Origin of the sequence: Pseudomonas sp. FSL R10-0056 (assembly GCF_009600105.1) — a bacterium.
Lineage (GTDB): Bacteria > Pseudomonadota > Gammaproteobacteria > Pseudomonadales > Pseudomonadaceae > Aquipseudomonas > Aquipseudomonas bubulae.
Map to the genome: position 1 here is coordinate 1 of NZ_WIWL01000175.1, position 57,671 is coordinate 57,671.

The 57,671-nt window shown below is 58.6% G+C and carries 51 protein-coding genes; 24 read left to right on the forward strand and 27 right to left on the reverse strand.

The genetic code is table 11. From position 1 onward, the window contains the following. The 3 genes from GHO42_RS11655 to GHO42_RS11665 form a co-directional block, all read right to left on the reverse strand. Window positions 1–341, reverse strand: a 341-nt coding sequence (locus GHO42_RS11655; protein WP_153327829.1) for a CinA family protein, incomplete at its 3' end; no start/stop codon positions are given. 22 nt (window positions 342–363) lie between these two features. Beyond that, entirely contained in the window at window positions 364–708 is a 345-nt protein-coding gene (locus GHO42_RS11660; RefSeq protein ID WP_095003016.1) for a phage holin family protein, read from the reverse strand. Between the two features lie 280 nt (window positions 709–988). Next, complete coding sequence (locus GHO42_RS11665; protein WP_095019810.1) at window positions 989–1,714, reverse strand: XRE family transcriptional regulator; 726 nt, start codon at window positions 1,712–1,714, stop codon at window positions 989–991. Between the two features lie 188 nt (window positions 1,715–1,902). On the opposite strand from GHO42_RS11665, the gene mutS reads away from it, so the two are divergent. Both mutS and fdxA read left to right on the forward strand, forming a co-directional pair. Beyond that, window positions 1,903–4,482: a DNA mismatch repair protein MutS gene (gene mutS, locus GHO42_RS11670; protein ID WP_095003014.1), complete on the forward strand. Its 2,580-nt coding sequence runs from the start codon at window positions 1,903–1,905 to the stop codon at window positions 4,480–4,482. A 129-nt stretch (window positions 4,483–4,611) separates the two neighbouring features. After that, complete coding sequence (gene fdxA, locus GHO42_RS11675) at window positions 4,612–4,935, forward strand: ferredoxin FdxA (protein WP_016779762.1); 324 nt, start codon at window positions 4,612–4,614, stop codon at window positions 4,933–4,935. Window positions 4,936–5,070: 135 nt separating this feature from the next. Here the strand turns inward: fdxA and GHO42_RS11680 are convergent, their stop codons facing one another. From GHO42_RS11680 to GHO42_RS11690, 3 genes are all read right to left on the reverse strand, one after another. After that, window positions 5,071–5,700, reverse strand: coding sequence for a CoA transferase subunit B (locus tag GHO42_RS11680; RefSeq protein ID WP_153327832.1), 630 nt, complete (start codon window positions 5,698–5,700; stop codon window positions 5,071–5,073). Window positions 5,701–5,702: 2 nt separating this feature from the next. After that, window positions 5,703–6,401 (reverse strand): CoA transferase subunit A, encoded by a 699-nt coding sequence (locus GHO42_RS11685; RefSeq protein ID WP_095020417.1) that lies wholly within the window; start codon window positions 6,399–6,401, stop codon window positions 5,703–5,705. A gap of 393 nt (window positions 6,402–6,794) precedes the next feature. Further along, window positions 6,795–7,451, reverse strand: coding sequence for a TetR family transcriptional regulator (locus tag GHO42_RS11690; protein WP_095003031.1), 657 nt, complete (start codon window positions 7,449–7,451; stop codon window positions 6,795–6,797). Between the two features lie 265 nt (window positions 7,452–7,716). Here GHO42_RS11690 and GHO42_RS11695 point away from each other — a divergent pair, with 265 nt between their 5' ends. From GHO42_RS11695 to GHO42_RS11705, 3 genes are read left to right on the forward strand one after another with little or no spacing between them, the layout of a single operon-like run. Continuing rightward, on the forward strand, window positions 7,717–8,868 hold the full coding sequence (locus GHO42_RS11695; RefSeq protein WP_095003011.1) for an efflux RND transporter periplasmic adaptor subunit: 1,152 nt from the start codon (window positions 7,717–7,719) through the stop codon (window positions 8,866–8,868). Between the two features lie 3 nt (window positions 8,869–8,871). After that, on the forward strand, window positions 8,872–12,033 hold the full coding sequence (locus GHO42_RS11700) for an efflux RND transporter permease subunit (protein WP_095003010.1): 3,162 nt from the start codon (window positions 8,872–8,874) through the stop codon (window positions 12,031–12,033). Then, window positions 12,030–13,481 (forward strand): AdeC/AdeK/OprM family multidrug efflux complex outer membrane factor, encoded by a 1,452-nt coding sequence (locus GHO42_RS11705; protein WP_016779756.1) that lies wholly within the window; start codon window positions 12,030–12,032, stop codon window positions 13,479–13,481. Before GHO42_RS11700 ends, GHO42_RS11705 begins: the two co-directional genes overlap by 4 nt. An 82-nt stretch (window positions 13,482–13,563) precedes the next feature. On the opposite strand, the gene pcaC is transcribed toward GHO42_RS11705, so the two are convergent. The 9 genes from pcaC to pcaR all read right to left on the reverse strand — a co-directional run bounded on the left by pcaC (window position 13,564) and on the right by pcaR (window position 23,045). Next, window positions 13,564–13,956, reverse strand: coding sequence for a 4-carboxymuconolactone decarboxylase (pcaC, locus tag GHO42_RS11710; RefSeq protein WP_095003009.1), 393 nt, complete (start codon window positions 13,954–13,956; stop codon window positions 13,564–13,566). Between the two features lie 10 nt (window positions 13,957–13,966). Then, a complete protein-coding gene (gene pcaD, locus GHO42_RS11715) occupies window positions 13,967–14,758 on the reverse strand; it encodes a 3-oxoadipate enol-lactonase (protein ID WP_095003008.1) in 792 nt (263 codons plus the stop codon). 11 nt (window positions 14,759–14,769) lie between these two features. Beyond that, complete coding sequence (locus GHO42_RS11720; RefSeq protein ID WP_095003007.1) at window positions 14,770–16,122, reverse strand: 3-carboxy-cis,cis-muconate cycloisomerase; 1,353 nt, start codon at window positions 16,120–16,122, stop codon at window positions 14,770–14,772. A gap of 46 nt (window positions 16,123–16,168) precedes the next feature. Next, window positions 16,169–17,461: an MFS family transporter gene (locus GHO42_RS11725; RefSeq protein ID WP_016779752.1), complete on the reverse strand. Its 1,293-nt coding sequence runs from the start codon at window positions 17,459–17,461 to the stop codon at window positions 16,169–16,171. Window positions 17,462–17,595: 134 nt separating this feature from the next. After that, window positions 17,596–18,801 carry a 3-oxoadipyl-CoA thiolase gene (gene pcaF, locus GHO42_RS11730; protein WP_169916871.1) on the reverse strand — a complete coding sequence of 402 codons (1,206 nt, stop codon included), beginning with the start codon at window positions 18,799–18,801 and terminating at the stop codon, window positions 17,596–17,598. Further along, window positions 18,798–19,580 carry a CoA-transferase subunit beta gene (locus GHO42_RS11735; RefSeq protein WP_169916892.1) on the reverse strand — a complete coding sequence of 261 codons (783 nt, stop codon included), beginning with the start codon at window positions 19,578–19,580 and terminating at the stop codon, window positions 18,798–18,800. Before GHO42_RS11735 ends, pcaF begins: the two co-directional genes overlap by 4 nt. Then, entirely contained in the window at window positions 19,577–20,434 is an 858-nt protein-coding gene (locus GHO42_RS11740; RefSeq protein WP_153327836.1) for a CoA transferase subunit A, read from the reverse strand. The genes GHO42_RS11735 and GHO42_RS11740 overlap by 4 nt, the downstream gene beginning before the upstream one ends. Window positions 20,435–20,590: 156 nt before the next feature. Further along, entirely contained in the window at window positions 20,591–21,937 is a 1,347-nt protein-coding gene (locus GHO42_RS11745; RefSeq protein WP_095019443.1) for an MFS transporter, read from the reverse strand. A gap of 265 nt (window positions 21,938–22,202) precedes the next feature. Continuing rightward, window positions 22,203–23,045, reverse strand: coding sequence for a pca regulon transcriptional regulator PcaR (gene pcaR / locus GHO42_RS11750; protein ID WP_095003003.1), 843 nt, complete (start codon window positions 23,043–23,045; stop codon window positions 22,203–22,205). 701 nt (window positions 23,046–23,746) lie between these two features. Here pcaR and GHO42_RS11755 point away from each other — a divergent pair. Together GHO42_RS11755 and GHO42_RS11760 are read left to right on the forward strand one after the other, a co-directional pair. Beyond that, on the forward strand, window positions 23,747–23,947 hold the full coding sequence (locus GHO42_RS11755; RefSeq protein WP_095003002.1) for a hypothetical protein: 201 nt from the start codon (window positions 23,747–23,749) through the stop codon (window positions 23,945–23,947). A 352-nt stretch (window positions 23,948–24,299) separates the two neighbouring features. Then, complete coding sequence (locus GHO42_RS11760) at window positions 24,300–25,772, forward strand: inorganic phosphate transporter (RefSeq protein WP_095003001.1); 1,473 nt, start codon at window positions 24,300–24,302, stop codon at window positions 25,770–25,772. 255 nt (window positions 25,773–26,027) lie between these two features. Here GHO42_RS11760 and ccoM read toward each other — a convergent pair whose 3' ends face one another. The 3 genes from ccoM to GHO42_RS11765 form a co-directional block, all read right to left on the reverse strand. Then, window positions 26,028–26,138 carry a cytochrome c oxidase subunit CcoM gene (gene ccoM, locus GHO42_RS26305; RefSeq protein ID WP_016779744.1) on the reverse strand — a complete coding sequence of 37 codons (111 nt, stop codon included), beginning with the start codon at window positions 26,136–26,138 and terminating at the stop codon, window positions 26,028–26,030. Window positions 26,139–26,285: 147 nt separating this feature from the next. Then, complete coding sequence (locus GHO42_RS25745; RefSeq protein ID WP_095003000.1) at window positions 26,286–26,447, reverse strand: hypothetical protein; 162 nt, start codon at window positions 26,445–26,447, stop codon at window positions 26,286–26,288. 79 nt (window positions 26,448–26,526) lie between these two features. Then, window positions 26,527–26,841, reverse strand: a complete 315-nt coding sequence (locus GHO42_RS11765; RefSeq protein WP_095002999.1) for an aspartate-semialdehyde dehydrogenase — start codon at window positions 26,839–26,841, stop codon at window positions 26,527–26,529. A gap of 172 nt (window positions 26,842–27,013) precedes the next feature. Here GHO42_RS11765 and rapA point away from each other — a divergent pair, with 172 nt between their 5' ends. Then, window positions 27,014–29,860 carry an RNA polymerase-associated protein RapA gene (rapA, locus tag GHO42_RS11770; protein ID WP_153327838.1) on the forward strand — a complete coding sequence of 949 codons (2,847 nt, stop codon included), beginning with the start codon at window positions 27,014–27,016 and terminating at the stop codon, window positions 29,858–29,860. 262 nt (window positions 29,861–30,122) lie between these two features. Further along, window positions 30,123–32,111, forward strand: coding sequence for a bifunctional diguanylate cyclase/phosphodiesterase (locus GHO42_RS11775; protein WP_095019445.1), 1,989 nt, complete (start codon window positions 30,123–30,125; stop codon window positions 32,109–32,111). Window positions 32,112–32,266: 155 nt separating this feature from the next. On the opposite strand, the gene GHO42_RS11780 is transcribed toward GHO42_RS11775, so the two are convergent. Then, window positions 32,267–32,572, reverse strand: coding sequence for a DUF2288 domain-containing protein (locus GHO42_RS11780; protein ID WP_095020413.1), 306 nt, complete (start codon window positions 32,570–32,572; stop codon window positions 32,267–32,269). Between the two features lie 360 nt (window positions 32,573–32,932). On the opposite strand from GHO42_RS11780, the gene GHO42_RS11785 reads away from it, so the two are divergent. The 9 genes from GHO42_RS11785 (at window position 32,933) to GHO42_RS11825 (ending at window position 40,721) form a co-directional block, all read left to right on the forward strand. Then, window positions 32,933–34,060, forward strand: coding sequence for a branched-chain amino acid ABC transporter substrate-binding protein (locus tag GHO42_RS11785; protein WP_095002995.1), 1,128 nt, complete (start codon window positions 32,933–32,935; stop codon window positions 34,058–34,060). 249 nt (window positions 34,061–34,309) lie between these two features. Next, window positions 34,310–35,233 carry a high-affinity branched-chain amino acid ABC transporter permease LivH gene (gene livH / locus GHO42_RS11790; protein WP_016779736.1) on the forward strand — a complete coding sequence of 308 codons (924 nt, stop codon included), beginning with the start codon at window positions 34,310–34,312 and terminating at the stop codon, window positions 35,231–35,233. Beyond that, a complete protein-coding gene (locus GHO42_RS11795; RefSeq protein WP_095002994.1) occupies window positions 35,230–36,486 on the forward strand; it encodes a high-affinity branched-chain amino acid ABC transporter permease LivM in 1,257 nt (418 codons plus the stop codon). The genes livH and GHO42_RS11795 overlap by 4 nt, the downstream gene beginning before the upstream one ends. After that, window positions 36,483–37,250 carry a high-affinity branched-chain amino acid ABC transporter ATP-binding protein LivG gene (gene livG / locus GHO42_RS11800; protein ID WP_153327843.1) on the forward strand — a complete coding sequence of 256 codons (768 nt, stop codon included), beginning with the start codon at window positions 36,483–36,485 and terminating at the stop codon, window positions 37,248–37,250. Before GHO42_RS11795 ends, livG begins: the two co-directional genes overlap by 4 nt. A 1-nt stretch (window position 37,251) precedes the next feature. After that, entirely contained in the window at window positions 37,252–37,953 is a 702-nt protein-coding gene (locus tag GHO42_RS11805; RefSeq protein ID WP_095002992.1) for an ABC transporter ATP-binding protein, read from the forward strand. 294 nt (window positions 37,954–38,247) lie between these two features. Beyond that, a complete protein-coding gene (locus GHO42_RS11810; protein WP_095002991.1) occupies window positions 38,248–38,550 on the forward strand; it encodes a DUF2282 domain-containing protein in 303 nt (100 codons plus the stop codon). 22 nt (window positions 38,551–38,572) lie between these two features. Beyond that, window positions 38,573–39,451, forward strand: coding sequence for a DUF692 domain-containing protein (locus GHO42_RS11815; RefSeq protein ID WP_095024424.1), 879 nt, complete (start codon window positions 38,573–38,575; stop codon window positions 39,449–39,451). Next, window positions 39,448–40,221: a DNA-binding domain-containing protein gene (locus GHO42_RS11820; protein WP_153327845.1), complete on the forward strand. Its 774-nt coding sequence runs from the start codon at window positions 39,448–39,450 to the stop codon at window positions 40,219–40,221. The genes GHO42_RS11815 and GHO42_RS11820 overlap by 4 nt, the downstream gene beginning before the upstream one ends. Next, window positions 40,218–40,721 (forward strand): DoxX family protein, encoded by a 504-nt coding sequence (locus GHO42_RS11825; protein ID WP_095002988.1) that lies wholly within the window; start codon window positions 40,218–40,220, stop codon window positions 40,719–40,721. The genes GHO42_RS11820 and GHO42_RS11825 overlap by 4 nt, the downstream gene beginning before the upstream one ends. Here the strand turns inward: GHO42_RS11825 and GHO42_RS11830 are convergent. Continuing rightward, window positions 40,718–41,626: a LysR family transcriptional regulator gene (locus GHO42_RS11830; RefSeq protein ID WP_095002987.1), complete on the reverse strand. Its 909-nt coding sequence runs from the start codon at window positions 41,624–41,626 to the stop codon at window positions 40,718–40,720. The two genes, GHO42_RS11825 and GHO42_RS11830, sit on opposite strands and share 4 nt — an antisense overlap. Window positions 41,627–41,730: 104 nt before the next feature. On the opposite strand from GHO42_RS11830, the gene GHO42_RS11835 reads away from it, so the two are divergent. From GHO42_RS11835 to GHO42_RS11855, 5 genes are all read left to right on the forward strand, one after another. Beyond that, window positions 41,731–42,330: a short chain dehydrogenase gene (locus GHO42_RS11835; protein WP_095002986.1), complete on the forward strand. Its 600-nt coding sequence runs from the start codon at window positions 41,731–41,733 to the stop codon at window positions 42,328–42,330. 60 nt (window positions 42,331–42,390) lie between these two features. After that, entirely contained in the window at window positions 42,391–43,062 is a 672-nt protein-coding gene (locus GHO42_RS11840) for a COG3650 family protein (RefSeq protein WP_169916891.1), read from the forward strand. Window positions 43,063–43,152: 90 nt separating this feature from the next. After that, window positions 43,153–44,763, forward strand: a complete 1,611-nt coding sequence (locus GHO42_RS11845) for an NAD(P)/FAD-dependent oxidoreductase (RefSeq protein WP_095002984.1) — start codon at window positions 43,153–43,155, stop codon at window positions 44,761–44,763. 358 nt (window positions 44,764–45,121) lie between these two features. Continuing rightward, entirely contained in the window at window positions 45,122–46,300 is a 1,179-nt protein-coding gene (nhaA, locus tag GHO42_RS11850; RefSeq protein WP_095002983.1) for a Na+/H+ antiporter NhaA, read from the forward strand. A gap of 74 nt (window positions 46,301–46,374) precedes the next feature. After that, window positions 46,375–46,974, forward strand: a complete 600-nt coding sequence (locus GHO42_RS11855; protein ID WP_178126980.1) for a hypothetical protein — start codon at window positions 46,375–46,377, stop codon at window positions 46,972–46,974. A 73-nt stretch (window positions 46,975–47,047) separates the two neighbouring features. Here the strand turns inward: GHO42_RS11855 and GHO42_RS11860 are convergent, their stop codons facing one another. The 7 genes from GHO42_RS11860 to dinG all read right to left on the reverse strand — a co-directional run bounded on the left by GHO42_RS11860 (window position 47,048) and on the right by dinG (window position 56,940). Beyond that, window positions 47,048–47,512 (reverse strand): glycine zipper 2TM domain-containing protein, encoded by a 465-nt coding sequence (locus tag GHO42_RS11860; RefSeq protein ID WP_095002981.1) that lies wholly within the window; start codon window positions 47,510–47,512, stop codon window positions 47,048–47,050. A 190-nt stretch (window positions 47,513–47,702) separates the two neighbouring features. Continuing rightward, the gene (pdxH, locus tag GHO42_RS11865) at window positions 47,703–48,350 is read right to left on the reverse strand and encodes a pyridoxamine 5'-phosphate oxidase (protein WP_095002980.1); all 648 of its coding nucleotides are present in this window, start codon (window positions 48,348–48,350) and stop codon (window positions 47,703–47,705) included. 23 nt (window positions 48,351–48,373) lie between these two features. Further along, window positions 48,374–49,492, reverse strand: a complete 1,119-nt coding sequence (locus GHO42_RS11870; RefSeq protein ID WP_095032386.1) for an OmpA family protein — start codon at window positions 49,490–49,492, stop codon at window positions 48,374–48,376. A gap of 110 nt (window positions 49,493–49,602) precedes the next feature. Continuing rightward, window positions 49,603–50,748 (reverse strand): serine hydrolase domain-containing protein, encoded by a 1,146-nt coding sequence (locus GHO42_RS11875; protein ID WP_095002978.1) that lies wholly within the window; start codon window positions 50,746–50,748, stop codon window positions 49,603–49,605. Between the two features lie 341 nt (window positions 50,749–51,089). Then, on the reverse strand, window positions 51,090–52,235 hold the full coding sequence (locus GHO42_RS11880; RefSeq protein ID WP_095002977.1) for a serine hydrolase domain-containing protein: 1,146 nt from the start codon (window positions 52,233–52,235) through the stop codon (window positions 51,090–51,092). 113 nt (window positions 52,236–52,348) lie between these two features. Then, window positions 52,349–54,700, reverse strand: coding sequence for a beta-galactosidase (locus tag GHO42_RS11885; protein WP_153327849.1), 2,352 nt, complete (start codon window positions 54,698–54,700; stop codon window positions 52,349–52,351). Between the two features lie 95 nt (window positions 54,701–54,795). Continuing rightward, complete coding sequence (dinG, locus tag GHO42_RS11890) at window positions 54,796–56,940, reverse strand: ATP-dependent DNA helicase DinG (protein WP_095002975.1); 2,145 nt, start codon at window positions 56,938–56,940, stop codon at window positions 54,796–54,798. A 98-nt stretch (window positions 56,941–57,038) separates the two neighbouring features. Between dinG and GHO42_RS11895 the strand changes: the two genes are divergently transcribed. After that, window positions 57,039–57,503 carry a CopD family protein gene (locus GHO42_RS11895; RefSeq protein ID WP_095027020.1) on the forward strand — a complete coding sequence of 155 codons (465 nt, stop codon included), beginning with the start codon at window positions 57,039–57,041 and terminating at the stop codon, window positions 57,501–57,503. Window positions 57,504–57,671: the final 168 nt, after the last annotated feature.

The window sequence follows — 57,671 nt, forward strand, 5'->3', positions numbered from 1 at the left end:
GCCACACCACTGACCGCCACGGCAAATCGCGCCCCGCTTTGGGCCTGCGCACCCTGCACCATCGCCTCGACCACCTCGCGGCTGACCGCCCCCACCCGGGTGAATAAAGGCTCGGGAACCTCCAGTTGCCGGGTCTTTTGCTGGTTGGAGTAGGTCACAAACCCTGCCTCAAACCACGCGGAGCTGCCGGCAATACGGGTGATGGCCTCGGCAATGCCGCCACCGGTGCAGGACTCGGCGGTTGTCACCTGGGCATTGAGAGCCTTTAACAGCAGCCCGAGTTCAGATGCAAGTTGAGATATTTGATCCACTGTCCTCTCCTGATGGCGGGTCTGCGCCATAACCTACACCAAAAAGCGCCTGTTACGGCTCGATCCGCGAGTCACCGGGCGCAGCATCTACCCCGAGCCGCTTCGCGGCCCAGCGCTGGTACAGGCTGATTGCCGCATCTGCACCGGCCAGTGCGGTCAGGCAACCCAGGGCTCCTGCGGCCAGAATCGACATCCCGGCCGAGTACAGCAGCATAAAGGTCGAGACACCGCACACCACGCACGCGCCCGAACGCAACGCCAGGCGCCGCATCAGTGGCCATCCGCTGGTGCCGTCCTTGTCTGCCCGCCACATCTCGCCAAAAACGCCGCCTACCAAGGCAAGGAGGATGACCAGTAAAACCGGCATTTCCAGTAAGACTTGCGGTTCATTCATCATGTGATCACTCCTGTGTCCTTATTGATAAGCGCCAATTTCCGGTCTGGCTGAAACGTCATACCCCTGCCTGAGATCCATCGTTGGCCGCAATGGAATAAAGACTATGCATGTATGGATATACAGTCAATGCACCAGTGCATATATTTATTCGGACCATTTCAACAAGTCGGCCAAGACCTGCAAATACGGTGAGAATTGTCTGTTGGTTGGGTGAAAATACTGCTCGCGAAAGCTGATTCGCGAGCAGGCTCGCTCCCACAGGGTGTTCCAAGACTTATGGTTAGCGGGCGTACATGCCCCACCAGAACACATGACCAAGAATGACCAGTTGTTCATCCTCGAGATCGTTGTAGGCGTAGTCCTCATCCGGGAACTCGTCGCGATTGAAACTGCGCAAACGAATACCGCCCGCCAGGCGATACACCTGTTTCACCCGCAACTGGCCATTGTGATTGACCGCATACAGGTCGCCATCAACCACTTCGTCAAGGGTACGTTTGCCCGCATTGACTCCCACCGTTGCGCCATCGCGCAGGACTGGCAGCATGCTGTCGCCGCGTACGGTCACGCACTTGGCCTGATCGAACTCCACGCCGTTATGGCGCAGGCTGCGCTTGCCGAAACGCAACCTGGCGCGTTCGCTCTCCTCAATGGCAAAGCGCCCTGAGCCGGCGGCCAGTTCAACCTGACGCAAAAATGGAATGGACACTTCATCGTCCGCCACCGGGGTGTCGTCATCCCACAGGCAAATATCACGCAACTCTGGGTGACGTAGCTCGATTTCAGGCACCCGCACATCCTCCCGGCCGCGCAAGCGATCGGTGCTGATGTGGAAATACTCGGCGATTTTGGAGATATGCCTGTCGGAAGGATCGGCAATTTTGCCGCTCAATATTCGCGACAACGTAGGTTGCGGTACTCCCGTACTGCGGTGAAGCGCCATCGCGCTGATACCGTGCCGGGCCAGCAGCTCTTTAAGGACGGTTGAAACAGTTCGTTTTGACATGGCGGCAATAGTGCTGGCCGTGTTTATTGATGGCAAATGCTATTTCTTCTATTTATAGCAGCCAGTCAGCGCGCCCGGTGCGCACCTGTAGATGCAAGGGGCTGACATGTTAACCTTGCGCCCATTGCGAAAACCTCAGGCCACGGCCTGCCTTTCCCCCACTTCTGAACGAATCCGCCTAAGTCCTGATGAGTAAAAATACTTCCGACCTGTCCAGCCATACCCCGATGATGCAGCAGTACTGGCGCCTGAAGAACCAGCACCCTGACCAGCTGATGTTTTATCGCATGGGCGATTTCTACGAAATCTTCTACGAAGACGCGAAGAAAGCCGCCAAACTGCTGGACATCACCCTCACGGCACGTGGCCAGTCTGCCGGGCAGGCGATTCCGATGTGCGGGATCCCTTACCATGCGGCCGAAGGTTACCTGGCCAAACTGGTCAAGCTGGGGGAGTCGGTAGTGATCTGCGAGCAGGTCGGCGACCCGGCCACCAGCAAAGGCCCGGTTGAGCGTCAGGTCGTACGCATCATCACCCCGGGCACCGTCAGTGACGAGGCGCTGATGGATGAGCGCCGCGACAACCTGATTGCCGCGGTGCTGGGCGATGAGCGTCTGTTTGGCCTCGCCGTGCTGGATATCACCAGTGGCAACTTCTCGGTGCTGGAGATCAAGGGCTGGGAAAACCTGCTGGCAGAGCTTGAGCGCATCAACCCGGTTGAGCTGATGATCCCGGATGACTGGCCACAAGGCCTGCCAGCGGAAAAACGTCGTGGCGTTCGTCGCCGTGCGCCGTGGGACTTTGAGCGTGACTCGGCCCTGAAAAGCCTGTGCCAGCAGTTCTCAACCCAGGATCTAAAAGGCTTTGGCTGCGAAAACCTGACCCTGGCCATCGGCGCTGCAGGCTGCCTGCTCAGCTATGCCAAGGAAACCCAGCGCACGGCCCTGCCCCACTTGCGCAGCCTGCGCCATGAGCGCCTGGACGACACCGTGGTGCTCGATGGCGCCAGCCGCCGCAACCTGGAGCTGGACACCAACCTGGCCGGCGGTCGCGACAATACCCTGCAATCAGTGGTCGACCGTTGCCAGACCTCGATGGGCAGCCGCTTGCTGACCCGCTGGTTGAACCGTCCGTTGCGCGATTTGAGCGTGCTGCTGGCGCGCCAGTCTTCAATTACCTGCCTGCTCGATGGCTATCGCTTTGAAAAGCTGCAGCCACAGCTCAAGGAAATCGGTGACCTGGAGCGGATCCTGGCCCGTATCGGCCTGCGCAACGCGCGCCCCCGCGACCTGGCCCGCCTGCGTGATGCCTTGAACGCGCTGCCGGAACTGCAAGACGCCATGCTCGGCCTCGAAGCGCCGCACTTGCAGCAACTGGCCACGATCACCAGCACCTACCCCGAACTGGGCGCACTGCTGGAAAAAGCCATCAATGACAACCCACCCGCGGTGATCCGCGATGGCGGCGTGCTTAAAACCGGCTATGACGCCGAGCTGGACGAGTTGCAGGCACTGAGCGAAAACGCCGGCCAGTTCCTGATTGACCTGGAAGCCCGAGAAAAAGCCCGCACCGGCCTGTCCAACCTCAAGGTCGGTTACAACCGGGTCCACGGCTACTTTATCGAGCTGCCAAGCAAACAGGCCGAACAGGCTCCGGCCGATTACATCCGCCGCCAGACGCTCAAAGGCGCCGAACGCTTTATCACCCCTGAGCTGAAAGCCTTCGAAGACAAGGCCCTGTCGGCCAAGAGCCGTGCCCTGGCTCGTGAGAAAATGCTCTATGAGGCATTGCTCGAAGAGATGATCGGCCACCTCGCACCGCTGCAGGACACCGCCGCCGCCCTGGCCGAGCTGGATGTGCTGAGCAACCTGGCCGAGCGTGCGCTGAACCTGGACCTGAACTGCCCGCGCTTTGTTGAAGAGCCGTGCATGCGCATCAGCCAGGGTCGCCACCCGGTGGTCGAGCAAGTGCTGACTACGCCGTTTGTGGCCAACGACCTGGGGCTGGATGACAACACCCGCATGCTGGTGATTACCGGTCCTAACATGGGCGGTAAATCGACTTATATGCGCCAGACTGCATTGATCGTATTGCTGGCCCATATCGGCAGTTTTGTGCCAGCAGCCAGTTGCGAGCTGTCGCTGGTTGACCGGATTTTTACCCGGATCGGTTCCAGTGATGACCTGGCAGGTGGCCGTTCGACCTTTATGGTCGAGATGAGCGAAACCGCCAATATTTTGCACAACGCCACCGAACGCAGCCTGGTGCTGATGGACGAAGTGGGTCGTGGCACCAGTACCTTTGACGGCCTGTCCCTGGCCTGGGCTGCAGCAGAACGTCTGGCCCAGTTGCGCGCCTACACCTTGTTTGCCACGCACTACTTCGAACTGACGGTACTGCCCGAAAGTGAACCGCTGGTCGCCAACGTGCATTTGAGCGCAACCGAGCACAATGAACGTATCGTGTTCCTGCACCATGTTCTGCCGGGCCCGGCCAGCCAGAGTTATGGCCTGGCCGTGGCGCAACTGGCGGGGGTACCGAGTGAAGTCATCAGCCGTGCCCGCGAGCATTTGAGCCGCCTGGAGACCACCAGCCTGCCCCATGAAGTGCCACTTGCGAAGCCTGGCAAAAAGCCTGCGCCACAACAAAGCGACCTGTTTGCCAGCCTGCCGCACCCGGTGCTGGATGACCTTTCCAGGGCCGATCTGGACAACATGACGCCACGTAAAGCGCTCGATTTGCTCTACACATTAAAGACACGCCTTTAAAAGCTGCTAGAATCGCGCGCGGTTCGGGATGCTACTGACCTTTTAGCCTGGTCTTTAGATATCACTCCCGAACCCGGCGAACCCGTTCTGGAAGGGCTTCGCTGCCGCCGCCTGAGGAGAGAATTAGAAATGACCTTCGTCGTCACCGACAACTGCATCAAGTGCAAGTACACCGACTGCGTAGAAGTCTGTCCGGTGGACTGCTTTTACGAAGGCCCGAACTTCCTGGTGATTCACCCGGATGAGTGCATTGACTGCGCGCTTTGTGAGCCTGAATGCCCTGCACAGGCGATCTTCTCTGAAGATGAAGTGCCTGCCGGCATGGAGAATTTCATTCAGTTGAACGTCGAGCTGGCTGAAATCTGGCCAAATATCACTGAACGCAAAGACCCTCTGCCGGACGCGGCCGAGTGGGATGGCAAACCAGGCAAGATCGTCGACCTGGAACGCTGATTCACGTTTAAGCAAAAAGCCCCTTTTGGGGCTTTTTGCGTATTTGACTCGGCGAAAACACCTTAAAACTAGAAGGCAGTCGTCTGCGTAGCAGCAGCCTCGTTTCTACGGCACTTGCTACCAGAGGCTTGGCTCCTAACCGTTGATTGCGCAGCCCGTGGCCTCTTGAAGCTGCTCGCGGGTGACTCCCGGCGCCAGTTCCACCAGCTTGAGTCCTTGCCCGGTCACATCCAGCACGGCCAGGTCGGTGATAATCCGGTCGACCACGGCCACGCCCGTCAGCGGCAGATCACACTGCTTGAGCAGTTTATGGACGCCGCCCTTGGCCGTGTGCTCCATCAGCACGACAACGCGCTTGACCCCGGCTACCAGATCCATCGCCCCGCCCATGCCCTTGACCATCTTGCCGGGGATCATCCAGTTGGCCAGGTCGCCCTTCTCGGACACCTGCATCGCCCCCAGAATCGACAAGTTGATATGACCGCCACGAATCATCGCGAACGAATCGGCACTGTTGAAGAAGCTGCTCCCCGGCAAAGTCGTGATGGTTTGCTTGCCGGCGTTGATCAGGTCGGCATCGGCCTCATCGTCAGTCGGAAACGGACCAATGCCCAGCAGGCCATTTTCGCTTTGCAACCACACATCCATACCTTCAGGAATGTAGTTCGCCACCAGGGTGGGCAAACCGATACCCAGGTTGACGTAGAAACCGTCCTGCAGTTCTTGGGCGGCACGATGCGCCATTTCTTCACGAGTCCAGGCCATGGTCAGGCGCTCCGCACAGTGCGATGTTCAATACGTTTTTCCGGCGCAGCGTTGAGCACCAGCCGTTGTACGTAAATCCCGGGCAAATGCACCTGATCGGGCTCGATCTCGCCAACCTCGACAATCTCTTCCACTTCCACCACACACACCTTGGCCGCCATGGCCGCCAAAGGGTTGAAGTTGCGTGCCGTTTTATTGAATAGCAGGTTGCCAGAGGTATCGGCCTTCCAGGCCTTGACCAGGGCTACATCGGCGCGCAGTGAACGCTCCATGACATACCACTCGCCATCGAACTCCCGGGTTTCCTTGCCTTCAGCTACCAGCGTGCCGTAGCCAGTCTTGGTAAAGAACGCCGGGATACCCGCCCCGCCCGCCCGCAGCTTTTCCGCAAGGGTACCTTGCGGGGTGAACTCAAGCTCCAGCTCGCCCGCCAGGTACTGGCGCTCGAACTCTTTGTTCTCGCCAACATAGGAAGAAATCATTTTGCGAATCTGGCGCGTTTCCAGCAGTTGCCCCAGACCAAATCCGTCAACCCCGGCGTTATTGCTGATCACCGTCAGCTCGCGCTTGCCGGTATCGCGCAAAGCCGCGATCAGCGCTTCGGGGATACCGCACAAGCCAAAACCGCCTACAGCCAGGGTCATGCCGTCTTCGACCAGGCCTTGCAAAGCGGATTCAGCACTCGAGTAAATCTTGTTCACTTGTTATTCCTCGAATTGTCCACGACACACCACACCGTCGCAGTCTGTTTGCTTCAGTCGGGAGAGGAAAACAGCCTGGCAGTTGCCCGCTCCCCCGTTGCTGGCAGCTCTGGCCTGAGGCCAAAGCGTTGCTCAAGTGTAGGGGAAGCCAAGGCAGGAAGGGTTGATTGGAAAAAATAACCGAGAAAGATGCCGCCGTTCAGTAATCCTTAATCCGCAATCGCTTAGGATTAATTACATCTAGCTGTGGGACGTTTAACTAAACGATAACAATTTAGCTACAAAATACTTAGCTCGCTAACTTTAAACCCGCGGGCCAGACGTATATAAATGCCATCTGCCATCAAATGGCCCAAAGGGCAAAATCTTCACTCGCCTTATTGCTTGAGCCTACTAGACTCCCTCTCGGATATTGCCGGAGTTTCTTAAAGCTGGGCTTGTGCGCAGCATGTCCAGCCCCGTATCGACCCAGGATTGCGCGTGTGTGTACAGGTCAAAGCTGTCGGGAACCAGCAGCCATTGTCCGAGTATTCCGTCGATATAGGCATGCAGGCAGATGGCAGCACGGCGAACATCCAGATTTTCAGGGAGCTGTTGACGATGAATGGCATTGCTCAGGGCCAGCTCGATCCTGCTGTTGCAATCGAGCATCGCCATCTGGCGTTGAGCCCGTAAATCACACATTTCGTCAGTGAATTCGCACTTATGGAACAAAATTTCATTGATACGCCGGGTTTTTGGGTCAATGGCAACCTGGCGAAACAAGTGAATCAGCAATTGGCGCATGCAGCCAAGCGGGTCGACTTCGTTCTCGCTTTCGCTTGCCCTGGCCATTTCATCCAGAGGCTCATTCAAGCTGTCGAGCATGGCTTGAACCAACTCGGCCTTGTTGCTGAAGTGCCAGTAAATGGCACCACGGGTGACACCCGCCAGTGTGGCGATATCAGCCAGCGTCGTGCGGGCAACCCCGCGCTCATAGAAGGCCTGTTCGGCCGCTTCGAGGATTTTGCTCCGGGTCTCAAGAGCTTCTTCTTTGGTACGACGCACCATGGCAATAAAAACCTCAATCAGAAGGATCCGGGCCTCTACGGTCACTTGCCCGGACCAACATCGGGTGGCGCTTGTTATGCCTTATCCCGGTCTACTACACGCATGAAAAATGGCGCTGTAAGGCTTGGCGAGACAGCGTCCCACTATTTACAAACAGACACGAATGTAAGTATATTACTTAGCAAGCTATTTATCCACCCGGAACAGCTTTCTTTACCCTTCCACTATTCTTGTGCGCTTTCGCGTGCCTGACCCGAGGATCTTCATGCAATTCAAGCCAGCTGTTACCGCTCTGGTTGCTGCCATCGCCCTTGCTTCGCTGCTCAGCGGATGCAAAAAGGAAGAGGCAGCACCTGCCCCGCAAATCCCTCAGGTCGGCGTTGTCACGCTGAAAACCCAGCCATTTACCTTGACCACCGATCTGCCTGGCCGCACCGCGTCATATCGTTCGGCAGAAGTACGCCCGCAGGTAAACGGCATCATCCTCAAGCGCTTCTTTAAAGAAGGCAGTGACGTCAAGATCGGCCAGCAGCTCTATCAAATCGATCCGGCGATCTATGAAAGCGCCGTACTCAGCGCCCGCGCCACCCTGCAATCGGCAAAATCACTGGCTCAGCGCTACAAGCAACTGGTCGCCGAGCAAGCCGTAAGCCGTCAGGAATACGACAACGCCGAAGCCGCCCGCCTGGAAGCAGAAGCCGCGCTGAACACCGCCCAGGTTAACCTGCGCTACACCAAGGTGCTGGCGCCGCTGACCGGCCGCATCGGTCGCTCGCTGTACACCGAAGGTGCACTGGTCACCAGTGGCCAGGCCAACGCTTTGGCCGTGATCACCCAACTGGACCCGATCTACGTTGACGTGACCCAGTCCTCGGTAGAAATGCTCGAACTGCGCCGCGACCTGGCCAGTGGCCGTTTGAAGAAGGCCGGTGAAAACGCCGCCAAGGTCAAGCTGACCCTGCCTGACGGCAGCGAGTACGGCCAGGAAGGTCGCCTAGAGTTCGCCGAAGTCTCGGTTGATGAAACCACCGGTTCCGTCACCCTGCGCGCCGTATTCCCTAACCCTGACGAAACCCTGTTGCCGGGCATGTTTGTCCACGCGCAGCTGGAAGCAGGCATCGACAGCAATGCCATCCTCGCACCGCAGATCGGCGTGACCCACAACCTCAAGGGCCAACCGACTGCAATGATCGTTGGACCGGACAACAAGGTTGAGCTGCGTGTACTGCAAGCTTCGCGCACCGTTGGCAGCAACTGGCTGGTTGAGAAAGGCCTGAACCCTGGCGACCGTCTGATTACTGATGGCCTGCAATTCATCAAGCCTGGCATTGAAGTCAAGATCATGGACAAGCCACAAGGCGAAACCCCGGCATCTGCCCCGGCAACAGAAAAAGCTGCAGGCAGTAAAGGGGAATAAACCATGTCGAAATTTTTTATCGACCGTCCGATTTTCGCCTGGGTTATAGCCCTGGTGATCATGCTGGTCGGGGCTCTATCGATCCTGAAGTTGCCGATCAACCAGTACCCGAGCATTGCACCACCGGCCATTTCGATCTCCGTGACCTACCCGGGCGCTTCGGCGCAAACCGTGCAGGACACCGTGGTTCAGGTGATCGAGCAACAGCTCAACGGTATCGACCACCTGCGCTATGTGTCATCGGAAAGTAACTCCGACGGCAGCATGAGCATCACCGCCACATTCGAGCAAGGTACTGACCCTGACACCGCACAGGTCCAGGTACAGAACAAGCTCAACCTGGCGACCCCCCTGCTACCGCAAGAGGTACAGCAGCAAGGTATCCGTGTAACCAAGGCAGTGAAAAACTTCCTGATGGTTATTGGTGTGGTGTCTGAAAACGGCAGCATGAACAAGGACGACCTGTCCAACTACATCGTTTCCAACATGCAGGACCCGATCTCCCGTACCGAAGGTGTGGGCGACTTCCAGGTGTTCGGCGCCCAGTACGCCATGCGTATCTGGCTCGACCCGGTCAAGCTGAACAAATACAACCTGACTCCGGTGGACGTTAAATCGGCCATCAGCGCACAGAACGTTCAGGTGTCCTCCGGGCAACTGGGCGGCCTGCCTGCCGTCAAGGGTCAGGAGCTGAACGCGACCATCATCGGCAAAACCCGTCTGCAAACGGCTGAAGAGTTCAAAAAGATCCTGCTCAAGGTCAACACCGACGGCTCCCAGGTACGCCTGAGCGATGTCGCAGATGTTGCCCTGGGTGGTGAGAACTACAGCGTCAGCGCACAATTCAACGGCAAACCGGCATCGGGTATCGCGATCAAGCTGGCCCCGGGCTCCAACGCTCTGGACACGGCAAAGGCATTGCGTGAAACCATCAACGGCCTGGAACCCTTCTTCCCGGAAGGTATGAAAGTCGTTTACCCGTACGACACCACGCCTGTGGTTTCGGCATCGATCGAAGGTGTGGTGCACACCCTGGTCGAAGCGGTTGTACTGGTGTTCCTGGTGATGTTCCTGTTCCTGCAAAACTTCCGCGCCACCATCATCACCACGATGACAGTACCGGTTGTACTGCTGGGTACCTTCGGGATCCTGGCCGCCGCAGGCTTCAGCATCAACACCCTGACCATGTTCGGTATGGTACTGGCCATCGGCTTGCTGGTGGACGATGCGATCGTGGTGGTTGAAAACGTTGAGCGGGTCATGTCCGAAGAAGGACTGCCGCCCAAGGAAGCCACCAAGAAATCCATGGAGCAGATCCAGGGTGCCCTGGTAGGTATTGCGCTGGTGTTGTCGGCGGTATTGCTGCCGATGGCCTTCTTCAGCGGCTCCACGGGTGTGATCTATCGCCAGTTCTCGATCACTATCGTTTCGGCGATGGGCCTGTCGGTACTGGTTGCCCTGATCTTCACCCCGGCCCTGTGCGCCACCATGCTCAAGCCAATCCAGAAGGGTGATCACGGCGAGAACAAGCGCGGTTTCTTCGGCTGGTTCAACCGGACCTTCGACAATGGCGTGAAACGCTATGAAAAAGGTGTCGGCAGCATTCTGCGGCACAAGGCTCCGTACCTGCTGGCTTATGTGCTGATTGTGGTTGGCATGGTGTTCCTGTTTACCCGTATCCCTACCTCCTTCCTCCCGGAAGAAGACCAGGGCGTACTGTTTGCACAGGTTCAAACACCGGCAGGCACCACTGCAGAGCGCACCCAGCAAGTGATCGACCGGATGCGCGAATACCTGCTGGCCGATGAGTCGGACGCTGTGTCTTCGGTGTTTACCGTAAACGGCTTCAACTTCGCCGGCCGTGGCCAGAGCTCCGGCCTGGCGTTCATCATGCTCAAGCCGTGGGGCGAGCGCGATTCCGACAACAGTGTATTTGCACTGGCTGCACGGGCGCAGAAAGTGTTCTCCAGCTACCGCGATGCAATGGTGTTCGCTTTTGCCCCGCCTGCTGTAATGGAACTGGGTAACGCCACCGGTTTCGACGTGTACCTGCAAGACCGCTCCGGCATTGGCCACGAGAAACTGATGGCTGCACGCAATCAGTTCCTGGGGATGGCGGCTCAAAGCAAGATCCTGGCGGGCGTACGTCCGAACGGTCTGAACGATGAACCGCAATACAAGCTGCTGATCGACGATGAGGCCGCTCGCGCCCTGGGCCTGAGCATTTCGGACATCAACAACACCCTGTCCATTGGTCTGGGTGCCAGTTATGTCAACGACTTCATCGACCACGGTCGAGTCAAAAAGGTATTCCTGCAAGGCGAAGCTGACTCGCGGATGAACCCCGAAGACCTGAAGAAATGGTACGTGCGTAACGATCAAGGAACCATGGTGCCGTTCTCGGCCTTCGCCAAGGGCGAGTGGATCTACGGCCCACCCAAGCTGTCGCGTTACAACGGCGTAGAAGCGATGGAAATTCTCGGCGCTCCGGCTCCGGGCTATACCAGCGGTCAAGCCATGGCTGAGGTCGAAGCCCTGGCCAAGAAACTGCCAGCGGGTGTCGGTATTTCCTGGACGGGGCTGTCTTACGAGGAACGTCTGTCAGGTTCGCAAGCGCCTGCCCTGTACGCTATTTCCTTGCTGATGGTATTCCTGTGCCTTGCAGCACTGTACGAAAGCTGGTCGATTCCAATTGCGGTGATGCTGGTCGTACCCCTGGGGATCATCGGTGCGCTTATGGCCACCAGCCTGCGCGGGTTGTCCAACGACGTGTACTTCCAGGTGGGCTTGCTAACGACCATCGGTCTGGCCTCGAAAAACGCCATTCTGATCGTCGAGTTTGCCAAGGAACTGCATGAGCAGGGACGAAGCCTGGTGGATGCCGCGATCGAGGCGTGCCGCATGCGTCTGCGTCCGATCATCATGACCTCCCTGGCCTTCGTACTGGGTGTGGTTCCACTGGCCATCTCCACGGGCGCAGGCTCGGGCAGCCAGCACGCTATTGGTACCGGTGTTATCGGTGGCATGATCACCGCCACCGTACTGGCCGTGTTCTGGGTACCGCTGTTCTTTGTGGCCGTATCGTCCATTGGCGGCGGCAAGAATAAAGACACGGAAAAGAAAGTGGATCTGACTAAAACTCCAAACCAAGAGGCTGGCCAATGAGCAAGTCGCTTCTCGCAGTAGCTGTTGCAGCGTTTACGCTCGGCGGCTGCTCGCTGATCCCCGACTACCAGCGCCCTGAAGCGCCGGTAGCGGCGCAATACCCGCAAGGCCCGGCCTACTCGCCAACCGAGGCGGCCAGCAAGGCCGCTGCGGAACAGGGCTGGCGTCAGTTTTTCCATGACCCGGCGCTGCAGCAGCTGATCCAGACGGCTCTGGTCAACAACCGCGACCTGCGCGTCGCGGCGTTGAACATCGACGCCTATGCCGCGCAGTACCGCATCCAGCGCGCCGATCTGTTCCCGGCGGTTTCGGCCTCTGGCAGCGGTAGCCGTCAACGTACTCCGGCCAACATGTCGCAAACCGGCGAGTCGAGCATCACCAGTTCTTATTCGGCGACCCTTGGGGTCAGTGCATACGAGCTGGACCTGTTCGGCCGGGTTCGCAGCCTGAGCGATCAGGCGTTGCAGAACTACTTTGCAACCGAAGAAGCCCGACGCAGCACCCAGATCAGTCTGGTGGCCAGCGTCGCCAATGCCTACCTGACCTGGCAGGCTGACAAGGAACTGCTCAAGCTCACCGAAGACACCCTCAAGGCGTTCGATGAGAGCTACAAGCTCACTTTGCGCAGCAATGAAGTCGGTGTGGCCTCGGCCCTTGAAGTCAGCCAGTCGCGCACCTCGGTGGAAAACGCCAAGGTGCAGCTGGCCCGCTACACCCGTCAGGTGGCGCAAGATCAGAACAGCCTCGCGCTGTTGCTGGGCAGCACCATCCCGGACAACCTGCCGGCAGCCCAACCGCTGGCAGCCGACCTGTTGAGCGAAGTACCGGCTGGCTTGCCATCGGACTTGCTGCAACGTCGTCCGGACATCCTTGAAGCCGAGCACAAGTTGCTGGCCGCCAACGCCAACATCGGCGCGGCGCGGGCAGCGTTTTTCCCGAGCATCAGCCTCACGGCCAATGCCGGGACCTTGAGCCCTGACCTGTCGGGGCTGTTCAAGGGCGGCTCGGGCACCTGGTTGTTCTCACCGCAAATCAACTTGCCGATCTTTAACGCAGGGGCTTTGCGCGCCAGCCTGGACTACGCAAAAATCCAGAAAGAAATCACCGTTTCCCAGTACGAGAAAACAATCCAGACCGCCTTCCAGGAAGTTTCTGACGGTCTGGCAGCGCGTCAAACCTACAACCAGCAGTTGCAGGCGCAAACCGACTTCGTCAACGCCAACCAGGATTACTACCGTTTGGCCGAGCGTCGTTATCGGATTGGCATCGACAGCAACCTGACCTTCCTCGATGCCCAGCGCTCGTTGTTCAGCGCGCAGCAATCGTTGATCACCGACCGTCTTTCGCAGCTGACCAGTGAAGTCACGCTGTACAAGGCGCTGGGTGGCGGCTGGTACGAACAGACCGGGCAAAACCGCCCTGTTTCGGATCAGCCACCCAAGGCTTGATGCGTATCGGTTAAACAACAAACCCGCCTTATGGCGGGTTTGTTGTTTCAGGCTAGGGATGCAGATTGATCTGTAGCCGCTGTTACTCCCGCGACTCAACCCCCAATTCATCCCACACCGATTCAGCCAGATGAAACGTCGCATTGGCCGCCGGAATCCCGCAATAGATAGCACTCTGCATGATCACTTCCTTGATCTCGGCCCGGGTCACGCCATTGTTGGCCGCAGCGCGCAGATGCAGTTTCAGCTCTTCATTGCGGTTCATGCCGATCAGCATCGCGATGGTAATCAGGCTACGGGTATGGCGCGCCAACCCCGGACGAGTCCAGATATCACCCCAGGCGTGGCGGGTGATCATTTCCTGGAACTCGCTGTTGAACTCGGTCAGGGCATTGAGGCTACGATCCACATGGGCATCACCCAGCACCGCACGGCGTACTTGCATGCCCTCGTCGTAACGTTGTTTCTCGTCCACAAAAAACTCCTTAGCTTGCCTGCAAAAATTGCAGCACGCGCTGGCTGAAAGCATCGCCTGCCTGCACGTTGGACAGGTGCGCGGCGTAAAACTCGGCGTACTGCGCGCCACGCACATGTTCCTGGATAAAGTGGCTGCCCGCAGGCGGCGTGACGGCATCTTCAGTGCCCGCGATCACCAGCATGGGCACTTCGATTGCACCCAACTGATCGCGAAAATCTGCATCACGCACAGCAGCACAATTGGCGGCATAGCCCTGGGGCGAAGTGGCCGCCAGCATATCGGTGATGCGCTTGGCCTGCCCGGGATTGGCCTGGGCGAAGTCCGCGGTAAACCAGCGGGCAATGGAGGCATCACGCAACCCCGCCATCGCCGCAGCACCCTCACGCAAAACCATCTCGATGCGCGGATTCCAGACCGCAGGCTCGCCAATTTTGGCAGCCGTGTTGCACACCACCAGCTTGTGCAGCCGCGAACCGGCATGGATCCCCAGCCACTGGCCAATCAGTCCACCCATCGACAACCCGCAAAAATGCGCGCGCTCGATATGCAGCGCATCCAGCAACGCCAAAACATCTCCGCCCAGTTGTTCAATGCTATACGGTCCTTCGGTCACCAACGACTGGCCATGACCCCGGGTGTCGTAGCGCAATACCTGGAAGTGCTCGGCGAACGCCGCAATCTGCGTGTCCCACATCCCCAGATCAGTGCCCAGGGAATTGGACAGCACCAGCACCGGTGCACCTTGCGGGCCGTCCAGGCGGTAGTTGAGTTCACCTTCAGCGAGTTGTACACGTCCCACGAGTTTCTCCTTTAGAGGACCAACGCAAAATGTTCAGCCCGCGCACGCTCGACCCACGTCGTCGCCTGACCAAGGTAATGGGCCGGATCGAGCAGGCGATCCAGTTCCTGCGCGCTGAGGTGCGCGGTGATTTGCGGCTCTTCGCCCAGCACCCCACGTAAATGGCGCTTTTCGGCCACGGCCCGCTTGCAACACTGCTCCAGCAGATGATGCGCGGTTTCGCGCCCTACCCGCTGCGCCAGCACAATGCTTACTGCTTCAGCCAGCACCAGCCCGTGGGTCAGATCGAGGTTGCGCGCCATGCGCTCACTGTCCACTTCCAGCCCACGGGCAATATTCAACGCCTGTACCAGCGCGCCGGACACCACGCAACAAATCTCGGGGAGGGTTTCCCATTCGGCATGCCATAAGCCCAGGCTGCGCTCGTGCTCCTGAGGCATGGCGCTGAACAAAATGCTCAGCAGGCCCGGCACCCGCGTTGCGGCACCGATCAATACCGCAGACCCAACCGGGTTGCGCTTGTGCGGCATGGTCGACGAGCCGCCCTTGCCCGGTGCCGACGGCTCGAACACTTCCGCCGCCTCGGTCTGCATCAGCAGGCTGATATCCCGACCGATTTTGCCCAGGCCACCGGCGATCAGGCCCAGAACTGCGGCAAATTCCACCAGACGATCACGCTGGGTATGCCAGGGTTGCTCAGGCAGACTCAGGCCCAGTTCATCAGCCAACGCCTGTGCCACCGGCATGGCCTGATCGCCAAGGGCGGCCAGGGTGCCGGAAGCACCGCCAAACTGCAGGCACAGTAAACGCGGTTTGAGCTCGTGCAGACGCTGGCGGCTACGGGTCACGGCCCCCAGCCAGCTGGCGATTTTCATGCCCAAGGTCACCGGAGTAGCCTGCTGCAGCCAGGTGCGCCCGGCCAAAGGCGTCGTGGCATAGCGCTGGGCCTGCGCGGCGAGCACATCCGCCAGCTGCGTCATGTCACGCTCGATCAAATCCAGAGCGGCGCGCAATTGCAGGACCAGACCGCTGTCCATCACGTCCTGGCTGGTGGCACCCAAATGCACATAACGTTCCGCTTCGGGCGCGCTGCTGGCAATCTGTTTGCCCAGGGCCTTGACCAGCGGGATCGCCGAATTGCCGGCACTGGCGATCGCCAGGCCCAGCGCTTCAAAATCGTAGAGTTGTGCGCGACAGGCCGCGGTAATCGGTGCAAGCGCAGAGTGAGGAATCACCCCGACCCGGGCTTGTGCCCGGGCCAGCGCCGCTTCGACGTCGAGCATGGCCTGTACCCGGCCATGATCGCAAAACACTTGCTTCATGGCCTCGGCGGTAAAGTACGCATCGAACAGCTGATCACTCATAAACCTTCCTTAGAAAGCGCGCGCCACAGCCGGGCGCGCGGGCACATCACAAATCGTGGTGCAGGTACTTGGGCTGCTTGGGCAAACGGAAGCTGAACAGGAACGCGATGGCCATCATCACCGTCACATACCAGTAGAAGCTGTTTTCCATGCCCATGGACTTGAGGCCCAGTGCCACGTATTCCGCAGAACCACCAAAGATGGCGTTAGCCACGGCATAGGCCAGGCCAACACCCAGCGCCCGTACCTGCGGCGGGAACATCTCGGCTTTGACCAGGCCGCTGATCGAGGTGTAGAAGCTGACAATCGCCAGCGCCAGGGTAATCAGGACAAAGGCCAGGAAGGGACTGCTGATGGTTTTCAGGGTCAACAGGATCGGCACGGTACACAGCGTACCCAGCGCACCAAACCAGAGCATGTTGTTACGCCGGCCGATCTTGTCCGCCAGCATGCCGAACAGCGGCTGCATGCACATATAAAGGAACAGCGCCCCGGTCATGATGTAACTGGCGGTCTTGGCGTGCATACCGGCGGTGTTGACCAGGTATTTCTGCATGTAGGTGGTAAAGGTGTAGAAAATCAGCGAGCCGCCTGCGGTGTAACCCAGCACGGTAATAAACGCCGCTTTATGGTCACGGAACAACGCCCTAACACTACCGGCGTCCTTGTCCTGGCGGGTTTCGGCGCTGGTGGTTTCTTTCAGGGTGCGACGCAGCAACAACGAAATCAGCGCCGCAATGGCTCCGATCACAAAGGGGATGCGCCAGCCCCAGGCCCGCAGTTCGTCTTCTGACAGAAACTGCTGAAGAATCACCACCACCAGCACCGCCAGCAGTTGCCCGCCGATCAGCGTTACATACTGGAAGGAAGCAAAGAAGCCGCGCTGGCCCTTGAGTGCCACTTCACTCATATAGGTCGCAGTGGTGCCGTATTCACCCCCTACCGACAGGCCCTGGAACAGCCGTGCCATCAGCAACAAGGCCGGGGCCCAGGCGCCGATCGAGGCATAGGTCGGCAAGAAGGCAATAACCAGTGAGCCGGCGCACATCATCAGCACCGAGATCATCATGGAATTCTTTCGCCCGTGCTTGTCAGCCACCCGGCCAAACAGCCAGCCACCTATGGGGCGCATCAAAAAACCCGCCGCAAACACACCGGCCGTGTTCAGCAACTGCACCGTAGGGTCATCGGAGGGGAAGAAAGCGGGAGCGAAGTAGATCGCACAGAAGGCGTAAACGTAAAAGTCGAACCATTCGACCAGGTTGCCGGAGGATGCACCGACAATCGCAAAAATCCTTTTTTTGCGCTCCTCTCCTGTGTAGTGAGTTGCTGTTGTCATCTTTATTTACTCATCAGGTTTTAGTTGCAATCAGACACACATTGCAACATCTCGCGCCATCACCGCAATAAGCCGAACGACTGAGGCCGTGGGAGCGAGCGGGCTCGCTCCCACAGAGGCAGTATTGAGCGCTATCAGACCCGTTCAATAGCCAATGCCAGACCCTGCCCAACGCCCACGCACATGGTCGCCAGGCCTTTCTTGCCACCGGTTTTTTCCAGCTGATGCAAGGCGGTCATGACGATGCGAGCACCGCTCATGCCCAGGGGGTGACCCAGGGCAATTGCCCCGCCATTGGGGTTTACCTGCGGCGCATCGTCAGCCAGGCCCAGCTCGCGTAAAACGGCCAGGCCCTGGCTGGCGAAGGCTTCGTTGAGTTCGATCACGTCAAAATCACTCACCGCCAACCCCAGGCGCTCCACCAGTTTACGCACCGCCGGCACCGGGCCAATGCCCATTACACGGGGCGCAACACCGGCGCTGGCCATGCCCAGAACCCGACCGCGAGCGGTCAGGCCATGGCGTTTGACCGCCTCGGCCGATGCCAGGATCATCGCCGCGGCGCCATCGTTGACCCCCGAGGCATTGCCCGCAGTGACGGTCTTGTCCGGGCCGTTGACCGGCTTGAGTTTGCCCAGGGTTTCCAGGCTGGTATCGGCACGCGGATGCTCGTCGTGCTCAACCACCGTCTCACCTTTTTTATGGGCAATACGCACCGGCACGATTTCTTCGGCAAAGTAGCCTGCGGCCTGGGCAGCAGCAGTCCGTTGCTGGCTGCGCAGGGCGAAAGCGTCCTGATCGGCACGGGAAATCTTGTACTCGTCGGCCACGTTGTCCGCCGTCTGTGGCATCGGGTCGACACCGTATTGGGCTTTCATCAGCGGGTTGATAAAGCGCCAGCCAATGGTGGTGTCCTCCAGTTTCATGTTGCGCGAGAACGCGGCATCGGCCTTGCCCATCACAAACGGCGCCCGCGACATGGACTCGACGCCACCGGCAATCGCCAGCTCCATCTCGCCGCTGGCAATGGCGCGGAACGCCGTGCCGATGGCATCCATACCCGAGGCACACAGGCGGTTGAGGGTCACGCCTGGAATGCTGTCCGACAGCCCGGCCAGCAACGCGGCCATGCGCGCCACGTTGCGGTTGTCTTCACCGGCCTGGTTGGCGCAGCCGAAAAAAACTTCGTCGACTTCGTTCCAGTTCACATTCGGGTTGCGTTCGATCAGCGCCTTGATCGGCGCTGCCGCCAGATCATCGGCGCGCATGCCTGCCAGGCCACCGCCAAAACGGCCGATAGGGGTACGAATCGCGTCACAGATAAAGACTTCGCGCATCATGCTTCTCCCGGAGCCTGACCGTGGGCCAGTGCGGTGCGCGCTTCCAGGTCACGCAAGGCGCTGAGTTCGACGTCGGTCGGGGCCGCTGTTTGCGCCACATTATCGGCAAAGCGAATGGCCCAGCCGGTGGCAGCAATGACTTGCTCGCGGGTCACGCCCGGATGCAGGGCAGTGACTACAAATTCGTTGGTCTGTTCTTCAGGTTCCATGGTGCACAGATCGGTAATGATGCCCACCGGCCCGGCACCCGGAAGGCCCAGACGCTTGCGCGAGTCGCCGCCTTCACCGTGGCCCACCGAGGTAATGAAGTCCAGCTTGTCGACAAATGAACGGGCCGACTGCTTGAGGATGATCAGCACGCTTTTCGCCGAACCGGCGATTTCCGGCGCGCCACCGGCACCTGGCAGGCGCACTTTTGGCTGGTGGTAGTCACCGACCACTGTGGTGTTGATATTGCCGAAACGGTCGACCTGGGCTGCGCCCAAAAAGCCGACATCGACCCGACCGCCCTGCAGCCAGTAACGGAAGATTTCACTGGTGGAGACTACTGTGTCAGCCGTTTCGGCCAGTTCACCGTCACCTATCGACAGCGGCAACACATCAGGCTTGGCACCAATCGGGCCGGACTCGTAGATCAGCACCACATCCGGAGACGAGGTCAGACGCGCCAGGTTAGCCGCCTTGGAAGGCAAGCCAATGCCGACAAAACACACCGAACCGTTTTTCAAACGGCGGGCCGCCGCAACGGTCATCATTTCATTGGTGGTGTAGGTCATTATTTAGCCTCCGAAGCGCGGGCCAGCTTGGCCTGGAACTCACTGAAATTCGCAGTGCCGTGGATGTATTCATTGATCCAGGCAGTAAAGATCTCACGGTCGCGGGCAATCGGGTCCCACGCTTGATAGAAACGGTTATCGCGTTCGGTATAACCATGAGCGTAGGAAGGGTGCGCCCCACCCGGCACATGACACACTGCGCTCAAGGCCCAGGTTGGCAGGACGCAGGCATTCATCGGCGCTTGCAGGTCGTCGACGATTTCTTCAACGGTGACGATGCAGCGCTTGGCCGCCAGCGCTGCTTCTTTCTGCACCCCCAGGATGCCCCACAGCAGCACGTTGCCCTTGCGGTCGGCCTTTTGCGCGTGAATCACCGTGACATCCGGGCGCACCGCCGGTACTGCGGCCAGTACTTCGCCAGTAAACGGGCAAGTGACGGTCTTGATCAGCGGATTGACCTTGGGTAAATCAGACCCTGCGTATGCACGCAGCACCGCAAATGGCAGGCCCGAGGCACCCGCAACGTAGGCATTGACCAGGTCGGCGTGGCTGTGCTCTTCGATTTCCAGCGGCTGTGGCCACTGTTTCTCGACGGCATCGCGCAAACGGTGCAGGGAACCAACGCCAGGGTTGCCACCCCAGGAAAAGATCAACTTTCGTGCACAACCGGCACCGATCAACTGGTCGTACACCAGATCAGGCGTCATCCGCACCAGAGTCAGGTCTTTCTTGCCCTGACGGATGATTTCATGACCCGCTGCAGTCGGGATCAGGTGGGTGAAACCTTCAAGGGCAACGGTGTCACCATCGCTCACAAATTGTTTCACCGCGTCGTGTAACGAAATGATGTCTGCCATCTGGGGTAGCTCCCGTTTTTTGTAGGCCACTGCGGTTGAAGAAGGTGCGCCAGGGCGACACCGGATGCTCAGCAGATTAAGCCGCGGCTTTGGCCCAAACAATCCGATAATCGACTATGTGTTCGCTAATCGAACACATAGTTAGCAGGCTGCCTATCAGGTTGCATCAGCGTGGCTGACCATGCCTTTGACAAGCACTGCCGTGGTTGCCAGGGCAGCCGGAATCACCAGCGCGGTCAGCACCTGCTCGAAGTTCCAGCCCAGACCCAGCAGGGTCGCGCCCATCCACGCCCCCAGAATGGCGCCGAAGCGGCCGATGCCGAGCATCCATGACACACCGGTGGCCCGCCCCTGGGTCGGATAAAAACGTGCGGCCAGCGACGGCATCGCCGATTGCGCACCGTTGACGCACATACCGGCCACCAGCACCAGAGTTGCCAGCACGGTGATATTGCCCAGGCTCTGACCAACCGCGTAGGCAAACACCCCGGCCAGCAGGTAGAAAATGCCGATCACTTTGTGCGGGTTGAACCGGTCCATCGCCCAACCCACCCCCACTGCACTCAACACCCCGCCGAACTGGAACAGAGCGCCAATAAATGCCGCCTGCTCCATGCTTGCGCCGCTGTCACGCATCAGCGTCGGCAGCCAGCTGGTCAACAGATAAACGATCACCAGGCCCATAAAGTAGGTGAGCCACAGCAACAGGGTGCCGGTGCTGTAAGTGCCGGAAAAGATCACTGCAAAGACGTTGCGCGCCTTGACGGTATTCTGCTCCGGCACGCTGAAGCTTGACGCCTGGGCCACCTGGGCAGGGTCGATCGGGGCAAGGGTCTTGCGAATACGCTCAACACTGCGGTTGCGCACCACCAGGTAGCGCGCCGACTCCGGTAACCAGAACAGCAATACCACGGCAAGAATCAGCGGCAGCACGCCGCCAATCAACAACAGGCTGTGCCAGCCATACATCGGGATCAACTTGGCAGAGACAAACCCGCCGCCCGCCATGCCGAGGTTAAAGCCGCAAAACATGCTGGTTACCAGCAAAGACTTGTGGCGTTCGGGGGTGTATTCCGAAAGCAAGGTAGTGGCATTAGGCATGCCGGCCCCCAGGCCAAGCCCGGTTAAAAAGCGCAGTACCAGCAGTTGGTCAACGTTGCTGGCGTAGGCCGAGGCCAGACTGAAGCCACCAAACACCAGCACCGCCGACACCAGCACCACCTTGCGGCCAAAGCGGTCCGCCAAGGGGCCAGAGCCCAGGGCACCAAACACCATGCCGATCAGCGCGGCGCTCATCACGGGACCGAGGCTGGCGCGGTCAATCCCCCAGTCCTGGGACAGGGCAGGCGCAATAAAGCCCATGGCCGCTGTGTCCAGGCCATCGAGGAAGACAATCAGAAAACACAGGATCACCACGCGCCACTGGTAGCGCGACAGGGGTTGGGCGTTGATAAAGGACTGCACATCGAGGCAGTTGCCGACAGAAGACTGGGGTGAATTCATTATTTTTATACCGGTCAAAAACCAGGGCGAACGAAAACCGGCCAGGGGCCAGCGGCTCACATTAATAGTTATCGGGGGATCAGAAGGGCTGCGGGCGACTGCGCAGTGGCAGCGTCAGGGGGAGGGTCATGGCGTTTGGCCTCTTCTCATTATTATTTGGCCTGCCCGGCAAGGCAGCGCTGAGCCGACATTAATCAGCCCACTGCCGCCATGCAATTCGATAAACGCTTAACTGTGCGTTTATCGAACGCTTAGTTTTCACCCATCAACTAAACAACTGGGTGCTCAGCTCGCGGCTGGCGTTGAGCATGATCGGCAAAAAGCGCTGCTCCAGCTCCGTGCGTGTGACCCTTCCTGCGTGGGTGCTGACATTCAGGGCGGCAAGCACTTGCCCGGAAGCGTCGTAGACCGGCACGGCAATCGAACGCAGGCCTTGTTCCAGTTCCTGGTCGACCACACACCAGCCCTGCTCACGCACCAGTTGCAAACACTCCAGCAGTGCTTCGCGGGTGTGCAGGGTACGACTGGTCTTGGCCTGGAACTCACCGTGGGCCAGGTATTCGTGCAGGGTCACGTCGTCCAGCGCCGCCAACAGAATGCGCCCCATCGAAGTGCAGTAGGCGGGCAGGCGGCCGCCAACCGACAGATCAACCGAAATCAGCCGCTGCGTAGTAGCCGAACGGGCGATGTAGAGGATGTCATCGCCTTCGAGCGTCGCCATGTTGCACGCCTCGTGCAATTGCTCGCTCATGCGGTCCAGATAAGGCTGAGCCGACACGGCCAGCGGCGTGGACGACAGATAGGCATGGCCCAGCGTCAACACTTTGGGCAACAGGGAGTAGGTACGCCCGTCAGTGGTCGCATAGCCCAGCTTGATCAGGGTGTACAAACAACGGCGCACCGCCGCCCGGGGGATTTCCGTGCGGTGGCTGATCTGCGCGATGGTCAGATGCCGCTTGCGTTCCTGAAACGCCTGCACCACCGCCAGGCCACGGGCCAACGACGACATGAAGTCAGGATCACCGGTAAACGCCTGAATACGCTTGGCCGGCGACGCCACAATCGGTGGCGCGATACTGGCAACGGCATTGTGCAGTCGATCATTCATTCCCAACCCCCAGCTTCAGCTATTTATAGTTATGACATGCCGGGCGATTATCGAACCGCTAGTCGATAATCGCAATCAGTGCTGCAGCGAGGTAATGTACACATGATTTTGTACGATCTTGAATCATTTTAGTTGGATGACATTTTTTTAACCTGGGCTTTATTACAATCAGGCGCGTCCGCTCAATGATAGAAAACGTCTGATTAATATGTATTCAGGTCAAGTTCAGCTCTGGCCTTAAACAACTTGATGGCCAACTACCCGGCAGCGAATCAAATAGAGTCACGCGTGCAAAGCGCAGGCTAATTCACAAATATTCATAACACATGTCACGACAGGAAGTTGACGCGCAGGAAGTTATTCAGCGATAGTAGAGGCACTTCTCAGCTATTGAGAACGCGCAAGTTATTGAGAGTACAAGGTCAAGCCCGTACAGCCGATTGGATCCAACCAGAGCGTTGCGTTCGATTGCTACGCGCAGCTTGCCGGCAATTGCATCGTGTGTAGTTTCACCCGGGGGTGAACACTTGAGACGGCGACGCTCATGTTTCTGTAAATGACGTGGCCGAGTGCATAGCGTGGTGTATGTAAGCATGACGTTATTTATAGGCCTTTGTCTTATTGCCTGTCATTCGTCATATGAATCAACCTCCCTGCACGGTGATTCACCAGGTTCAAACTCAACTCAATTAGGTAAGACAGTGACAAAAGACGAACTGCGCGCAGAACTTGAGCGACAGGAACAACGATTCAAGGATCTTTACGGTGGTGAAGTGACCACCTACGCGGCCAAACCCGAGCCCGGACGCAAACCCTGGCGCAAACGGGCCAGCCTGCTCGACCAGGCGTTCACTCAAGAAATCCAGAAGATCGAAAAAGAGCTCAAGGCCGAAGAGCCCTGACCCGCACCTGAAAACGTACCAGAACAGCCCCTGCTGCCTCTTGCGTGCTCGCCATTTGCATGAGCGGGTATGGCTGTTTGCTATATCAGAACCTGAACCAGCAGCGTCGGCCCCTCTGATTTAAGAAATTTCATCTATCCAAATCAGACCTGCGCCACAGCGTGCGTATGCCCCTGGAAAAGCCCTATAGCCTTTGGTATCAGTGGCTTGAAGGGAATTGCCTACGCCTGGTCGCGATGGATTCTTACAGGTTTTTTCATTTATAGATGTTACCAACGGGCAGCTAGTGCATTGATTAGCGGGGTTTTCTGGCATAATCCGCCCCCCTTTATGACCGTGTCAGAAAACCTTCATGATCGATCTATTAAGCGGATTGGACGCCTGGGTTCTTATCAGCCTCTTCTTCGCCCTAGCCTTTGTTCTCGCGTTTGAGTTCATCAACGGCTTTCATGACACCGCAAACGCGGTAGCGACTGTCATCTACACCAAAGCCATGCCGCCTCACCTGGCGGTGTTCTTTTCCGGTGTGTTCAATTTCCTCGGCGTGTTGCTGGGCGGGGTTGGCGTGGCCTATGCCATCGTCCACCTGCTGCCGGTTGAGCTGCTGGTCAACGTAAACACCGGACATGGCCTGGCCATGGTGTTCTCGTTGCTCGCTGCGGCCATCACCTGGAACCTTGGCACCTGGTATTTCGGCATTCCTGCCTCAAGCTCACACACCCTGATCGGTTCGATCCTCGGTGTCGGCCTGGCCAACGCCCTGATCAGCGGCATCCCGGTGAGTGACGGGGTTAACTGGCAGAAGGCTATCGATATTGGTGCCTCGCTGGTGTTCTCGCCAATCGCCGGTTTCGTGGTAGCGGGCCTGGTACTGGTCGGCCTGAAGTGGTGGCGTCCGGGGTCCAAGATGCACAAGACCCCTGAGCAGCGCCGCAAGCTGGATGACAAGAAGCACCCGCCGTTCTGGAACCGACTGGTGCTGGTGATTTCGGCCATGGCAGTCAGTTTCGTGCACGGCTCCAACGATGGCCAGAAAGGCATCGGCCTGATCATGCTGGTATTGATCGGCATCGTGCCAAGCGCTTTCGTTCTGGATCTGAACAGCACCACCTATCAGATCGAACGCACCCGCGACGCCACCTTGCACCTGAGCCAGTTCTACGAGCGCAACAACGCTTCGCTGACCGAGTTCCTGGCCCTGGGCAAAAGCGTCAAGGGCGACCTGCCGGATCAGTTCAGCTGCAATCCGCAGCAGACCGAACCGACCATCGCAGCCCTGTTGAGCTCGCTCAAAGGTGTAGCGGACTACCACTCGATCCCGGCTGAAAAGCGTATCGAGATCCGCCGCTACCTGCTTTGCCTGGATGACACCGCGAAGAAAGTCAGCAAATTGCCAGTGCTTGATTCCCGCGAAAAAGCGGACCTCGAGAAACTGCGCAAAGACCTGACCGCCACCACCGAATACGCACCGTTCTGGGTGATCCTGGCTGTAGCCCTGGCCCTGGGTCTGGGCACCATGGTGGGCTGGAAGCGTGTGGTTAAAACCATCGGCGAGAAGATTGGCAAGCAGGGCATGACCTATGCTCAGGGCATGGCCGCTCAAATCACCACGGCTTTCGCCATCGGCATGGCCAATATCTTCTCCCTCCCGGTATCGACGACGCACATTCTGTCGTCGGGCGTGGCAGGTACCATGGTCGCCAACAAAAGCGGCCTGCAGGGCGGTACGATCAAAACCATCCTGATGGCCTGGGTGCTGACCTTGCCGGCTACCATTGCACTGTCTGCAACGCTGTTCTGGCTGGCTTCCAAAGTCCTCGCCTGATAGCGCGCCGCACAAAAAAGGTACGACCCGCACGGGTCGTACCTTTTTTTATGCCCGGTCATTATGCAGACCCTGTGGGAGCGGGCTTGCCCGCGATGGCATCGACTCAGTTTGCCTGACAGACCGCGTTGCCTGCATCGCGAGCAAGCCCGCTCCCACCGCATTCGGGCAAGTCCCATTTATTACAGGCAAAAAAATAGGCGACCGAAGTCGCCCAAAATGCCTTGCGTGCTCATGCCATGGAAAGACCCGGCGCTATTTGCGCTTCTGCGAGTCTTTCCAGATAAAAATGCCCAGACCGGCGAAAAACAAAACCATGAGGCCGACAGTAAGTACTCCGGCGATAACCACATTATCGAGAAACATGACGGCCTCCTGCGCTCTGTTTGTGTGTCTGTTGAAGCTAGATTAACCAGACACGCAGGCGCACAACTTGACCGGGATCAATAGTGACCCACGGCCAGCCGGCAGTTGAGGGGGTTAGTTGACGCAGATCATCGAAAACGCGGCAGTTCAGCGCTTTTTCGGTTTTTTCTTCGGCTTTTTCGCCGTTTTTGCCAACGGCATTGCCTGTTCGAACGCCTTGCGCACCTCGTTCAGGCGCTTTTCATTGAGGTCATGTACCCGTTTGGCGCGCTCGGCGCCCAGGTCAACCAGCTTGGTGTCTTGGCTCATAAGCAAATCAGACCACTGTCAGTATGTTTCAGTACGCCAATAATGCGATGCACATTCGGCCCTGACCAGAAAAAACCACCTAGACCTTGATATCAACCCACACACCCTGGCGCTGCATGCCATCGGCCAAGGGTTCAACCGGCACCTCGTCAACCACCTGCGGGAGCGTACTCCCCTGCTCCCGGGATTCGCGGCGGCGCTGTTCCTGCTGACGCCGTTGCTCCTCACGCAACAATAAAGTGGCCTGGTCGGCATCGCTGTGCTTGAGGTCAATGGCACTTTCGCTGGAGCTGGCCTGGGCCGGCACCACAGGCGGAATGTCCGGGCGCGGGCGAACCGGATCCTGCCCGGAGGTAACCGGTACTGCGCCAAGGGGCAAAATGGACGGCAGCATGGTGATTGTTCTCCTGTCTTCTGGCTATTTGCGCGAACCGGCAATCGTGAACCATTGGTCGATAACCGGGCTGACACCCTGGCAAACCGGACAGCTTTTTTTGAGAGTCCTTTGGACTGAGGCCCTTGATCCGTTAATATACTCGGCTTTTTCAAAGCGGGAGTCAGGCAGCATGGCGCAGCAGTATCAACCGGGGCAACGCTGGATTAGTGACAGCGAAGCAGAGCTAGGTTTGGGCACCGTTCTGGCACAGGACGGTCGCTTGCTGACCGTGCTCTATCCGGCCACTGGCGAAACCCGCCAATATTCGCTGCGCAACGCACCGCTCACGCGCGTACGGTTCTCGCCGGGTGACACCATCATCCACTTCGAAGGCTGGAAGATGACCGTGCGCGAAGTTGAGGACGTTGACGGCCTGATGGTCTACCACGGCCTCAACGAGCGAAACGAAGCCGTCACCCTGCCAGAGACCCAACTGTCGAACTTTATCCAGTTCCGTCTGGCCAGTGACCGTCTGTTTGCCGGGCAAATCGACCCGCTGTCCTGGTTCTCCCTGCGCTACCACACCCTCGAACACACCAGCCGCCAGCTGCAATCGCCGCTGTGGGGCCTGGGTGGCGTACGTGCGCAACCTATTGCGCACCAACTGCATATCGCCCGCGAAGTCGCTGACCGCATCGCCCCTCGGGTTTTGCTGGCCGACGAAGTGGGCCTGGGCAAAACCATCGAAGCCGGTCTGGTGATCCACCGCCAGCTGCTCAGTGGCCGCGCCAACCGTGTATTGATCGTAGTCCCGGAAAACCTGCAGCACCAATGGCTGGTCGAGATGCGTCGACGCTTCAATCTTGAAGTGGCGTTGTTCGACGAAGAGCGCTTTATCGAAAGCGACGCCAGCAACCCGTTCGAAGACTGCCAGCTGGCCCTGGTTGCCCTGGAATGGCTGGTGGACGATCCCAAGGCCCAGGCAGCGCTGTTTGATGCCGACTGGGACCTGCTGGTAGTCGACGAAGCTCACCACCTGGTGTGGCACGAAGACAACGTTAGCCCCGAGTACGGCCTGGTTGAACAACTCGCCGGCGTGATCCCGGGCGTGCTGCTGCTCACTGCAACCCCGGAACAACTGGGCCAGGACAGCCACTTTGCGCGCTTGCGCCTGCTGGACCCGAACCGCTTCCACGACCTGGCCGCCTTCCGCGCCGAAAGCGAAAACTACCGCCCGGTGGCTCAGGCCGTACAGGAACTGCTGGATAAAGGCAGCCTGTCCCCTGAAGCCCATAAAACCATCCACGGTTTCCTCGGCGCCGAAGGCGATACCCTGCTGGCCGCCGTCAATGCTGGCGATGCCGAGGCCAGCGCCCGCCTGGTGCGCGAACTGCTTGACCGCCACGGCACCGGCCGCGTGCTGTTCCGTAATACCCGCGCCGCGATCCAGGGCTTCCCGGAGCGCAAACTGCATGCCTACCCGCTGCCGTGCCCGGCCGAATACCTTGAGCTGCCGTTGGGCGAACACGCCGAGCTGTACCCTGAAGTCAGCTTCCAGGCCCAGCCGGACGCCAGCGATGAAGAGCTTTGGTGGAACTTCGACCCGCGGGTCGAATGGCTGATCGACACCCTGAAAATGCTCAAGCGCACCAAGGTGCTGGTGATCTGCGCCCACGCCGAAACCGCGATGGATCTGGAAGACGCCCTGCGCGTGCGTTCCGGTATTCCTGCAACGGTCTTCCACGAAGGCATGAACATTCTTGAGCGTGACCGCGCTGCGGCCTACTTCGCTGACGAAGAGTTCGGCGCTCAGGTGTTGATCTGTTCCGAAATCGGCAGTGAAGGCCGTAACTTCCAGTTTGCCCACCACCTGGTGCTGTTCGACCTGCCATCCCACCCGGATTTGCTGGAGCAACGAATTGGCCGTCTGGACCGGATCGGCCAGAAGCACGTGATCGAGCTGCACGTACCGTACCTTGAGACCAGCCCGCAACAGCGCCTGTTCCAGTGGTACCACGAAGCGCTGAACGCGTTCCTCAACACCTGCCCGACCGGTAACGCCCTGCAACACCAGTTCGGTCCTCGTTTGCTGCCATTGCTGGAAGCTGCGGACGACCAAGAGTGGCAAGCACTGATCGACGAAGCCCGGGTTGAACGTGAGCGTCTGGAGCAAGAGCTGCACACCGGCCGCGACCGTTTGCTGGAGCTTAACTCCGGTGGTTCGGGTGAAGGTGAAGCACTGGTTGAGGCGATCCTTGAGCAAGACGATCAGTTCACCCTGCCGATCTACATGGAAACCCTGTTCAACGCCTTTGGCATCGACAGCGAAGACCACTCGGAAAACGCGCTGATCCTCAAGCCCAGCGAAAAAATGCTCGACGCCAGCTTCCCCCTGGGTGACGACGAAGGCGTGACCATCACCTACGATCGCGAGCAGGCCCTGTCGCGCGAAGACATGCAGTTCATCACCTGGGAGCACCCGATGGTGCAAGGCGGCATGGACCTGGTGCTGTCGGGTTCGATGGGCAACACCGCCGTCGCCCTGATCAAGAACAAGGCCCTCAAGCCCGGTACCGTCCTGCTCGAGCTGATTTACGTCAGTGAAGTGGTTGCTCCGCGCTCCCTGCAACTGGGCCGCTACCTGCCGCCGGCCGCCCTGCGCTGCCTGCTCGATGCCAATGGCAACGACCTGTCGTCGCGCGTGGCCTTTGACACCTTGAACGAACAGCTGGAAAGCGTTCCCCGCGCCAGCGCCAACAAGTTCGTTCAGGCCCAGCGCGACCAACTGACGCCTAAAATCAACGCAGGCGAAGCCAAAATCGCGCCACGTCATGCGGAACGCGTGGCCGAAGCCCAGCGCCGTCTGGCAGCCGACACGGAAGAAGAACTGGCCCGCCTGACTGCCCTGCAGGCTGTCAACCCGAGCGTGCGCGAGAGCGAACTGATTGCCCTGCGCAAGCAGCGCGAACAAAGCCTGGCCATGCTTGAGAAAGCCGCCCTGCGCCTTGAAGCCATTCGGGTTCTGGTAGCGGGTTAAAACCCATGAGCTGTGGGAGCGGGCTTGCTCGCGATAGGATCAATGAGGTGAAACTGAATCACCGCGTTAATCCTATCGCGAGCAAGCCCGCTCCCACATTTCTGACAGTCCCGATCTAACGTAACTAACTATAAACCCCCGCCCTAATAACAAAATGATAACCATCATTTTGCCATCACCCCTGTCACAGCCAATCCAGCTTCTATACTCGATCTCAAGCTAGCACCCAACGACTAGCGCATCTGGATCGCCGAGGCGTGCAATGGAAAGTCCGGGGTTGCAACTTTTGGCCGAATCCGCAGAAAACGGGCAACTGCTGTTGATCGGCGGCTATAACCCCTATCTGCTGTTTCTCGCCTGGCTCGTTGCCTGTACTGCCTGCGTGGCCACGCTGAATCTGCTCGACCGCGCAGCCAATGCCGAAAAAACTGCGGCAAGAACCATTTGGCGATGGATAGCTGTCGCTTGCCTGACCATCGGCATCTGGGCGATGCACAGCATCTGCATCCTGGCCTTTGACTCCCCGCTCGAAGCTCGCTACGGCGTTGTTATCGCGCTTGGCTCATTGCTGATTGCCCTGATTATTGTGCAAACCCTCGACAACACTACAGCCTGGCGCCCAAACAGCCGCCTGCTCCATCAGTTATTCAAATATGCCCTGTGCATGCTTGCTGCTGGCGGCCTGCTCAGCACTCACTTGCTCATTGGCAATACACTGGCTGGCAATTCGGATGCAGCCAGCAATAACTGGCAGCCGGCCCTTGTGCTGGCCGTGATCACCCTGTTGCTGATTGGCAGTTGCATCAGCGCCACGATTGTCGACAAGAAACTACAACTCAAGGAGCACGACCTGCGCCGCGTCAATGCCCTGCTCAGCCAGCTCGACCAGGCGCGCGCATCCTTGCAGCAAGTGGCCCACTACGACCCGCTGACCAATCTGATCAACCGTCGCGGCTTCAATCAGCTGTTTGCTGAAAAACTCATCGACTGCGCCACCAGAAACACCAGGCTTGCGGTAATGTTTCTCGACATTGACCACTTCAAACGCATCAACGACAGCCTGGGTCACGATGCCGGGGACGAATTGCTCAAGACAATCGCCACCCGCATCAAGCTCGCTACCCGCAGCCACGATGACGTTGTTGCACGCTTTGGCGGAGACGAGTTCTGCATCCTGTTCAGCCTGAGCCAGCGCGATGAAGCCCAAGGCATGGCCCAGCGCATCATGCTCAAGCTCAAAGAGCCCATTGAGCTGTCAGGTCGCCAAATGGTCATGACCACCAGCATTGGCATCAGTGTGTACCCGGATGATGGCACCACCAGTGCCGAACTGCTCAAGCATGCCGACCTGGCGCTCTACCAGTCCAAGGGCAGCGGGCGTAACAACCTCAATTTTTTCAGCCCGAGCCTGAAAACCCGAGCCTCGCTGGAGCTGCAAATCGAAGAGGAACTGCGCAACGCGCTTAACGAGGACAAGGGGCTGTCCCTGCATTACCAGCCCATCTTCGACCTCAAGAGTGGCCGGGTCGCCAAACTGGAGGCGCTGATACGCTGGCAGCATCCCGAACACGGGCTGCTCGGCCCTGATCGTTTTATCAGCATCGCCGAGGCCAACGGGCTGATCGCCAGGCTCGACCATTGGGTGTTGCGCAAAGCCTGTCATGACCTCGCCGCCCTCTCCCGCCTGGGCTGGCAGCACCTGGGCATAGCCGTTAACTGTTCGGCGCTGAATCTGGTACGGGTTGAGTTGGCCGACGAAATCGAAAACGCCCTGCGCACATCAGGCGTTGCTGCACACCGGCTGGAGCTGGAAGTCACAGAAAACGCCCTGATGTGCAACCTGAGCAGCACCTCGCAATTGTTACGACAGATCCGTGCACTGGGTGTATCCCTGTCCATTGACGATTTCGGTACCGGATATTCGTCCCTGGCCTACCTAAAGCGTCTGCCGCTTAACACCCTGAAAATTGATCGCACTTTTATTCAAGACATCCCGGCCTCCAGCCAGGACATGGAGATCGTTCAGGCCATTATCCTCATGGCCCATACCCTGCACCTGCAAGTAGTCACCGAGGGGGTTGAAACCATCCAACAGTTCGAATTTCTCAACCAGTTCGGCTGCGACTTTATCCAGGGCTATCTGCTCAGCCGGCCTGTGCCCTTTGAGGCGCTGCCAGAGATTCTTCAACAACTCGACAAGCGCCCTGTGCCCGCTCCCGATCACGCCACCTTCGTACTTACCAACCAATAGCGGTACAGCCAGATCCCAGGCACAAAAAAACGCCACAGTGGCGACTGTGGCGTTTCTCTACGGCATATTGCCACTACGTGAAGACGGGTTACTGAGCTACACACTCCGAGCTCTTCACAGCGGTGCAAATAAATGCGCCGGCTTGGTGCGCAGGTTTAATTTTGCGCCCTTTCCTGGACCATCACCCAAGGTGAAACCACCACTGCCCATAGCTGAGGGTCGCGCTCAAGAACGTCTAGCGCCTGCGCCTCAGTCATCCTGCCAAGCACCCCGGATGCCATCCAGGCCGCGACTTTCTCTGCATCATCCTGAGTCACGGCCTGCGCCGCCTCGATCAAGTCCAGAGCGGGTTCGACCCACAGCAAATCCCCTTTGGCGAAGAAGGGTTGCAACGCTTTCCATTCAATTGTTGAGGTCTCGCCAAGCAGCTTGGCATAGAGGGTGCTAGGTTCTTGATTCATGGGTTTCACCGGGGAAAAAAATCGGCGTCATGATAACCCCGCATACCCGGTAGAAAAACCCGGCTTTACAGGTAATAAAACGTGGCAAGAGCTGAGGGCCAAGGTCAAACCGGTTGATATGGCAACATTCAGATAACTATCAACCGATGAATCCGCCGCCATTTTGTCTTTTTCTTACGTTTAAGCGACATTCTCTGTTTTTTCCCTCGCCAGCACGCTATTCAAGCGCTGAAGCGGCGCTCTACACTGTACCGGTACAGTTGCAAGGGGAATTGACCGGGAATTTCGCTACAAGAAGACCCGGTCCGGCTGCCTTGGCTTCCAGGACTATAAAAATTACAACAGAAGAGTGGAGCACCAATAAAGATGGCTACGAAGCAGATTACTAAACTGTTTGCCGCTATGGTTTTGGCCGGGTTCGCCAGCCATTCATTTGCCGCAGACACCATCAAGATCGGTATTGCCGGCCCTAAAACCGGGCCTCTGACTCAGTACGGCGACATGCAGTTTGCTGGTGCAAAAATGGCCATCGAACAAATCAACGCCAAGGGCGGCGTTGATGGCAAAAAACTAGAAGCGGTTGACTACGATGACGCCTGCGACCCGAAACAAGCGGTTGCCGTTGCCAACAAAGTGGTCAATGACGGTATCAAGTACGTAGTCGGTCACCTGTGCTCCAGCTCCACCCAGCCTGCTTCGGACATTTACGAAGACGAAGGCATCATCATGATTACCCCGGCCGCCACCGGCCCGGAAATCACCGCTCGTGGCTACAAGATGATCTTCCGCACCATCGGTCTGGACAGCGCCCAGGGCCCTGCCGCCGGTAACTACATCGCGGATCACGTCAAGCCCAAGGTCGTTGCGGTATTGCACGACAAACAACAATACGGTGAAGGCATCGCCAGCGCCGTTAAAAAGACCCTCGAAGACAAAGGCATCAAGGTTGCTGTCTTTGAAGGGGTCAACGCCGGTGAAAAAGACTATTCCTCGGTCATCGCCAAGCTCAAGCAAGCCAACGTCGACTTCGTCTACTACGGCGGCTACCACCCTGAGTTGGGTCTGATCCTGCGCCAGGCCAAAGAAAAAGGCCTGAACGCCAAGTTCATGGGCCCTGAAGGTGTGGGCAACGAGTCCATCTCGCAAATCGCCCAGGGCGCTTCCGAAGGCCTGCTGGTCACCCTGCCAAAAGCGTTCGACGCCGATCCGGAAAACAAGGCACTGGTTGATGCTTTCGCTGCCAAGAAGCAGGACCCAACCGGCCCATTCGTGTTCCCGGCCTACGCCGCAGTTGAAGTGATTGCCGGCGGTATCGAGCAGGCGAAAAGCGAAGACCCGGCCAAAGTCGCTGAAGCCATCCACAAAGGTACGTTCAAAACGCCTACCGGCAACCTGAAGTTTGACGCCAAGGGTGACGTGGAAGACTTCAAGTTCGTGGTCTACGAATGGCACTTCGGCAAGCCAAAAACTGAAGTAAGCCCTCAGTAAGGGTCGGTTCCTGACCTGAAAACCAAGCCCACTGCTCAAGCGGTGGGTTTTGTTTTACAGGCCCGCGGTTCATGGAAATGGGGCCGCGCTTTCGTGATCCGAAAGCCTGCCCACCTGAAAATCTTTATAACCGTCACCAGCGGTTCGCTGGCAGAAGACCTGTGCTCCAAGTGGGTGAAAACCCATACGGCCCAGGCCGGAAAATGACTCCACCAGTGAAATGCGTCTCAGGTTTTTAGGAGCTTTGTAATGCCTGACATCTATCACTTCTTCCAAATGCTGGTTAACGGCCTCAACGTTGGCAGCACCTATGCCCTGATCGCCATCGGCTATACGATGGTTTACGGCATTATTGGAATGATCAACTTCGCCCATGGCGAGGTGTACATGATTGGTTCCTATATTGCGTTTATCGCCATCGCCGGCCTGACCATGATGGGTCTGGACAGCGTACCGCTACTGCTGACTGCCGCGTTTATCGCCAGCATCGTGGTCACCAGCGCCTACGGCTACAGCATTGAACGGGTTGCCTACCGTCCATTGCGTGGCAGTAACCGCCTGATCCCGCTGATTTCGGCCATCGGCATGTCGATATTCCTGCAAAACACCGTGCTACTGGCACAAGACTCCAAAGACAAATCGATCCCCAACCTGATCCCCGGCGGCTTCACCTTTGGCCCTGGAGGTGCCAGCGAAGTTATCGTCTCCTACATGCAGATCGTGGTTTTCGTTGTCACTTTCCTCGCCATGCTCGGCCTGACCCTGTTTATCTCACGCTCCCGCATGGGTCGTGCCTGCCGCGCCTGCGCCGAAGACATGAAGATGGCCAACCTGTTGGGTATCAACACCAACAACGTTATTGCGCTGACCTTCGTGATCGGTGCTGCCCTGGCCGCTGTTGCTGCGGTGCTGATCAGCGTGCAATACGGCGTGATCAACCCCAACGCGGGTTTCCTGGTAGGTCTCAAAGCCTTTACCGCAGCGGTACTGGGTGGCATTGGCAGCATTCCTGGCGCGATGCTCGGTGGCCTGGTGCTGGGTGTGGCTGAAGCCTTCGGTGCCGATATTTTCGGCGACCAGTACAAAGACGTTGTGGCTTTTGGCTTGCTGGTACTGGTGCTGCTGTTCCGTCCGACCGGCATTCTGGGGCGTCCGGAGATTGAAAAAGTATGACTAGGAATCTTAAGTCGGCGCTCTTCAGCGCCCTGTTGGTCTGGGCCGTCGCCTACCCGGTACTCGGCCTGAAACTGACTATCGTCGGGATCAACATCGAAGTTCACAACACCAGCACCTTTACCCTGAGCGTGATCGCGATCTGCTCCTTGCTGATGTTTGTGCGCGTGTTGTTCAACCAGCAACTGACCACAGCCTGGAGAAACTCCCCCAGCCTGCCGAAAGTGCCCACCAAGGCCACCAACTTCCTGACCCTGCCCAGCACTCAACGCTGGATCATTCTCGGTCTGGTCGTTGTGGCATTGATCTGGCCGTTCTACGGTTCTCGTGGTGCAGTGGATATCGCCACACTGATCCTGATCTATGTGATGCTCGGCCTGGGCCTGAACATCGTGGTAGGCCTGGCTGGCCTGCTTGACCTCGGTTATGTCGGCTTTTATGCCGTAGGCGCCTATACCTATGCCCTGCTCGCGCATTACTTCGGGCTGAGCTTCTGGATCTGCCTGCCTTTGGCCGGATTGATGGCGGCTACCTTTGGCTTCCTGCTGGGTTTCCCGGTGTTGCGCTTGCGCGGAGACTATCTGGCCATCGTGACGCTGGGCTTCGGTGAAATCATCCGCCTGTTCCTGCGTAACCTGACGGACATCACCGGCGGGCCAAACGGTATCAGCAACATCCCGAAACCAACGTTGTTCGGCCTGAGCTTCGACAGAACCGCCGCCGAGGGCATGCAAACCTTTCACGAGTACTTCGGCATCGCCTACAACTCGATCAACAAGGTAATTTTCCTCTACCTGATCGCGCTGGTGCTGGTACTGCTGGTGTTGTTCGTCATTAACCGCCTGCTGCGCATGCCGATCGGCCGCGCTTGGGAAGCTCTGCGTGAAGACGAAATCGCCTGCCGTGCACTGGGCCTGAATCCGACCGTGATCAAGCTGTCGGCCTTCACCCTGGGCGCTACCTTTGCGGGTTTTGCTGGCAGTTTCTTTGCCGCACGTCAGGGCCTGGTAACGCCTGAGTCGTTCACCTTCCTTGAGTCGGCGATCATCCTGGCCATCGTGGTACTGGGCGGCATGGGCTCGCAACTGGGGGTCATCCTGGCCGCCGTGGTCATGATCCTGCTGCCCGAAATGATGCGTGAATTCAGCGAATACCGCATGTTGCTGTTCGGAGCCCTGATGGTGCTGATGATGATCTGGCGTCCACAAGGTCTGCTGCCTATGCAACGTCCTCACCTGGAGCTGCGAAAATGAGCCGCGAGTTACTGAAAGTCAGCGGCCTGAGCATGCGCTTTGGCGGCCTGTTGGCGGTAAACGGCGTAGCCTTGACCGTCAAGGAAAAACAGGTGGTGTCGATGATCGGCCCTAACGGTGCCGGCAAGACCACCGTATTCAACTGCCTGACCGGTTTTTACAAACCGTCTGCGGGCAGCATCGTCCTCGATGGCGAGTCGATCGAAGGCCTGCCGGGTCATGAGATCGCGCGCAAAGGCGTGGTCCGCACTTTCCAGAACGTGCGCCTGTTCAAGGACATGACCGCGGTTGAGAACCTGCTGATTGCCCAGCATCGCCACCTCAACACCAACTTCCTGTCGGGCCTGTTCAAGACCCCGTCATTTCGCAAAAGCGAACGTGATGCCATGGACTACGCCGCGTACTGGCTCGACAAGGTCAACCTGACCGAGTTCGCCAACCGCCCGGCGGGCACCCTGGCCTACGGGCAGCAGCGACGCCTGGAAATCGCCCGTTGCATGATGACGCGCCCGCGCATCCTGATGCTCGACGAACCGGCTGCAGGTCTGAACCCCAAGGAAACCGAAGACCTCAAGGCGCTGATCAGCGTATTGCGCAATGAGCACAACGCCACCGTGCTGTTGATCGAGCACGACATGAAACTGGTCATGAGCATTTCCGACCATATCGTGGTGATCAACCAGGGCACGCCTTTGGCTGACGGGACGCCGGAACAGATCCGCGACCACCCTGAAGTGATCAAAGCCTATTTGGGGGAAGCGTAAAATGCTGCAATTCGAAAACGTTTCGACCTTTTACGGCAAGATCCAGGCCCTGCACAGCGTCAATGTAGAGGTGCGCCAGGGTGAGATTGTGACCCTGATCGGCGCCAACGGTGCCGGCAAGTCGACCCTGATGATGACCCTGTGCGGCTCGCCTCAGGCTCATAGCGGCAGCATTCGCTACCTGGGTGAAGAACTGGTGGGGTTGAGCTCGGCCCAGATCATGCGCAAAAGCATCGCCGTTGTACCTGAAGGGCGTCGGGTATTTGCTCGTTTGACCGTGGAAGAAAACCTGGCCATGGGCGGGTTCTTTACCGAAAAACGGGAATACGAGGAGCAAATGGACAAGGTTCTGCACCTGTTCCCGCGCTTGAAGGAACGCTTTACCCAACGCGGTGGCACCATGTCCGGTGGCGAACAGCAAATGCTTGCCATTGGCCGTGCGTTGATGAGCAAACCCAAGCTGTTGTTGCTTGATGAGCCATCACTGGGGTTGGCTCCGATCATCATTCAGCAGATTTTCGATATCATCGAACAGCTGCGCAATGAGGGTGTAACGGTGTTTCTGGTGGAGCAGAACGCCAACCAGGCACTGAAAATTGCTGACCGTGCCTATGTGCTGGAAAACGGCCGGGTGGTGATGCAAGGCACTGGCGAGCAATTGCTCAACGATCCGAAAGTGCGTGACGCCTACCTGGGCGGCTAAACCTGCCTGCGACACACAACGGCCCTTCGGGGCCGTTTCTTGTTAAACGACGCATAAGCTGTCGAAACTCTGTTGTATATCTAGCCCTATTGTGGGAGCGAGCCTGCTCGCGAAGGTCGTTCGCGAGCAGGCTCGTTCCCACAGGTTTACGTTTTTCCTGTAGCCGCTGACGAGGAGCAAAGGCTGCGATCGGCTACATAAAAATAATTCAGATCAGTTGTAACAACGCCCCCCCTTGCCTCTCTAGTTGGGTAACCCGGCAGCAATCGCTACCGGAATTTCTGGAGAGTCACCATGAAAAACCAAACCACCCGCACCTTGTCTGCCGCAGCCCTGGCTCTTGCTCTGGGTTCGGCTCTGAGTATTGCCGCCCTGCCCGCTCAGGCTGCCGACGACATGGAGAAGTGCTTCGGGGTTGCCATGAAAGGGCATAACGATTGCGCCGCCGGCGCTGGCACTACCTGTGCTGGCTCCGCCAAAACCGATCATCAGGCCAATGCCTGGAAACTCGTCCCAAAAGGGACCTGCGAAAAAACCGCCAGCAACACCTCACCAACCGGCTTTGGCCAACTGGCTGCCTACAAAGGCAAGTCCTGATCCGCGCCGCCGAGTGTTGATAATGCACAGCCCGCTTGCTTCGCTTATCGCGCCTCGTGCGCCCCGGCTCCCGCCTCGTGCGGGGCTGGGGCTCAAGGCCGAGCACTTTGTGGATGTACTTGCGAGCCGCCCAGACATCGGGTTCTTTGAAGTGCATGCCGAGAACTTCATGGTAGCTGGCGGCCCTTTCCACCATTACCTGGGCTTGATCCGCGAACACTACCCGCTGTCAATTCATGGCGTTGGCCTGTCGATTGGCGGCGAAAGCCCGCTCAATACCGAACACTTGCACCGCCTGAGCCTATTGCTCGAGCGTTACCAGCCGCAGATGTTTTCCGAACATCTGGCATGGTCCTGCCACGGGCCATTATTCCTCAATGATCTGCTGCCTTTGCGCTATGACACCGCCACGCTGCACCGGGTATGCGCGCATATGGACCAGGCACAGGATGTGTTGAAGCGCCAGATACTGCTGGAAAACCCCGCTACCTATATCGAGTTCGACGAGGCCCAATTCGACGAAGCCGGTTTTATTCAGGAAGTCATAAGCCGTACCGGCTGTGGCCTTTTGCTGGATGTAAACAATGTGTATGTGTCATGCATCAACCACGCCCGCGATCCTGTTGTCTATCTCGATGCCTTGCCCCTTCAGGCCGTAGGTGAGGTTCATCTGGCGGGTTTTGCTGAAGAAGCAGACAGCCTGGGGCAACGCTTGCTGATCGATAACCACGGCGCACCTGTCGATCAAGCGGTATGGGCGCTGTACCAGCAAGTACTGGACCGAATTGGCCCGATGGCCACCCTGATCGAACGCGACAATCATCTGCCCCCTCTCACCGAACTGCTTCAGGAAGCCCGCTTGGCTGACCGCTACCTGTTCAGCGCACAGGTGCAGCCATGAAACTACAAGAAACATTCAGTGCAGCATTGCTCAATCCACACACGCCCGCCCCCACAGGCATTGCCTGCTACAACGGCGACATTGACCGCCGTTTCGCGGTATATCGCAACAATGTGCAAAGCGGACTGATCAACGCGCTGGCCACCAGCTATCCCGTTGTTGCGCAATTGGTGGGCGAGGCCTTTTTTCAGGCCATGGCGCAGATATTTATTCAAAAATACCCACCCGACAGCCCGGTCATGAGCGCCTATGGCAGCCAGTTCGCCGGTTTTATCAATGCCTTTGCACCCGCCAGAAGCGTGCCCTACCTGGCGGACGTGGCTCGCCTTGAGCGTTTGTGTGTGCAGGCCTTTCACGCCGCAGACGTGTGCGCCGTAAACCCCGGGCTGCTGGCTCAGGCGCTCAACAGCCCCGAGGGGCTGCCCCATTTACACCTGCAACTGCACCCCGGTGTCGCATCGCTGCATTCACCCTACGCCATCGCGTCCTTGTGGGCGGCGCACCAACGCCAGGGACAGATACAGGGACTGGACACGCGCCAACCACAAAGCGTCCTGGTAATACGCAATGAATTGCGCGTGGAGGTATTCACGGTCAGCTCAGGGTGCGCAGTATTTGTGCACTTGCTCAAAGCGGGGAATGCCCTGGGGTTGGCCGCGGCCCATGCCCTGGAAGCCGACCCAGACTTTAACCTGGGCCAGGCCCTGGCACTGTTGATTAGCAATAACACCATCACCGGCTTACAACCCGCCCTCGAGGCCTCGCCATGAATACTCAAACAATAAGCCCCGGCCTGCTACAGCGCTGGATCGGAGGCGCAATCGGGCTGTTGCACTGCATACCCGACACACTGATCGCCTTTGTCGCACGCTTTTCCATTGCGGCGGTGTTCTGGAAATCAGGCCAGACCAAGGTTGAAGGTTTGGCAATCGATCTGGTTGAAGGCACCTTTCAACTCGGTATGCCGCATCTGTCTGACTCTGCGCTGTACTTGTTCAGTACGGAATACAAAGTCCCGCTACTCTCCCCCGAGGTGGCTGCTCACGCTGCCGCCTTCAGCGAGCATGTTTTCCCGGTGCTGATCCTGCTGGGCTTGGCCACCCGGTTCTCGGCGCTGGCACTGCTGGCCATGAGCATGACCATCCAGCTGTTCGTATACCCTGATGCCTACCCGACTCACGGCACCTGGATCGCGGTCTTGTTGTACTTGATGGCCAAGGGCCCGGGTGCGCTGTCGATTGATCATCTGATTGCACAGCGTTTTCGTTAAAGCAGGTCAATGGCCTCACCATTACTCTGGAACCAGCCCACCAGGAAATCCGCCAATACCTGAGTACGCCTGGGCAAACCGCCTTGATAAGGGTGAACCAGATACATGGGGTTGCTGCGCGTTTGATAGTCACGCAACAAGCCGCGCAGGCGCCCATCAGCCAACTCGCAGCCAAGCATGTACGAGGGCAAGCGGGCGATGCCGGCACCGATCACGGCCGCTTTTTTCAGCAGACTGTAGTGATTGCTGGCAAACGACCCCGAGACCCGCACTCGTTGCAGTTCATGCTGGCGGTGGTAGTGCCACTCCTCGCGACCGCTGTAGTGGCTGTTAAGCAGACAGCGGTGCTCGACCAGTTCTTGCGGCGTAACCGGCTCGCCGTATTGCTCAAGATAGGCAGGGCTGGCGCAGGTGATCTCGTGCCAATTAAGCACCTGCTTGGCCACCAGCCGTTCATGGCTGGCAACCTGCGAGCGTATCGCCAGATCAAACCCTTCCCGCACCATATCGCGATAGCTGTTGTTGAGCTCCAGCTCGATCTGCACCTGCGGGTATTCGCGGGAAAACTCCAGCAACAGCGAATCAAAGAAGGTCTCGCCCAGGGATACGGGCACGGTCATGCGTACCGGGCCTGCAACATCATCCTTTAGCCGGGCAAGTGCCTGACGTGCCCGCTCCACTTGCACCACCAGCGCCTGGGCTTGTGGCAGTAGCGCCGCGCCAGCCGCCGTAAGGCTCAAGCGCCGGGTGGTGCGATGCAGCAACACCACCGAAAACTGCGCCTCAAGCTGGCTGATACGCTTGGACAGCTGCCCCTTGCTGCAGCCCAGTTGCTGGGCGGCCAAGGTAAAACTGCCAGCGTCGATCAAGACCGCGAACGCAGCCAGATCATCCATTTCACTCATGGATTGTTTCCATATGAAAACCAAAGGTTGCCTATTAGTGCGCTTATCCCACTTAAAAAGCACCACTAGACTGAGCACTCACGTCATCCACAAAGGCACACAACATGAAAATCCTCTTGATCGGCGCTCACGGCACCATCGGTTCAGCCATTCGCCGCGAGTTGTCACCGCGCCATGAGATCGTAGAAATTGGTCGAAAAAGCGGGGATTATCAGGTCGATATCAGCGACAGTGAATCAATCCGCCAACTCTTCGCGCAAACCGGGCGCTTCGATGCGCTGATCTGTGCCGCCGGTAACGTCACGTTCGCCGCACTGGCTGACATGAGCGAAAGCGACTTCGCCCTCGGTTTGCAGGACAAGTTGATGGGCCAGGTCAATCTGCTGCTGATTGGCCGCGAGTTTGCCAACGATGGGGCCTCGTTCACCTTCACCAGCGGCGTTATCAACCGCGAGCCGATCCGTACCGGCAGTTCGGCGGCGCTGGTCAACGCGGCACTTGACGGTTTTGTAAAAGCAGCCGCCATTGAGTTGCCACGGGGCCTGCGGGTCAACTCGGTGAGCCCTACGGTCCTGGAAGAAGCGATGGACAAATACGCCCCGTACTTTCGCGGCTTCAAGCCTGTATCGGGCGCCGATGTGGCCCTGGCTTACGCCAAAAGCGTGGAAGGCTTGCAAACCGGGCAGACATTCACCGTAGGTTGAATCACTTGTGATGCATCGCGAGGCTGAGTAACGTGGCGACACCCTTCAGGAGTGCCCATGATGCGTTTTGCCCGTTCCTTAGCTTTGTTCGCCTTGCTGCCCGTGTTTGCCGGTTGCCAGATGTTCAGCAGCACACCTGCCGACACCACCGCAGGTCAAACCCGCCTGCAGGGCGAGCTGGTATCGGCCAATGGTCAATTGGTGTTTCAACCCTGCGTCGGCCAACAGCGCTATGTAGTTCGTGACAGCGCCGACACCACGCTGGTGCAGGACGCGACCTACATGCCCAATAAACCGGGCAAGTTGTTCGCCGATATCCGCGGCCGTTTTAGCGCCAGCACAACAGCCGGTACAGACGGTGAAGTCGAGTTGCAGCAACTCTACCGCCTGGAGCGCAGCAACAGCGCCTGCCAGGATCCCAACTTCAAGCAGGTGACCGTGCACGCCAACGGCAATGGCCCGGCCTGGGAAGTGCAAGCCGGGGGCAAGGGCATGGTGCTCAAGCGCGAAGGCCAGCCCGACCTGGCGCTGCCCTACGTTGAAGAACAGGTCGGCGATGGCCGCTTCTCCCTGTCCACCGAGGCCAACAATCAGCGCATCGAGCTGTGGGTGGCCCCACAACGCTGCACCGACAGTGCCAATGGCAGCGTGCAACATCTGAGCGCCGAGCTACGGATCAACGGTCAGGTCCAGCGCGGCTGCGGCTATTTTGGTGGCGCCCGTAACGACTAACCGATAACTGTTGCCGCATATTGCCCCGAAGCAGCTTACAATTAGCGGTTCTGCCAGGGTTTACCTGGCCCCCGATACTGGACACTGTCAATGTTACGAATCACCGAACTCAAGCTGCCGATCGACCATCCCGATGAAGACCTGCGCCCTGCCATCCTGCAGCGCCTGGGCATCGAAAGTGATGACCTGGTCGATTTCACCTTGTTCAAGCGCAGCTACGATGCGCGTAAAAAATCGTCCGAACTGTGCTTCATCTACACCATCGATGTGAGTGTGCGCGATGAAGCGCCGCTGCTGCTCAAGTTCGCCGACGATCGTAACGTCAATCCAGCGCCGGACGTCAGTTACAAGGTCGTGGGCCAGGCTCCCCAGGACTTGACCGAGCGTCCGATTGTGGTCGGCTTCGGCCCCTGCGGTATTTTCGCCGGGCTGCTGCTGGCACAAATGGGTTTCAAGCCGATCATTCTTGAACGTGGTACCGAAGTGCGCCAGCGCACCAAGGACACCTGGGGCCTGTGGCGTAAAAACGTACTCAACCCCGAGTCCAATGTGCAGTTTGGCGAAGGCGGTGCCGGTACGTTCTCGGACGGCAAGCTCTACAGCCAGATCAAGGACCCGAAACACCACGGCCGCAAGGTGCTGCACGAGTTCGTCAAGGCCGGCGCGCCGGACGAGATCCTCTATGTCAGCAAGCCGCATATCGGTACGTTCCGCCTGACCGGTGTGGTCGAAAATATGCGCCAGCAGATCATCGCGCTGGGCGGCGAAGTGCGTTTTCAACAACGCGTGACTGATGTGCTGATCGACAACGGTCAACTGACCGGTGTGATCCTGGCAGATGGCGAGCAACTGAATGCTCGCCACGTGATCATGGCGCTGGGCCATAGCGCCCGGGACACCTTCCGCATGCTCCACGATCGTGGCGTGTATATGGAAGCCAAGCCGTTCTCGGTAGGTTTCCGTATCGAGCACCCGCAGTCGCTGATCGACAGTGCGCGCCTGGGCAAGTATGCCGGCCACCCGAAGCTGGGCGCTGCCGATTACAAACTGGTGCACCACGCCAAAAACGGTCGCTCGGTGTACAGCTTCTGCATGTGCCCGGGTGGCACCGTGGTTGCGGCAACCAGCGAACCGGGCCGTGTTGTGACCAACGGCATGAGCCAGTATTCGCGTAACGAACGCAATGCCAACTCGGGCATCGTGGTCGGCATTACGCCTGAAGACTACCCGGGTGGTCCGTTGGCCGGCATCGAGCTGCAAGAACGCCTCGAATCCCACGCCTATGTGCTGGGCGGCAGCAACTACGAAGCCCCGGCGCAACTGGTGGGTGACTTTATTGCGGGCAAACCGTCCACGGCCCTGGGCAGCGTCGAGCCATCCTATAAGCCGGGTGTGTCTTTGGGTGACTTGGCCCTGGCCCTGCCGGACTTCGCCATTGAAGCCATCCGTGAAGCACTGCCGGCGTTCGAGAAGCAGATCAAGGGCTTCTCAATGCATGACGCCATTCTCACCGGCATCGAAACCCGTACCTCGTCGCCGCTGCGCATGACCCGTGATGCGTCGATGCAGAGCCTTAACGTCAAGGGCTTGTTCCCGGCAGGCGAAGGCGCTGGCTACGCTGGCGGGATTCTGTCTGCAGGTGTCGACGGTATCCGTATTGCCGAAGCTGTAGCGCGCGACATTCTGGGTATCGAAGCCTAGGTTTTGACTCGGTAGGGGCTGCAGCCCTGACATGTAGGAGCGGGCTTGCTCGCGATCCATTCACCACGGTTTGCCAGACAGACCGTAGTGCCTGTATCGCGAGCAAGGCCGCTCCCACACAGCCACCGCCTTCTCCTTCTTCGGGCGGGATCCTTGCTGAAAAACCAGCAAAGCTGGTCTATTTCCTACAGCCTTCACAGGCACAAATCAGACTCAATTTGACACACAACTGCTAGGCTCTTGAGCGGTGTGTGAGCATGCCGTTGCTTATAACAAAAAAGAATATAGTTTTTGTTTTAACCACTAACCCCACAGGTTAGGGTGTCGCACCTTATTACCTAATTGATGGAGAGCGACCTTGCCTCTGCGTAGCACTTTCACTCGGTTCTTTCAGTTGGAAGCTGCCAGCGGTCTGCTGTTGATTGCCGCGGCCGCTCTGGCTCTGATCGTCAATAACTCACCGCTTTCCCATTACTACACGGCCTTCCTGGACGTGCCGGTAGCGGTGCAAATCGGCGCCCTGCAAATTGCCAAACCGTCGCTGCTGTGGATCAACGATGGCCTGATGGCCTTGTTTTTTCTGCTGATCGGCCTTGAGGTCAAACGCGAACTGCTCGAAGGCCAGCTGTCCAAGCCCTCACAGGTGGTGCTGCCCGGCGCGGCGGCAATCGGCGGCATGGTGGTACCGGCGCTGATCTACTGGTTCATCAACAAGGATTACCCGGACGCTCTCGGCGGCTGGGCCATCCCCATGGCCACCGACATCGCCTTCGCCCTCGGCGTGCTGGCCCTGCTCGGCAAGCGTGTACCGGTGTCGCTGAAGCTGTTCCTGATGACCCTGGCGATCATCGATGACCTGGGGGCAATCATCGTGATTGCGGTGTTCTACTCCAGCGAGTTGTCGGGTGTGTCCCTGCTGCTGGCTGCGGCATGCCTGATCGCGCTGATTGCCATGAACCGCATGGGAGTGATCAAGGTCGCACCTTATATGATCGTCGGCCTGATCCTCTGGGTGTGCGTACTCAAAAGCGGTGTGCATGCCACATTGGCAGGTGTAACGCTGGCATTCTGTATTCCGCTGCGCACCAAAAACTCAGAAACTTCACCGCTGATGAGCATCGAGCATGCCCTGCATCCCTGGGTGGCTTACGCGATTCTGCCGTTGTTTGCCTTCGCCAATGCGGGTGTATCACTGGCGGGTGTCAGCCTGCACAGTTTTGTCAGCCATGTGCCTATGGGCATTGCCGCAGGCTTGCTGATTGGCAAAACCCTTGGCGTGTTCGGCCTGACCTGGATCGCCATCAAGACCGGCATGGCCGCGCTGCCGGCAGGCGCCAACTGGGGCCAGGTGTTTGGCGTGGCCATCCTGTGCGGCATCGGCTTCACCATGAGTCTGTTTGTGGGCTCGCTGGCGTTCGTTGCAGGTAGCGATTATGTAGGCATGGACCGTATGGGCATCCTTACCGGCTCGATCCTCGCAGCACTGATCGGCTATGGTGTTACGCTGTTCTTTAGCCGTAAACAGCCGGTGGCGTAACCCTGATGTTGCTCACTGAGGCGGGCTCTCACAGAGACACAGCCCGCCTGAGTGAACAACCAAAAGAGAGAAACGTGGTCGATAAAATGCAGATTGTGCAATACGCCGGCATCACCGTGATGTTCCCGGCAGCGCTGGTGATTGCTGCCTGGTTATGGCTGGGCGCATCCAGAAAAATCGCTTTGCTGTGGTTGGGCGTGCTGGTAACTGCCTACCTGGTGGTGGGCGTCAGCAAGATCCTGTTCAAGGGCTGGGGCGTTGGCCTGCATGACCTGGGCATTGCCGTATTCAGCGGCCACGCCATGAATGCTTGCCTGGTCTTCACCGTATTGCTCAACCTGCTGTGCCAACAGCTTGATCAGCGCTTGCGCTGGCCTGCACTCGGGGTCGGGTTGCTGGCGACCTGGTGGTTCGCCATCAATTACGTCGCCCTCACCATCCACCCTTTGCCGGAAGCCATCGCCGGAGCGCTGATAGGCTCTGTCGCCGCCTGCGTATTTGTGTTCAGCCTCAGGCAGTACAACGTCAGTCACGTCCCTCGACCTGCCCTGACACTGGGGCTGGCGGTGGTGATGGCCTTCAGCTGTATCCCCAAGTACACGGCAGAACGCTTGCTGGACCATATCGCCATAACGCTGTCTGGGGCCGAGCAGGCATTCAAGCACTCGTCCTGAGCTGCTTTACAGCCATAAAAAACCCCGGCCAGTTCGCACTGGCCGGGGTTTTGTTTTTACGCTGTCGCCTGTTTTACTGGGTAACGCGGCTGGTACCGTCAACGGTCATGATGCGCACGCGCTCACCGGTACGGAATACCTGGTTAGGCTCAACCTGCTGAACGTAAGCACGGGTGCTGCCGTCGTCTTCACGCACGGTGATTTCCACACCCTGGGTCTTGGTCAGGCCCGACTCGGCTGCCGAGCCCAGCAAACCACCGGCCACGGCGCCGATCACTGCGGTGACGATGCTGCCACGACCGCCACCGATGGCGCTGCCGCCTACACCACCCACGATAGCGCCAGTCGCAGCGCCGATCGGGGTCTTGGTGCCTTCAATTTGCACAGGACGCAGGGCAACGATGGTGCCCATACGAACGGTCTGTACACGTCGGGCTTCGTCGCGCGAGTAGGTGTCGCCGGTCAAGCTCGATGTGCAGCCGCCCAACAAAACAGTCATGGTAGAGAATGCTGCAACCAACAGAACGGACTTACGCATGGGATCAACTCCAAAATAACAGGGATTCATTAAACTCCGCAGCCGGTAACCTGTCACGGCACAGGGCGGATAAAAGGGCTTTATTCAGCGTCTGTACAGTAACAATAGCGCTGTTTGCCCACACAAGACTTCGCAAAGAGTAGCGCGAAATAGCCGGTTTGCATTGCGCGCCTTGCTGTAGAGGGTGCCTTCAGGGTGCCAGGCGCTCACGCACCCAGTCTGCCCCCTCACGCCGATAGTTGAGGCGATCGTGCAGGCGACTCGGGCGCCCCTGCCAGAACTCGATGCGCTCGGGCAGCAAGCGATAACCGCCCCAGTGCTCGGGGCAATGGGGCTGGCTGTCACTGAAGCGCGCCTCGGTGGCTTTGAGCAGCTCGACCAGTTCATCGCGATCAGCAATCACCTGGCTTTGCGGCGAGGCCCAGGCCCCGATCCGGCTGCCCAGGGGGCGAACCTGATAGTAGGCATCGGACTCTTGCGCAGTGACCTTGACCACCTGACCCTCGATGCGTACCTGACGCTCAAGGGTTGGCCAGAAAAAGGTCATGGCCGCGAACGGGCGCTCGGCCAACTGCTGGCCCTTGGCACTGGTGTAGTTGGTGAAAAAGGTAAAACCCTGTTCATCCAGACCCTTGAGCAACAACACCCGACAATGCGGCCGCCCGCGGGCGTCCACCGTGGCCAGGGTCATGGCATTGGCCTCGACCGGTGGCTGCTCGGTTTTCACCGCATCGCCGAACCACTGATGAAACAGCGCGAAAGGCTCGGCCGGGGCCTGAGCCTCGGCCAGCCCGTCACGGGTGTAGTCACGTCGCATATCCGCCAGTGCTTGAGTCATGCCCCCATCCTTCCTTGAATCAGTCAGTTCTTGGCCTGATCGTTGGCGGCAACTTTCTTGTCCGCAACAGCTTTGGCTTTAGCGACAACCGGCTTTTTGGCTGGCGCTGGCTTGGCCGCTTTTTTGGCCGGTGCAGACTTCTTGGCTACGACGCCTTTCTTGGCCGGTGCTGCATTCTTTTTGGCCACAGAAGGAGCAACAGCTGGCTGCACCGCAACCAGCTCGGCCGGGGTGAGGACTGGCTGGCTGTATTTGCTGACCAGGGCAACCATGGTGGCTTGCGGGGTCATCAGGATTTCAACCCGACGGTTCAGGGCGCGTCCTTCGTTGCTGTCGTTGGCTGCGCGAGGCATCACCGAACCCATGCCACGCAAGGTCAGGCGGTTACCTTGCAAACCGCTCATACGGAAGATCGCTGCCACCGATTTGGCACGGTCCAGGCTCAGACGGGTATTGGCCGCCATTGCGCCCGAAGAGTCGGCATGCCCCAGCACCAGCACGGCGGTTTTTGGGTCGCCTTCAACCACTTTGGCCACTCGGGTAAACGGGCCAAGCATGGACGGCATCAGCAAGTCCGGGCGGGTGGCCTTGAACGAACTGTCAGCTGAAGCCACGATAATCAGCAGATTCTCGCGACGCTCCAGTTGCAGGTTGGTGTCCTTGATTGCAGTACGCAGACGAGGCTCATATTCGTCCAGCCAGGCCTGGGTAATTTTCGGATCCGGCATCGGGATCACGCCAACCGGCGAAGTTTTGGCGTCTTTGGCATCGCTATCAAACGGCCACCACCAGTTTTTCGAAGAGGCTGCTGCAGAGGCAGGCGCGGCGGTGACGGCTACTTTTTTGTCCTTTTCAACCGGGGTGTCTTTTTTCGCCGAGTCAGAGCCAAAAGGCCACCAGCTGGAACCGCTGTCTTTGGCTGCGACCGCTGGGGCGGTGGCAGTTTTGGTTACCGGTGGCGTTGTTTTGCTGTCTGCTGGCTTGGCCGCAACAGTTGCAGTTTTATCCGCAGGAGTCGACGCCTGGTCGGACGAGCCCAACTGCCACCATTTGTGGCCACCTTCGGCGTCATTCTGTGGAGTTTGTGCGCAACCGGTAATAGCCAGGCAAAGAGCCAGAGCGAGGGTCTTATTAGATGACATTGAATATCCACACAATGAATTAAGAATTAAAGAGGCACTAAGCCCACTATAAAAAACGTATTGAAAACAGAAAAGCTACCGAGTTCCGACCTGTGGCCTACAAATCCTGCTTACAGGCACTCAGCCAGTACTCTAACCAGTTTTTGCGCCCTGGGATCCATCAATATATTGGGCCCTAGGGTATTGGTCACAAATCCAAAGGCCACCTCGCGATCCGGGTCGGCAAAGCCGGTCGATCCCCCAGCCCCGGGATGACCGAAAGCTTTTGGCCCAAGGCCAAACGTCGCGTTGGGTACGGTTGGCTGATCCAGCATGCACCCCAGCCCAAAACGGGTTTGCGTGCGCAAGGTTTTATCCTCGCCGACGCTGTGCTCGCGGGTCAGTTGCTCCAGCATTTCGGCTTCAAGCAGGCTGCCGTCCAGCAAACCGCTATAAAAACCGGCCAGGCTACGGGCATTACCATGCCCATTGGCCGCTGGCTGCTCCATTCGGCGCCATTCGGGTTTGTTGGTACTTGTCATAATAGACGGTGGATTGGTGAATGCCCGCGTACTCATGGATGAAGGCTCATTCATCATGGCCTTCAACAGGCGCTGCGCAGCCGCATCCCCCATATTGCCCTTGCTGCGGGCAACATGAGCCACCCGGTAAAACTCTTCGTCACCCAGCCCGACATGAAAGTCCAGCCCCAACGGCCTGGCCGTCCGCGCCATGATTGACTGGCCCGCACTGCGGCCATCGGCGCGGCGAATCAGCTCGCCCACCAGCCAGCCATAGGTGATCGCGGCATAGCCGTGCCCTTCGCCCGGCGTCCACCAGGGGGTTTCGGCGGCCAGTGCATCGACCATGGTTTGCCATTCATACAGCGCCTCGGCCGGCATCAATTCGCGCAAGGCCGGCAAACCCGCGCGATGGCTCAGGAGCTGACGCAACGTGATGGACTCTTTGCCGGCAGCAGCGAACTCGGGCCAATAGCGGGCCACTGGCACATCCAGCTCCAGCTTGCCCTCTTCGACCAGTTGCAACGCCGTGACAGCGGTAAAAGGTTTAGTGCACGAAAACAGATTGGCAATGGTGTCTGTGTGCCACGGCTGCTCGCCGTCCTTGTCAGCGGTACCGGCCCACAGGTCGAGAACGGTTTCGCCACCGATCTGGATGCACAACGCCGCGCCGCGCTCTTGCGGATCATTGAAAAGATCGGCAAACGCCTCGCGTACTGCTTCGAAGTTAAGGTCGTGAAAACCCTGAATCTGCACCCGGACCTCCTGGATCAAGCATGGCTCTACAAGGCGTGCATTGTTCCAGCACCAGTAAGATTTTGAAACAGAGCAAAGCGCTCTGAGCACACAATTTTTGTGCGCTGTTGAGTCGGCGGGCAAAGTATCAGCAAGGGCGTGTTTTTTTTGTGAAAAAAGGCAAAACACCCATGGCAAAAATCTCGTCGCAGCTGACTCGCGGAGCGAGGCTGCGTCCGGCGGCGCAGCCGTCGTAAAACCTGACTTGCGGGTATAACTGACATACCGCAGGGTCTGATTTCGCGACGGCTTTGCCGCCGAACGCAGCCTCGTTCCTTCGGCAGCTGCTACTTAGGGTGTGTCTACAGCGCGGCGTAGACCAAAGGCGCAAGCTTCTGCACCCGCGGGTCCATCAGCACATGGCTGCCCATGGTGGTGGTGACAAAGCCGAAGCTCACCTCCCGCTCAGGGTCGGCAAAGGAGATTGGCCCGCCCAGCCCCACATGCCCGAATGCCTTTGGCCCCATCCGATGGGAGGCTCCCGGGTCCGCCGGCTGCTCCATCATGCAACCCAGGCCATAACGCATGGGCCGCAGCAGCGTGCGGTCCATATCGTTACTGTGCTCGCGGGTGAACTCTGCGAGCAGCTCAGGCCCCACCAGGCGCCCGCCCAGCAGCGCACTGTAAAACCCGGCCAGGCCATGGGCGGTACCGTGGGCATTTACGCCGGGATGGCGATAGGCCCACCAGCGCGGGTCAGCCGTTTGCCGTGATCCCATGGCGGGATTGGTAAATGCAAGGGTCGCGACATGCTCAGGCTCACTGACCATCACGGCACGCAAGTCCTGGGCGTAGTTATCACCCGTTCGCCCTTCAGCGCGCTCGAAAAAGGCAATGCGGTGAAAGTGCTCGGCATCAACGCCCATATGGACTTCAAGGTCGTTGGGCTCGCAGATTCGCTCGTGGATAAAGGTACAGGGGTCGCGACCATCGGCCCGTCGAACCAGCTCGCCAAGGATCCAGCCATAGGTGGTGGCGCCATAACCGACACTGGTTCCCGGTTCCCACCACAAGGGTTCTGCCGCGACGACTTCGGCCATTGCATCCCAGTCGTACATAATGGGCGTGCGGCTGGGCAAACGCAGCGCCGGGATACCTGAGGTATGGCACAACACCTGGCGCAAGGTGATGCGCTCCTTGCCGCCCTGGGAAAACTCCGGCCAATAGTGGGCAACCGTCTGATCCAGCTCGAGCTTGCCCTCTTCCACCAGCATCAGTGCCGCGATGGCGGTGAAGGGTTTGATACAACAATAGGTGTTGACCAATGTGTCGTGGTTCCAGGGCTGCTCGCCCTCCAGATCCGCCACACCCGCCCATAAGTCGACAACGGTTTCGCCGCCCACCTGCACACAAACACCGGCTCCTCGCTCCTGAGGATCATCGAAGATCGCCTCAAAGGCTTCCTGAACGGCTTCGAACCCACTTGCACACTTCCCTTTCGCTTCCATTTCGAAGTCTCCATTCAGTTGGAATGCAAGACCTTAGTTTTAAAGTGGGAATTGAAAAGGAAGAAACCCCTACTGGGCGACGAAATACATCGCCGCCCATCGGGCAGGAAAAATCAGTGCCCCTTGCCCGAGTGCCCACCTGCATGCCCCGCGCCAGAGCGTCCGCCGCTGCCATCATCGGTTGCATGCACAGGCGCCTTGACGGCTTTTTCGGCTTCGGCCTGGGCCTTGGCGGCCTCCTGGCCCAACTGGCCAAGGGCCTGCAGGTTGGCCTTGCGCACGCTGTCGACAAAACCGGTAAACGGCAAATCGGTGATACCGATCATGCCAAAGTGGCCGTTTTCGCCGTCGAGCAACCGGCCTGTGACCGGCTGGTCCAGGTACTGGAACCAGTGCACGCCAACAATCGACGGTTCTGCCACCGCCTGTTTGAGGAACTTGCTGTAAGCCGGGCCACGGGCTTCTTCGTTGGCCACTTCAGTGACGCCGCCCCAGAACGGGCCACGGTCACGGGAGCCGAAGTTGAACTCGGTGATCATTACCGGCTTGTCCAGTTCGCGCAGTTTGCCGAAGTCATAGCCGTCTTGCGGTTGCAGGGTGTAGAAGTTGAAGCTCAGTACATCGCAGTATTTGGCACAGGACGCCACGGCCTCTGGCGTACTGACGGCAAACCGTCCGCCGAGCAGCAAGTGGTTTGGAGCATGCCATTTGAGCGAGTCGGAAATGGTCTTGAAGTAGGTGTCAGCAAAGACTTTCTGGAAATACTGATAATCCGCCTCGATTTGCGGGTGCTCGGCGTTGGGCAAAGGCCCTTCAAAACCCGGGTCCTCCATCAGCTCCCAGGCCGGAATTTCAATACCCCAGGCCTTGGAAAGGCCCTGCTGGTTGCGGTATTTGTCACGCAGCTGCTTGAGGAAGGCCCGCTTGGCGGGTACATCCGTGGTCATGCGCAAAGTGCCCAGGGCCAATGCATAACGGGATTTCGGGTCATTACCCGGACCAGCCCAGGCCAGTTCGTTGTCGGCAAAGTAACCGATCAACCAGGGATCATCGCGATGATCGCGAGCGGCAATGGCCACGGCGCGCTCGGTGGCCATGGCAAAGCGCGGGTCAAACGGGTCGGGCATGCCGCCCCACCAGTCGGTGCCGGTACTGATGCTGGTGTAGTCCCCCACAATCGACAGCGGCAGGGTGTAGGGCACGCGATCGTTGAGGCCCAGTTCGGGGTCGCTCCAGTTGCCGATGGTGTTGAAGCCCCAGGCTTGCAGGCGATCCAGGGTGCGGGCCTGCCAACGCTTGGCATCAAAGGCTGGAGGTGCACAAGGGCTCACCGGTGCGCTATCCGGTTCAGTTTTAGCCGTTACGCAGGGTTCACCGTAGATGCGCTGCAGGTTGGCGGCATAAAAGTTGTACCAGCGCCCGGCGTCAAAGCCCCTACCCTGGGTCGAGGCGTTGCCGCTGTTGTTGTTCGCCTTGCCGTAAAAACTGGCCAGAGGAGTGCCATCTTGGGGCAAATCGGTAAACATCCACTCACGGCCGGCAACATAGGTCTGGCTGTCGTTGGCCGTTACGGCATTGAGGCCCAGCGAGTAAAACGGGTGACCTTCAGGGGTGATCAGGTTCCAGCGGCCATTGCGCTTTTCTGTGCGGAAAAACCCGGTTGCCTCAAACCCCGCGCCCTTCAGCCAGCCGCCGTACTTGTCCTGGTCGGCACGCCCGGCCAGCCAGCCTTTGAGTTGCTGCTGTTCTTTTGCGGCGGCGGCCTTGAGCTGTTCGTCATTGGCAACACGCTCCGGCCATTTGGCGCGGGTCGACTGGCCGTAGCCGTCGACGATCGCGCCGTACACGGCCTTGATTACGCCTGTGCCGTCCTGCACGCCGAAGCGCTCCAGAAGAATGCTCTGCGCGACGTTCGGTTGCGCAATCGACAGACTTACCGACACCACCTGGCTCAGATCGATTTCACCCTGGCTACTGGCCAGCAGAATGCGCTGGCCATCCAGCGTCATCGGCATCGGTGGGCCGGCGCGCATGCCCTGGCTGTGGGGAGAATTGGCTTTTAGCGGCAACAACAGGGTTTGCGCCGGGCCGGCAGGCAGGTCGACACGGCTGGTCAGGGTTTTGCCGTTGCTGCTTTGCACGGTCACGTCCAGCGTAAGTGCCCAGTTCATGGCGTTCTGGATGCGCAGGGTCATCATCCCCGACTGCGACCAGTCCCATACCCCGGTTTGCGGAGTCAAACGCAGGCTGGGCGCGACGGCCGGGTTGAAGGTGACGCGGCGCAGCACTTCGCCTTCGGCTGTTTGCTCCGCATTGTATTGCGGCAAGATCGCATCCGTAGTCGCCACTTGCACCACATCGGCAGGGCGAACGAAATTGAACAGGGTTTGTTGGCCAGCAGGCGCCGCCAACAGCGGAGTCGTGACCAGCAACGCAAAAACAGCAGACAGCGAACGGCGAATCATATGGATCTGGTTCTCCCAAACGGCCGAAAATCGGCCTGTGAGGTGGTGAAAGTCAAAGCATAGACAGCAAAGTCGACGATAACGCCGACCTGCGCTCAAGAAATTTCGCGCCTGAACGGCGGCAGTGCATTCAGAATCGCCTTGCCATAGCGCTGGGTGACCAGGCGCCGGTCCAGCAAGGTGATGGTGCCGCGATCCTGTTCGGTACGCAGCAAACGCCCGCAAGCCTGAACCAGCTTGAGCGAGGCATCAGGCACGGATATCTCCATGAAGGGGTTGCCACCCCGGGCCTCGATCCACTCGGCCAGGGCCGCTTCGACCGGATCATCGGGTACCGAAAACGGTATTTTGGCGATCACCACGTGCTCGCAGTAGGCACCAGGCAAATCCACGCCTTCGGCAAAACTGGCCAGGCCAAACAACACACTGGAGTCCCCGCCATCGACCCGCGCCTTGTGCTTGTTGAGGGTTTCCTGTTTGGACAGGTTACCCTGGATAAACACTTGCTTGCGCCAGTCGCGCTCCAGGCCGTCGAATACGTCCTGCATCTGCTTGCGTGATGAAAACAGCACCAGCGTGCCCCGCGAGCCTTCGACCAGCGCGGGCAAGTCACGAATGATCGCCGCCGTATGAGCCGTAGCGTCACGGGGGTCGGCTTTGAGGTCAGGCACTCGCAACACACCGGCATCAGCATGATGGAAAGGGCTGGGCACCACCGCCGTCACGGCTGTTTTGGGCAGGCCGGCACGCATGCGGAAACGGTCGAAGGTGCCCAGTGCTGTCAGGGTGGCGGAGGTCACGAGTACCCCATAGGCCACGTTCCACAGGTTGCGACGCAGCATCTCGGCGGCCAGGATGGGGCTGGCGTTGACCTCGATATCAAACAGCGAACCGCTTTCCGCCAGGGTCAGCCAGCGCGCCATGGGCGGGTTGTCTTCAGGGTCTTCGACAGTAAAGGCGGTCCACAGCTCCCAGTTGCCCTGGGCCCGGGACAGCAGGCTGCCAAACAGCGGGTACCATTCCTCGGCCTGGTTGCTGGTGATGCCGATATTGACCTCGCCATCCATACCGTCCTTGAGAATCTCGGTCAGACGAGTGAACAGGTCGGTCAGACGCGAGAATCCTTTTTTCAACTCGATGCCCATTTCACGCATGTGATCGGGAATCAGGCCGCCAATAAAGCGATGGCGCGGACGCTCGCGACCCTCGGGCTCTTCGCCGACTTTAAAGTCGGCGATCTGCTCGCAGGCAGTGAACATGAACTGTTGCTGGGCCTTGATTTCTTTGGCCAGCTCCGGCACTTGCTCCAGCAAACGCCCCAGGTCGCCGGGCAACGGGTGTTGGGCCAACAGTTTGGTAAGGTTCTTGGCGGTTTGCTCCAGCCAGTCGGCGGTGGAGCGCAAACGGGTGTAGTGGGCAAAATGGCCAATGGCCTTGTCCGGCAGGTGATGGCCTTCGTCAAACACATAGACCGTGTCACGGGGATCAGGCAATACCGCGCCACCCCCCAACGCGAGGTCGGCGAGCACCATGTCGTGGTTGGTGACGATCACGTCCACCTTGCTCATGCCTTCCCGGGCCTTGTAGAAAGCGCACTGGCCGAAGTTGGGGCAATGACGATTGGTGCACTGGCTGTGATCGGTGGTCAGGCGCGCCCAGTCCTGGTCTTCAAGGGCCTGGGGCCAGCTGTCGCGGTCGCCGTCCCACTTATTGCCGGCCAGCTTTTCGATCATGCTGGTGAACAGCTTCTGGCTGGCCTCATCGACTTCGATCTTGAAGCCTTCTTCCTCGAACAGCTGCGCCGTCGCGGTTTGCGCGTGGCCCTCTTGCAGCAGCATGTCGAGCTTGGACAGGCACATATAGCGGCCACGGCCCTTGGCCAGGGCAAAGCTGAAGTTCAGCCCGCTGTTGCGCATCAGGTCCGGGAGGTCCTTGTAGACGATCTGCTCCTGCAGGGCGACCGTTGCCGTGGCAACCACCAGGCGCTTGCCCGCGGCCTTGGCCACAGGAATGGCAGCCAGGCAGTAAGCCACGGTTTTGCCGGTACCGGTGCCCGCTTCTACGGCGACCACAGCCGGGTCGCCACTGCGGTGGTTTTCTTCGTCGGTGTCGATATCGCCCAGCACCTTGGCCACTTCAGCGATCATCAGACGCTGACCGTAACGCGGCTTGAGGCTCTTGGATTCGAGAAAACGCGAGTAAGCGCCCTGGATCTGAGTTTTGAGTTCGGTACTAATCATGGTTCTTCGGGCGCAAGAAACGCTGGATAAATTTTCAGTGGTTCGAATGACCGCTATCATACCCCGCTAATTCATCCCGCGCCGAACGGAGTACCCCAATGACCGCCTTTGCCCTCGCCTACAGCCTGCATGTACTGGCCGCCCTGATCTGGGTGGGCGGCATGTTTTTCGCCTGGATGATCCTGCGCCCGGCGGCTGTCACGGCCCTTGAAGGCCCGGTACGGTTAAAGCTGTGGGTAGAAGTGTTCCAACGTTTTTTTGTATGGGTGTGGATCGCAGTGGTGATTTTGCCGATAAGCGGTGTAGGTCTTCTGCAAATGCGCTTCAACGGTTTTGAAACGGCGCCGCGCTATGTGCAGATCATGATGGGCTTGTACATCGTGATGGTGGCGTTGTTTATCCGCATTCAATCGCTGCAGTTGCCTGAGTTGCGCAAGGCCGTCGAAGCCCAGGCTTGGGCTGACGGGGCAGCGGCAATTGGGAAAATTCGCCGGTTGGTGGGGTGCAATCTGATTGTGGGGCTGGTGTTGGTGGCAATTGCGGCGGCTCGGCCGACTTTTTAAAAGCCGGATGGGTGTAGCTGCCGAAGGAACGAGGCGGCGTCCGGCGGCGCAGCAGTCGTAAAACCATTTAATTACGGGGTATCAGAGGGTTCGTGTTTGCAGTGTTTGCGACGACGACAGCAAGGCATTTGGCCTTTAATATCAGGCGTTTCGTACGACGTTTCGCTT

Excerpts from the sequence above, each read along its gene's own strand:
- GHO42_RS11660 (WP_095003016.1), bottom strand. The coding sequence starts at position 708 with ATGATGAATGAACCGCAAGTCTTACTGGAAATGCCGGTTTTACTGGTC.
- dinG (WP_095002975.1), bottom strand. The coding sequence starts at position 56,940 with ATGATTAGTACCGAACTCAAAACTCAGATCCAGGGCGCTTACTCGCGT.
- rapA (WP_153327838.1), top strand. The coding sequence starts at position 27,014 with ATGGCGCAGCAGTATCAACCGGGGCAACGCTGGATTAGTGACAGCGAA.
- GHO42_RS11885 (WP_153327849.1), bottom strand. The coding sequence starts at position 54,700 with ATGATTCGCCGTTCGCTGTCTGCTGTTTTTGCGTTGCTGGTCACGACT.
- GHO42_RS11870 (WP_095032386.1), bottom strand. The coding sequence starts at position 49,492 with ATGTCATCTAATAAGACCCTCGCTCTGGCTCTTTGCCTGGCTATTACC.
- GHO42_RS11725 (WP_016779752.1), bottom strand. The coding sequence starts at position 17,461 with ATGACAACAGCAACTCACTACACAGGAGAGGAGCGCAAAAAAAGGATT.
- pcaF (WP_169916871.1), bottom strand. The coding sequence starts at position 18,801 with ATGATGCGCGAAGTCTTTATCTGTGACGCGATTCGTACCCCTATCGGC.
- GHO42_RS25745 (WP_095003000.1), bottom strand. The coding sequence starts at position 26,447 with ATGAGCCAAGACACCAAGCTGGTTGACCTGGGCGCCGAGCGCGCCAAA.
- ccoM (WP_016779744.1), bottom strand. The coding sequence starts at position 26,138 with ATGTTTCTCGATAATGTGGTTATCGCCGGAGTACTTACTGTCGGCCTC.
- GHO42_RS11820 (WP_153327845.1), top strand. The coding sequence starts at position 39,448 with ATGAAACTACAAGAAACATTCAGTGCAGCATTGCTCAATCCACACACG.
- pcaR (WP_095003003.1), bottom strand. The coding sequence starts at position 23,045 with ATGAATGATCGACTGCACAATGCCGTTGCCAGTATCGCGCCACCGATT.
- GHO42_RS11825 (WP_095002988.1), top strand. The coding sequence starts at position 40,218 with ATGAATACTCAAACAATAAGCCCCGGCCTGCTACAGCGCTGGATCGGA.
- GHO42_RS11765 (WP_095002999.1), bottom strand. The coding sequence starts at position 26,841 with ATGCTGCCGTCCATTTTGCCCCTTGGCGCAGTACCGGTTACCTCCGGG.
- GHO42_RS11700 (WP_095003010.1), top strand. The coding sequence starts at position 8,872 with ATGTCGAAATTTTTTATCGACCGTCCGATTTTCGCCTGGGTTATAGCC.
- GHO42_RS11775 (WP_095019445.1), top strand. The coding sequence starts at position 30,123 with ATGGAAAGTCCGGGGTTGCAACTTTTGGCCGAATCCGCAGAAAACGGG.
- GHO42_RS11745 (WP_095019443.1), bottom strand. The coding sequence starts at position 21,937 with ATGAATTCACCCCAGTCTTCTGTCGGCAACTGCCTCGATGTGCAGTCC.
- GHO42_RS11810 (WP_095002991.1), top strand. The coding sequence starts at position 38,248 with ATGAAAAACCAAACCACCCGCACCTTGTCTGCCGCAGCCCTGGCTCTT.
- GHO42_RS11840 (WP_169916891.1), top strand. The coding sequence starts at position 42,391 with ATGCGTTTTGCCCGTTCCTTAGCTTTGTTCGCCTTGCTGCCCGTGTTT.
- GHO42_RS11665 (WP_095019810.1), bottom strand. The coding sequence starts at position 1,714 with ATGTCAAAACGAACTGTTTCAACCGTCCTTAAAGAGCTGCTGGCCCGG.
- GHO42_RS11830 (WP_095002987.1), bottom strand. The coding sequence starts at position 41,626 with ATGAGTGAAATGGATGATCTGGCTGCGTTCGCGGTCTTGATCGACGCT.
- GHO42_RS11795 (WP_095002994.1), top strand. The coding sequence starts at position 35,230 with ATGACTAGGAATCTTAAGTCGGCGCTCTTCAGCGCCCTGTTGGTCTGG.
- GHO42_RS11805 (WP_095002992.1), top strand. The coding sequence starts at position 37,252 with ATGCTGCAATTCGAAAACGTTTCGACCTTTTACGGCAAGATCCAGGCC.
- livG (WP_153327843.1), top strand. The coding sequence starts at position 36,483 with ATGAGCCGCGAGTTACTGAAAGTCAGCGGCCTGAGCATGCGCTTTGGC.
- GHO42_RS11815 (WP_095024424.1), top strand. The coding sequence starts at position 38,573 with ATGCACAGCCCGCTTGCTTCGCTTATCGCGCCTCGTGCGCCCCGGCTC.
- GHO42_RS11780 (WP_095020413.1), bottom strand. The coding sequence starts at position 32,572 with ATGAATCAAGAACCTAGCACCCTCTATGCCAAGCTGCTTGGCGAGACC.
- livH (WP_016779736.1), top strand. The coding sequence starts at position 34,310 with ATGCCTGACATCTATCACTTCTTCCAAATGCTGGTTAACGGCCTCAAC.
- GHO42_RS11760 (WP_095003001.1), top strand. The coding sequence starts at position 24,300 with ATGATCGATCTATTAAGCGGATTGGACGCCTGGGTTCTTATCAGCCTC.
- mutS (WP_095003014.1), top strand. The coding sequence starts at position 1,903 with ATGAGTAAAAATACTTCCGACCTGTCCAGCCATACCCCGATGATGCAG.
- GHO42_RS11680 (WP_153327832.1), bottom strand. The coding sequence starts at position 5,700 with ATGGCCTGGACTCGTGAAGAAATGGCGCATCGTGCCGCCCAAGAACTG.
- GHO42_RS11740 (WP_153327836.1), bottom strand. The coding sequence starts at position 20,434 with ATGGCAGACATCATTTCGTTACACGACGCGGTGAAACAATTTGTGAGC.
- GHO42_RS11835 (WP_095002986.1), top strand. The coding sequence starts at position 41,731 with ATGAAAATCCTCTTGATCGGCGCTCACGGCACCATCGGTTCAGCCATT.
- GHO42_RS11695 (WP_095003011.1), top strand. The coding sequence starts at position 7,717 with ATGCAATTCAAGCCAGCTGTTACCGCTCTGGTTGCTGCCATCGCCCTT.
- GHO42_RS11845 (WP_095002984.1), top strand. The coding sequence starts at position 43,153 with ATGTTACGAATCACCGAACTCAAGCTGCCGATCGACCATCCCGATGAA.
- GHO42_RS11720 (WP_095003007.1), bottom strand. The coding sequence starts at position 16,122 with ATGAGTGATCAGCTGTTCGATGCGTACTTTACCGCCGAGGCCATGAAG.
- fdxA (WP_016779762.1), top strand. The coding sequence starts at position 4,612 with ATGACCTTCGTCGTCACCGACAACTGCATCAAGTGCAAGTACACCGAC.
- GHO42_RS11895 (WP_095027020.1), top strand. The coding sequence starts at position 57,039 with ATGACCGCCTTTGCCCTCGCCTACAGCCTGCATGTACTGGCCGCCCTG.
- pdxH (WP_095002980.1), bottom strand. The coding sequence starts at position 48,350 with ATGACTCAAGCACTGGCGGATATGCGACGTGACTACACCCGTGACGGG.
- GHO42_RS11860 (WP_095002981.1), bottom strand. The coding sequence starts at position 47,512 with ATGCGTAAGTCCGTTCTGTTGGTTGCAGCATTCTCTACCATGACTGTT.
- GHO42_RS11880 (WP_095002977.1), bottom strand. The coding sequence starts at position 52,235 with ATGGAAGCGAAAGGGAAGTGTGCAAGTGGGTTCGAAGCCGTTCAGGAA.
- GHO42_RS11690 (WP_095003031.1), bottom strand. The coding sequence starts at position 7,451 with ATGGTGCGTCGTACCAAAGAAGAAGCTCTTGAGACCCGGAGCAAAATC.
- GHO42_RS11705 (WP_016779756.1), top strand. The coding sequence starts at position 12,030 with ATGAGCAAGTCGCTTCTCGCAGTAGCTGTTGCAGCGTTTACGCTCGGC.